The sequence below is a fragment of the Pontibacter akesuensis genome, from assembly GCF_001611675.1.
GTDB lineage: Bacteria > Bacteroidota > Bacteroidia > Cytophagales > Hymenobacteraceae > Pontibacter > Pontibacter akesuensis.
Genome location: NZ_CP014766.1, coordinates 3,052,636 through 3,110,306 on the forward strand (window position 1 = coordinate 3,052,636; position 57,671 = coordinate 3,110,306).

38 protein-coding genes (2 of these 38 only partly in view) are annotated in these 57,671 nt (G+C 49.6%); 11 read left to right on the forward strand and 27 right to left on the reverse strand.

Annotated features, from left to right (window positions below):
* Positions 1 to 811: the 3' portion of a hypothetical protein gene (locus tag A0W33_RS13040; RefSeq protein ID WP_068838604.1), read on the forward strand. The gene continues 821 nt to the left of window position 1, outside the view; the window shows 811 of its 1,632 coding nt (coding positions 822-1,632); its start codon lies beyond the left edge, outside the window; its stop codon occupies positions 809 to 811.
* Between the two features lie 6 nt (positions 812 to 817).
* Here A0W33_RS13040 and A0W33_RS13045 read toward each other — a convergent pair whose 3' ends face one another.
* From A0W33_RS13045 to A0W33_RS13120, 16 genes are all read right to left on the reverse strand, one after another.
* Positions 818 to 1,855 (reverse strand): DUF354 domain-containing protein, encoded by a 1,038-nt coding sequence (locus A0W33_RS13045; protein ID WP_068838606.1) that lies wholly within the window; start codon positions 1,853 to 1,855, stop codon positions 818 to 820.
* Positions 1,856 to 1,961: 106 nt separating this feature from the next.
* Positions 1,962 to 2,909, reverse strand: a complete 948-nt coding sequence (locus A0W33_RS13050) for a glycosyltransferase family 4 protein (RefSeq protein ID WP_068838608.1) — start codon at positions 2,907 to 2,909, stop codon at positions 1,962 to 1,964.
* Positions 2,910 to 2,955: 46 nt separating this feature from the next.
* Entirely contained in the window at positions 2,956 to 4,083 is a 1,128-nt protein-coding gene (locus A0W33_RS13055; RefSeq protein WP_068838610.1) for a glycosyltransferase family 4 protein, read from the reverse strand.
* A complete protein-coding gene (locus A0W33_RS13060) occupies positions 4,067 to 4,882 on the reverse strand; it encodes a hypothetical protein (RefSeq protein ID WP_139237167.1) in 816 nt (271 codons plus the stop codon). Before A0W33_RS13060 ends, A0W33_RS13055 begins: the two co-directional genes overlap by 17 nt.
* An 88-nt stretch (positions 4,883 to 4,970) precedes the next feature.
* Positions 4,971 to 5,711 carry a class I SAM-dependent methyltransferase gene (locus tag A0W33_RS13065; protein WP_068838613.1) on the reverse strand — a complete coding sequence of 247 codons (741 nt, stop codon included), beginning with the start codon at positions 5,709 to 5,711 and terminating at the stop codon, positions 4,971 to 4,973.
* 92 nt (positions 5,712 to 5,803) lie between these two features.
* Positions 5,804 to 6,916, reverse strand: a complete 1,113-nt coding sequence (locus tag A0W33_RS13070; protein WP_068838614.1) for a glycosyltransferase family 4 protein — start codon at positions 6,914 to 6,916, stop codon at positions 5,804 to 5,806.
* A 71-nt stretch (positions 6,917 to 6,987) separates the two neighbouring features.
* Positions 6,988 to 8,223: an LTA synthase family protein gene (locus A0W33_RS13075; RefSeq protein ID WP_244888602.1), complete on the reverse strand. Its 1,236-nt coding sequence runs from the start codon at positions 8,221 to 8,223 to the stop codon at positions 6,988 to 6,990.
* Positions 8,224 to 8,381: 158 nt separating this feature from the next.
* The gene (locus A0W33_RS13080; protein WP_068838616.1) at positions 8,382 to 9,341 is read right to left on the reverse strand and encodes a glycosyltransferase family 2 protein; all 960 of its coding nucleotides are present in this window, start codon (positions 9,339 to 9,341) and stop codon (positions 8,382 to 8,384) included.
* A complete protein-coding gene (locus A0W33_RS13085; protein ID WP_139237166.1) occupies positions 9,334 to 9,900 on the reverse strand; it encodes a protein kinase family protein in 567 nt (188 codons plus the stop codon). The genes A0W33_RS13080 and A0W33_RS13085 overlap by 8 nt, the downstream gene beginning before the upstream one ends.
* 204 nt (positions 9,901 to 10,104) lie before the next feature.
* Positions 10,105 to 11,544, reverse strand: coding sequence for a lipopolysaccharide biosynthesis protein (locus A0W33_RS13090; protein WP_068838618.1), 1,440 nt, complete (start codon positions 11,542 to 11,544; stop codon positions 10,105 to 10,107).
* Positions 11,545 to 11,558: 14 nt separating this feature from the next.
* Entirely contained in the window at positions 11,559 to 12,734 is a 1,176-nt protein-coding gene (locus tag A0W33_RS13095; protein WP_068838619.1) for a hypothetical protein, read from the reverse strand.
* Between the two features lie 99 nt (positions 12,735 to 12,833).
* Positions 12,834 to 13,919, reverse strand: a complete 1,086-nt coding sequence (locus tag A0W33_RS13100; RefSeq protein WP_068838620.1) for an NAD-dependent epimerase — start codon at positions 13,917 to 13,919, stop codon at positions 12,834 to 12,836.
* 51 nt (positions 13,920 to 13,970) lie between these two features.
* Entirely contained in the window at positions 13,971 to 14,462 is a 492-nt protein-coding gene (gene nusG / locus A0W33_RS13105) for a transcription termination/antitermination protein NusG (RefSeq protein WP_068838621.1), read from the reverse strand.
* Between the two features lie 219 nt (positions 14,463 to 14,681).
* The gene (locus A0W33_RS13110) at positions 14,682 to 16,997 is read right to left on the reverse strand and encodes a GumC family protein (RefSeq protein WP_068838622.1); all 2,316 of its coding nucleotides are present in this window, start codon (positions 16,995 to 16,997) and stop codon (positions 14,682 to 14,684) included.
* Positions 16,998 to 17,010: 13 nt separating this feature from the next.
* Positions 17,011 to 17,799: a polysaccharide biosynthesis/export family protein gene (locus A0W33_RS13115; protein ID WP_068838623.1), complete on the reverse strand. Its 789-nt coding sequence runs from the start codon at positions 17,797 to 17,799 to the stop codon at positions 17,011 to 17,013.
* A gap of 370 nt (positions 17,800 to 18,169) precedes the next feature.
* Complete coding sequence (locus A0W33_RS13120) at positions 18,170 to 18,727, reverse strand: PepSY domain-containing protein (RefSeq protein ID WP_082815231.1); 558 nt, start codon at positions 18,725 to 18,727, stop codon at positions 18,170 to 18,172.
* A gap of 208 nt (positions 18,728 to 18,935) precedes the next feature.
* Between A0W33_RS13120 and A0W33_RS13125 the strand changes: the two genes are divergently transcribed.
* Both A0W33_RS13125 and A0W33_RS13130 read left to right on the forward strand, forming a co-directional pair.
* Positions 18,936 to 19,391 (forward strand): hypothetical protein, encoded by a 456-nt coding sequence (locus A0W33_RS13125; RefSeq protein WP_068838624.1) that lies wholly within the window; start codon positions 18,936 to 18,938, stop codon positions 19,389 to 19,391.
* 88 nt (positions 19,392 to 19,479) lie between these two features.
* Complete coding sequence (locus A0W33_RS13130) at positions 19,480 to 20,304, forward strand: carboxypeptidase-like regulatory domain-containing protein (protein WP_068838625.1); 825 nt, start codon at positions 19,480 to 19,482, stop codon at positions 20,302 to 20,304.
* Between the two features lie 790 nt (positions 20,305 to 21,094).
* Here A0W33_RS13130 and A0W33_RS13135 read toward each other — a convergent pair.
* On the reverse strand, positions 21,095 to 24,301 hold the full coding sequence (locus tag A0W33_RS13135) for a WD40/YVTN/BNR-like repeat-containing protein (RefSeq protein WP_068838626.1): 3,207 nt from the start codon (positions 24,299 to 24,301) through the stop codon (positions 21,095 to 21,097).
* 375 nt (positions 24,302 to 24,676) lie between these two features.
* Positions 24,677 to 25,507: an NYN domain-containing protein gene (locus A0W33_RS13140; RefSeq protein WP_068838627.1), complete on the reverse strand. Its 831-nt coding sequence runs from the start codon at positions 25,505 to 25,507 to the stop codon at positions 24,677 to 24,679.
* Between the two features lie 353 nt (positions 25,508 to 25,860).
* On the opposite strand from A0W33_RS13140, the gene A0W33_RS13145 reads away from it, so the two are divergent.
* Positions 25,861 to 26,835 (forward strand): DUF1028 domain-containing protein, encoded by a 975-nt coding sequence (locus A0W33_RS13145; protein WP_068838628.1) that lies wholly within the window; start codon positions 25,861 to 25,863, stop codon positions 26,833 to 26,835.
* Positions 26,836 to 27,620: 785 nt separating this feature from the next.
* The gene (locus tag A0W33_RS13150) at positions 27,621 to 29,021 is read left to right on the forward strand and encodes a M20/M25/M40 family metallo-hydrolase (protein ID WP_068838629.1); all 1,401 of its coding nucleotides are present in this window, start codon (positions 27,621 to 27,623) and stop codon (positions 29,019 to 29,021) included.
* Between the two features lie 170 nt (positions 29,022 to 29,191).
* On the opposite strand, the gene A0W33_RS13155 is transcribed toward A0W33_RS13150, so the two are convergent.
* Together A0W33_RS13155 and A0W33_RS13160 are read right to left on the reverse strand one after the other, a co-directional pair.
* Positions 29,192 to 30,406, reverse strand: a complete 1,215-nt coding sequence (locus A0W33_RS13155) for an S-adenosylmethionine:tRNA ribosyltransferase-isomerase (RefSeq protein ID WP_068838630.1) — start codon at positions 30,404 to 30,406, stop codon at positions 29,192 to 29,194.
* Positions 30,407 to 30,440: 34 nt separating this feature from the next.
* Entirely contained in the window at positions 30,441 to 30,983 is a 543-nt protein-coding gene (locus tag A0W33_RS13160; RefSeq protein ID WP_068838631.1) for a hypothetical protein, read from the reverse strand.
* A gap of 95 nt (positions 30,984 to 31,078) precedes the next feature.
* On the opposite strand from A0W33_RS13160, the gene A0W33_RS20935 reads away from it, so the two are divergent.
* Complete coding sequence (locus tag A0W33_RS20935; protein ID WP_157578038.1) at positions 31,079 to 31,216, forward strand: hypothetical protein; 138 nt, start codon at positions 31,079 to 31,081, stop codon at positions 31,214 to 31,216.
* A gap of 245 nt (positions 31,217 to 31,461) precedes the next feature.
* Here the strand turns inward: A0W33_RS20935 and A0W33_RS13165 are convergent, their stop codons facing one another.
* Positions 31,462 to 34,050, reverse strand: coding sequence for a M14 family metallopeptidase (locus A0W33_RS13165; RefSeq protein WP_068838632.1), 2,589 nt, complete (start codon positions 34,048 to 34,050; stop codon positions 31,462 to 31,464).
* Between the two features lie 519 nt (positions 34,051 to 34,569).
* On the reverse strand, positions 34,570 to 35,334 hold the full coding sequence (locus A0W33_RS13170; protein WP_068838633.1) for a PepSY domain-containing protein: 765 nt from the start codon (positions 35,332 to 35,334) through the stop codon (positions 34,570 to 34,572).
* A 504-nt stretch (positions 35,335 to 35,838) separates the two neighbouring features.
* Here A0W33_RS13170 and A0W33_RS13175 point away from each other — a divergent pair.
* Together A0W33_RS13175 and A0W33_RS20765 are read left to right on the forward strand one after the other, a co-directional pair.
* A complete protein-coding gene (locus A0W33_RS13175; RefSeq protein ID WP_071890054.1) occupies positions 35,839 to 42,984 on the forward strand; it encodes an Ig-like domain-containing protein in 7,146 nt (2,381 codons plus the stop codon).
* A 553-nt stretch (positions 42,985 to 43,537) separates the two neighbouring features.
* Positions 43,538 to 45,529 (forward strand): Ig-like domain-containing protein, encoded by a 1,992-nt coding sequence (locus A0W33_RS20765; protein ID WP_082815232.1) that lies wholly within the window; start codon positions 43,538 to 43,540, stop codon positions 45,527 to 45,529.
* A gap of 592 nt (positions 45,530 to 46,121) precedes the next feature.
* Here the strand turns inward: A0W33_RS20765 and A0W33_RS13185 are convergent.
* Entirely contained in the window at positions 46,122 to 48,011 is a 1,890-nt protein-coding gene (locus tag A0W33_RS13185) for a CocE/NonD family hydrolase (protein ID WP_068838636.1), read from the reverse strand.
* A gap of 626 nt (positions 48,012 to 48,637) precedes the next feature.
* Here A0W33_RS13185 and A0W33_RS20940 point away from each other — a divergent pair.
* The gene (locus A0W33_RS20940; protein ID WP_157578041.1) at positions 48,638 to 48,790 is read left to right on the forward strand and encodes a hypothetical protein; all 153 of its coding nucleotides are present in this window, start codon (positions 48,638 to 48,640) and stop codon (positions 48,788 to 48,790) included.
* Positions 48,791 to 48,989: 199 nt separating this feature from the next.
* Positions 48,990 to 49,790: a tellurite resistance TerB family protein gene (locus A0W33_RS13190; RefSeq protein WP_068838637.1), complete on the forward strand. Its 801-nt coding sequence runs from the start codon at positions 48,990 to 48,992 to the stop codon at positions 49,788 to 49,790.
* A gap of 19 nt (positions 49,791 to 49,809) precedes the next feature.
* On the opposite strand, the gene A0W33_RS13195 is transcribed toward A0W33_RS13190, so the two are convergent.
* Positions 49,810 to 50,406, reverse strand: coding sequence for a DsbA family oxidoreductase (locus A0W33_RS13195; protein ID WP_068838638.1), 597 nt, complete (start codon positions 50,404 to 50,406; stop codon positions 49,810 to 49,812).
* Positions 50,407 to 50,529: 123 nt separating this feature from the next.
* On the opposite strand from A0W33_RS13195, the gene A0W33_RS13200 reads away from it, so the two are divergent.
* Complete coding sequence (locus tag A0W33_RS13200; RefSeq protein WP_068838639.1) at positions 50,530 to 51,735, forward strand: serine hydrolase domain-containing protein; 1,206 nt, start codon at positions 50,530 to 50,532, stop codon at positions 51,733 to 51,735.
* 184 nt (positions 51,736 to 51,919) lie between these two features.
* On the opposite strand, the gene A0W33_RS13205 is transcribed toward A0W33_RS13200, so the two are convergent.
* The 3 genes from A0W33_RS13205 to A0W33_RS13215 form a co-directional block, all read right to left on the reverse strand.
* Positions 51,920 to 53,218 carry a hypothetical protein gene (locus tag A0W33_RS13205; protein ID WP_068838640.1) on the reverse strand — a complete coding sequence of 433 codons (1,299 nt, stop codon included), beginning with the start codon at positions 53,216 to 53,218 and terminating at the stop codon, positions 51,920 to 51,922.
* A 181-nt stretch (positions 53,219 to 53,399) separates the two neighbouring features.
* Entirely contained in the window at positions 53,400 to 56,699 is a 3,300-nt protein-coding gene (locus A0W33_RS13210; RefSeq protein WP_229802181.1) for an amidohydrolase family protein, read from the reverse strand.
* A 283-nt stretch (positions 56,700 to 56,982) separates the two neighbouring features.
* On the reverse strand, positions 56,983 to 57,671 hold the 3' end of the coding sequence (locus A0W33_RS13215; protein WP_068838641.1) for a thioredoxin domain-containing protein. The gene runs 1,378 nt beyond the window's last position; 689 of the gene's 2,067 nt are visible here — the last part of the coding sequence; its start codon lies off the right edge, out of view — the gene reads right to left on this strand; the stop codon is at positions 56,983 to 56,985.

Below are 57,671 nucleotides of genomic sequence, written 5' to 3' on the forward strand. Positions count from 1 at the left end.
GTTGAAAGAGGGAGGGGGGCAGATATTGAAAGCTAAAATAGATCGGAAGACAAAGAAATCAGGCGTCGAAAACCTTCGCCTTGTCTCCTCTTATGAACACGCTACCGATGAACTCCACGGGTGGGATGCTGTAAAGCTACGGATGGCTGAAAATTGCTGGGTTAAAAAAGTGACTGCGCAGTACTTTGGCCGCTCCTGTGTTACCATCGAGAAAAAGTCAGTCTTCAATACCATTGAAGACTGTGCCATGTTAGACCCAAAGTCACATACAAAGGGGCAGCGAAAATACTCCTTTTCCATTGAGTCGGGCAGCTTTAACCTGTTTCAACGCTGCTTTACAAGAGGCGGGCGCCATGACTATGTAACCGGTGCACGGGTGGCCGGGCCTAATGTTTTCTTAGACAGTTATGCGACTCAAACACATTCTGACATAGGGCCACACCACCGATGGGCTACAGGTACACTCTTCGATAATATTAAAGGCGGAGAAATGCGGGTACGAAACAGAAAGGGGAGCGGGACCGGGCATGGCTGGGCTGGAGCGCAGACAATGTTTTGGAACTGCACAAGTACCTCAGAAAAGGGAATAACGGTAGAAAGCCCACCCGGAAGTATAAACTGGATTGTGGGTGGCAAAGCCGACCAGCTAAGCGGAAATGGACATCGGGAAGCTTTTGGAGAAGAGGTGCAGCCGAGAAGTCTATACTTAGCCCAGTTGGAAAGCCGGCTTGGAAAGGGCGCAGTAGTTGCAACTACCACTGCTCAACAACGGGGCAAGCCAGCTACTGTACAGCATGCACTGGATAAGTAAATACTGTTACTTGGCATACTTCAGGACTTCGGACATCATCAACTCAGTAGTATCAATACATTCTGCCAGAAGCTTTTCCCGGATCTGCTTGAATTTATACTTCATATCCTTGCACGCTAGTATGGCTTCAGCTTTTTCTATAGCCCTTTGCTGGTCCTGCTCACTTTCAGTAAAGTTAAAGACAATCCCGTACTTACGCTCTTCTTCATCCGTGTAGCCTCTCCCGTCGTTATCTATAAAAACAGATGGGGTGCCGAGCACAGCAGCCTCAGATGCCATCGTGGCGCTTTCACCGAACAGCAGGGTGCTGTAGAAAATTGCATCGTGCATTTTGTTTATAGGAATACGGATGCGGTACGGCTCTAAATCATCAGGCAGTTTTGCCTCGGATGTAATAAAGACCCGCCCATACTTCGATATGGCTTTGATAGCCTTTCTTTTGTTTTCAAGGGACATGCCTGTATGGCCAAAGTCATGTGCCGCAGCCCAGGAGACAAACCTGACGATCACATACTTTTCGTGTGGTTTGATACCTAGTATTTCATAAATGCTAGGGTCGGGCGTAAAATAGTTTGGGTGCAGGTAGGCCAACTCCATATACCCGTTAAACCGTACGTGCTTCTCGCCGAGGTCAAGTCGGTAGCAGGAGGGGGTATACACCTTTGTGGCAAAGGGAACAGTGAGTTTGTGATGGAGACCAGCGTGCTCAGTATCGCTGAACACCAAAGAGGGCTTGCCCAGCAATCTGGCCACCTGCGAAGGATAGGGATGCAGAAAGTTAAGAAACAAGTCTGGCTTAAACTGCTGGCAAACCTGAATCAGCTTCATATCTGCGTAAATCATGTACAGAAACTTACCAACTTTGCCGTTTCGGCCTTTGCCCCGGTTAACAAACGTTATACCGTATAAATTTAACAGGGCGTGCTCCATCTCCTTGTTCCTCGAAACAAAAAGAATGCTATGCCCCTGTTCGCCCATCAGCCTAGCGAAGTTCCTGAAGTAATGCACATGGGCAGGATGGTTGATATCAATAAGTATTCGCATTGGGGGAAGCGTACTGTAAACGTGTTGGTTGGAATATTGGAGCGAAGAAATAAACAGCGTTTTCAGCGACTAAAAGGCCGGAAACTTCAGCTTTGAAGCTTGCTGTTTAACGCATATCTGATTTAATAGCTTTCGTATATATATTGAATAACTTGTTTGAAATCATGTTGTTGTCAAACTTACGAATGATGGGGTGCCTGTTCTGTACCCTCGCATTTTTCGAAGCGATGAGGTGCAGGCATCGCACAAACTCCTCTACTTTCTTGGGTACAATAAAGCAATTATCTACTCCCGAGCAGATGGATTCAACATCTCCAACATCATTTGCAACAACAGGAAGTGCGTTCAGGATAGCTTCTTTCACCACTTGAGGACTGCCTTCGGTCTTACTGCAAAGTATAAGCGCGTCTGCAGCTTGCATTAGTTCCGTCAGTTCTGTGCGGGAATAGCCGGCTAGCTCTATAAACTGCACACGTCTGGAGGTGGAGGCGGAGAAAGCGTTTATCACCTCAAACGCGAAGGCAGGATCCTTTACTTCACGGCTAAAGTTTGATGAGAAGAGTACTACAAAATCGTTTTCACCCCAGCCTTTTTCCTCTCTGGTAGCCTGCCTACAGCCTAACTTTATGTCTGTATCAATGCCGCACGGTATAACAGAAAAGTCTTTTTGAAAGTAAGGTGCCATTTTTTCTGACACAAGTATATTGTGCGATGAGAACTGTGCCGCTAGTAACGATAGTTTACGCTCTGATTTCTTATTGATGTCGCTGCCGTGAAAGGTGATAATGATTTTATAGTCTTTGAAAAAAAGGAGCTTGTTTAGAACAACAACCAGTGCAGATAAACCATAGTGCACATGTATAATATCCGCACCGCTTTTCTTTATGGTGCCCAACAGTTCCAAAACTGCCTTTGAGTAACCCTTGATACCACCCTTTGATATCAGAAAGTGCTGAATGTTTACCTTGAAGTTCTTAGACACAACATCTGCCTGCTCCTTCACGAAAGGGTGAGGTACACCTGTTTTTGATCGGCTGACATAAATTATTTTCATAGGAAGCAGGTACTATACGAGTGAATTCCTGTGGATACGGCTTTATCTAAGTAATGGCTTCTTGGTAAACCTGCTCAAAGGCTTTTCCCATACTTTCGAGCGAGAATGTCTCTTCTATAATTTTCTTACTTGCCCTGCCGAAAGATGCACGCTTCTCCTGGTCGTTAATCAGGTCGTTTATGAGAGCTATTATTTCTTCCTCCGACTGGTTTAGGATCAGGTAGCCGTTTTGATTATGATGCACTATTTCTCTCGTTCCCCCTGCATCGTTTGCCACAACGGGCTTGGCCAGAGACATGTACTCCATGATAGAGTTAGATATACCCTCTCCGTGCACTTGCTTGTTAGAGAATAGAACCCCAATGCTGCACGCATTCACCAACGCCTCCACATCATTGATTCTGCCCGGAAAGAGAATTCTTAAGTTGCCTGAACTTATACTTTGCAGCCGTCTGAATTCAGAATCATCCTTATCAACCCCACCCACGCCAATAAAAGAGACATCATCTCTGGCATTGGTAATCTGCTCGGCAATGCGGTAAAAGGTATTATAGTCTTTGTGCGGAGTGAAGGAGGCCGACATAATAACTGTATAGGGAGTGGCTATCCCATACTTGCGCTTTATGTCATCAATGCTGGGTAGCTCAGCAAACCGGTTCATGTTAATGCCGTTGTAGACCACCCTCGATTTTGCTGCCGGTGGCTTGTAGGTATCGATGCCCGCCTTGGAGTTAGAAAGTATGATTTTGGAGAAACGAAAGTTTAACCTGTCGATGAGGTTTGGTAAAGACCAGCGCTTAAGCTTAGGAGGAGCAGCCGTTATCTGGCTGTTCACTAACGGTACACCCTGTGCTATTACTGCCGGAAGGGTATAAAACGATTGCATCCTTCCCCACGCATGTATAATGTGTGGCTGAAACTGGTTACAGATGCGGTAAAACTGAAGTGGTAGTGTAGGGTCACTTCTCTTCCACCTTCTTTTAAGCACAACATGGGGTATGTTTAATTTGAAGAAGTCCGGGTAGTGAATTTCATTCTGTGTTAGGGCGACCAGGAGCTCATACCTCCCCTTGCCGTTCAGGTAAGTCAGCAGTTCTATCATGCGCCTTTCTTTTCCTCCCGACCGCAGGCTGCCAATAAAGAAGAGAATGCGGAGCTTATGATCTTTCTCCATGGCTGGTAAGATGTGCTTCTGAAGCTTTGGGTTTTATTATAGGAAAGTTAGAGGTTAGCCAGTGTGCCAGTGCTTTGTGCGGCGGTAGCGTATACTGCTGGCTGAGTTGCACTACCAACGCCGGGTGCACTCCGCGAAGTATAAATGGCACCCACTGTATCCCGAGTATTTCTGCCATACGAATGCGGTGGTTGCCCCCGCCTCCCAGGCAAAGGCTACCGTTCCGGGTAAGGTGGAGGCGTATCTCTCCGCTGCTGGGCATACCTAGTTCTTCCTGTGTCAGGTAACCGCTTTTTTGCATGGAGTCAAAAGCTTTGATCAGCTGCCTGAAGTATAGGTGCACCTGTTCCATAGTACGGCACCCTTGCGGCGGGTTAACTGACTTACGCTTAACTGCCTCAACCATGGAGGCATACTGGGGAGTAGCTTTGTACGTTTTGCCTAACAGAAACATGCCGCGAACTGTCTCGTGCAGGTCCCACTTCTTCGCGCTTTTCGGAGCAGGCTTAAAGATGGAGGGGAGGGGATGTGTCATGTTTATATCCCAATCGCCTTCCATGCAGAGTTTTCCTGGCTGGTAGTGCAAGCTTGCGTGCAGCTTCACCTTTTTTAACTCAACCCAATAAATGGTAGGTTTAGTTGGGGTAGGAAGCAACTGCACCAGCCTCTCAATAGGAGCGTTCTGAAGCAGGGCAGCCTCATACTGCAATGCAAACGGAATGCGTAATAGGCGCCATTTCCCGAGGGCGTAAAGCCTCCTCACCGGTTTGGGGACCGCGTTAACGTCGTATAGTTTCATTCATATAGCGTGAAAGAAATCAAAAAGGCCCCCACGCCTGGCCAGTTAGTAGTAAAAGAGCTTACCTGCAGCCTGCGGGGTAATGGCTTTATTTTTCCATGGTAAACTTAAAGTGGCTTTGTGTGAGATAGGACATAAAGGAGTTTCCCATTAACACTCTTCCCGGTTTACCCAGTTTGTTAGGTGTGCTCCACTTAATCACTGGTTTTCTGAAGCCAATTTCTTTCAAAAGCGACACCCAGGTTTCGGGCCGTTGGTGCTTGTGCCATTCTATAGTTGGGTTAAAGTAGCACTTCATTCCAATGGCGTTCAGGAAATTATCGCGGCTACAATCTGCTACAATTAGCTTACCGCCTTTGCTCATTTTGCTGTACACCGCCGTAAAAATTTCTTTATAGGTGTTGTAGCTGCTTTCTTTCTCCAAAAAACTGATGCAAGCCTCCTCATCCAAGTGGTTAATAGAGTTATGCAGCAGGACAATGTCATAAGATTCATCCTTAATCTGCCCGACGTAATCCTGTAGCGTTAGCGGCAGGTGCTCTATGGGAAAAGACGTGGCGAGAGCTGACTTGAATTCTTTAAATTTTTCTATCATACCGGAGTTAGAGCCGTCGAATTCCGGCTCCAGGCACACCACTTTCTTAGCGCCTTTTACGGCGGCATAGAAAGTGAGTAAACCGGCACCACCTCCTACATCCAATACGGTTTTATTTACAAAGTTTACACCTTCAAAAATGTAGTTAAGGCGAAATGCCAGATTCGGTTTGTTTGAATACATTTTCCGATCTATGGCCAAATCGAAAAAATTGCTTTTTACAGTTTTTAGCATAATCTTACTTGTTTAATCTTGATTTACAATCGTTAAGTAGATTGCTCCTAAGAAGGCGCCGGTGGGAAATTTACCAGGTGAATAAGGTATAACTAATTAGAGTTTAGGAAAAGTAGCAGGCTTTTAGCAAGTGCTTTATAGTTGTGGTGCTCTAAAACATAGGCAGATGCGTTTTCTGACATGGCCTGGTAAGTTGCAGGAGTGATGGTCGCATACTGTGTCAGTAAACCTTCAGGGCTGCTGTACACGATACCCAACTTGTGGTTTGTTAGAATGCCATCTGGATTTACATTGTCGCTTGAAAGTATGGGAGTGCCTACTGACATGGCTTCTAGGAATGTATTGCTGAACCCCTCATAGCGGGAGGTATTTAGCAGGAATTTCGCCTTTGCAAGGTAAGGCAACACATCCTGACGGCTTAAAAACCCGATGAACTTCACGTTGGGCAACTCCCTAAGCTTTGGCAAGTATAGGCCGGTTTCCTCATCCACTTTGGTTGTCTCTGCTCCTGCCACTATGAATTGCTCGTGTCTCAAGGTTGAGGCAATTTCATAAAGCAGCTTCAGGTTTTTAGGATACCGGAATGTGCCCAGCCACGCTATGTATTGTCGCTCCTGAATAGTAGCGTTTTGGGCAGACTCTATAATAATTGGGTTGGTTATTTTTACAGCCAGTTTATTTGGGAACGCTTTTTTGATTATACTTAGCTGGTGCTCATTCTGGCATAAGATGCAATAGGATAATCTTAAACCGGCTCTCTGAAATAGCATCTGCACTTTGGATGGATTCTTATAATAAAAGTTATCGTCTAGTACCACATCAGAAGAGATGCGAAGCACATACTTGATGTTGAGTTGACGGCAGATCAAGGCCAGCAGAAAGGACGTCCAGCCAGGAATGCCCTGGTAGAGATAGTCCGGCTTCACTTGCTTTACTTTCCGGTAGATGTAAGGGAAGCGATAATAAGCCCACCGTAACCAGCGAACTCCTTTTTTTCTATCGTATAGGGGAACCAGCTTGATGTCCTTACAGTCTTCTTTTACTGATTCCTTGTGGGTGGTGTTCGTGATAACATGCACCTCCTGACCAATAGCTGACAGCCCTCGAATCCAGCCATACGCCTGCACTGCCGCTCCGCCAGAGGGCTTTTCCTCCTGTAGCAGGATGTTCATGAGCTTGTCATCGAAAAATAAGAATCTAGCCATAGTTTCGTTAGTTTACTGGTGCATTGGGTAAATGTGCAAGTATGTGCGGTGTTGGCTGCAGCGAGAGCTGCCTACGCATGTATCAGATGGTGTTCTTTCTCTTCGTTCAACTCTACTTCTGTGCTGTCTTCCTCTTTGCAAAGGGGCAGGTTTAACAGCAGAAACAGTAGAATCATGCAGCCAACTTCTGTGTAGCGGCCAGTAATGGTGTAAGCAAGAAACGCGATGGCGCAAAACAAAACGATTAGCCTATCGGTGCTGTTTCCAACTGCACGATTTGCTTTGATAAATGGCGTAAGCACCATCAACAGGTAAAGCGCAACTCCGATCAGCCCGCTGGAGTGCGCAATGTTGTTCAGGTCACCGTGCAGGCTTCGCTCCTCGAGTGCGCCTCTGCTGTAATTGCCGCTGCTGTTAAAGAGCTCGAACCCGGTCAGAGGATCATAGTCGTTGTAAACGAACATGTCCCTGTAGAGGAGCTCATACTCCATAAAACGTTTCTCTTCTTCCAGCTCACGCTCATCTAACTTCCGGAGCGCATACCGTTCCTCAAAAACAGAAAGAAAATTTGTGTTTGCGATAACAAGAAAGCCCAGCACAAGGGCAATGCCGCTAAAGGCCACCACCATTTTAAGGTTCTTCTGCGCTATCAGGATGAGCACCAGTACAAAAATTCCCATAATGCATATGGCTATAACAGAGCGCCGCATAGACAGCATGATAAATGCCAGTGAGAGCGTGTAAGCAGCCAGGTAAACCAAGTTTCGCTTCTGCAGGAGCTTCAGCAGCACAATGAAAGCCGCGATGGGAATAATGTTAAAATCTGTAGCCGATAAGTTGCCATACAATATGCCGCTGCTAATGCCATACATGGAGTGGGCAGAGTACCTGAAGTAGGAAGACACCACCACGTTTGAGACAAAGAGCACCAGTATTATGCCTGCAGCATTGGCAAGATTATCAAAAATTTCTTTCCTGAAATGCTTCTGGTATATCGAGACTATCAAGGGCAGAGACAGAAAGAACCACATCACCGCAAGCAAAAAGGGTCTGATGGCAATCAAATCGCTGGACTGAAACATCAGCACGACAAAGTATAAAGCGAGGAAGATGGAGAAGACATTATGCCGAAGAAAGAACGCGTTCTTATTGATAGCGGTAAGCAGCAGGAACGACACCAGCGCATAGTACCCGAGCGAAGGAATCAAATGCACCTCAATTACCGTGTTTGCGAATACCAGAACAGGGACGTAAAGCAAGGACAGTTCCTTTTTCTTCAGAAAAAGGTAGCCAGCAAAAGCCCACATTAATAGTTCTAAGATATGGAAGAAGGCGTTCATGTTATATATCGGGTACTGAACCTGTCTAAGTATGAGCTGGCGAGAATAGGCCGTCAGTTGTGCCCACCGTGCGATAGTATTTTGGTATTATTTCTGATTTAAGGTAAAGGAAATTTGGTGATGTTTCACCGGGAGGCTAATAGCAGAAGCTTTTTCTGCTTTAACCAGCGTTTGATGCCTTTGTAGCGTGGCTGCAGATTTCGCAGCAAGACAATGCCTGCGTAAGGCAAGCGGTTCAGGTATGCCAGGTACTGCCAGTCTTCTTTCGAAAGCTCCGTGTACTTTGTGCGTTGCTGTATTTCAACGCTCTTTTTCTGGGGCTGACCGAATGCATAGCGGATACCCGCGTTGATAGCCTTCTTGGCAATGAATTCGTTTCTGTAAAAGTCACCCTCCTTGTAAAGGTCAAACCATGATTCTTTGCAGGTATCCATTTTGCCTTTGCGCATAGCGTTTACCGAACTAACATAGTTGTACTGCGCCAGGACCTGCGGCGTAAAGGCTACTTTATATTTGATGGCGATTTTTGACCATGTGAACTCATCTTCTCCGCCAAACATGCCAATCGGGAAACCGCCAACTGAATCGAACACACTCTTGCGCACAACCACTGCAGAGGAACACGGCACAGAGTGCAGAAACTTCATCTGAAAGAAGTCCGGCACAACTCCCTCGGGTAGGCTGCTGCCGTGCAGGATTGTTTGCAGCTTGGTTACCCTTCGATAGGCTGAGCTGTACATGCCGCAATCAGGAAATCTGCTTATCAAGCAGGCCATCTCCTCCAGAAAGTTCTCGTCCCAACAGTCGTCTGCATCCAGGAAGGTGACATAAGGAAACTGGGCATGCTGTATGCCATAATTCCGAGCATCCGACACACCGCCGTTTGGCTTTGACAGCACCTTCAGCTTCGGGTTTGAAAACGACTCCGCCACTTGCAGGCTACCATCGGTAGAGCCATCGTTCACCACGATTACCTCAAAGTTGCGCAGCTTCTGGCTTAAGACAGATATAAGAGTCGCAGCAATGGTTCGTTCCTTGTTATACAGCGGAATGATGACGCTAAATAACAGCGGTACACTATTCATTGGTCAGAAAGCTTAAAATGCGGTTGTACTTTTTAATTTGATTTAGATGCACGTGTGCTGCACCTTTTCGAAGTCCAAGCTCCCCGGAGATCCTTGAGAGGCAATATACTGCCCGCAGGTGCCTTGGGGAGGTGGAGCAAAGGGAGGCTATACTCTCCAGGTAAGCCGCTTTTTTTAAAATGGCGACTGACCAGCTTTCTTTATGGGCTACTGCGTTCCTGAAATTGTAGAAGTGGATGTAGTCTGTAATAAAAGAGCCTTTGCAAGAGAACATGCTCCAGTCAATGATCTTTATTGCCGATCCAACAAACAAGATGTTGCCCAGATGGAAATCGCCATGGGCACTGGTAGCAGGCAGCTGAACACAGCCCACCAATGCTTCGATTTTTTGAATTAGCCCTTTCTCCATGCCATGCAACTCCAGGGAGCGAAGCTTGTTAAAATCAAAAGATTTAGATGCCCGCTGCGTTGGGTAGTGCAGGGCTTGCTCCAGTTTCGACGCCACAAAGCGTTCTACTTCTTCAGCCTCAGCACCTGTTGCAGGTATTCCCTTTGCCATAGATAACCCCAGGAAATGTGGCCTAACCTGGATTACATCCTTCTTCCAGAAATGGGTTTTAAGTGCACACTTGTTTCCCGCTTCCTCCATGCCTTTAGAAGTCCTGCCAACAGGCATGAACAACTTATGCGTTATACTTCCGGTGTGAAAGATAAAAGAGTGCTTTCTAGCTAATTTAGAACCAATTCTCAGTATACCCTGCATCTAACTTTTCTTTAAGAGTTTTACGCCTTGTTTCAGATCCCTGGCAAACAAAAGTCCGTAAGCTAAGCCTCCTGCAGCCCCTGCAATGATCATATTGGGTAGCGGCGGCATACCAATGCGTGTTATCAGAAGTATGATGAACAGCATCATGGCAGCTCCAAGTACGGGCTTACTTAAAGCAGCAAAAACATCCTTGTCAGATACATGGATATACTTCTTCATGAAATAGTGAAATGTAATCCGTGACGTGGTGTAGTGTAGGCAAACAGCGTAGGCAACGCCAGTCAATCCAAAGTACTTTAGGCCGAAGTAGATGCCCGGGAGCGCGACCAGAAAAGTATTTGTAATGTTTAGGTAGAAGCTTACAGATGGCTTTCCTATGCTCTTTAATACTTCGGCGGGTGTTCCTGAGATGGCAAAAATCATCGATGCGACAGACAGGATACGCAGTGGTGCAGCTGCTTCTACCCATTCCTCCCCAAACAGCACAAGTATAATATCCGGTGATAAGCCAATGAACAGAACAGAAACCGGAAAGGTAACGGTTGCCGTCAGTGTCATGATCTTGAGGTAGTACTCCCGTATCATCGGCAGGTCATCCTGCATCTTACTGTAAACAGGGAAAAGCACCTTGTTAAAGATGGAATACAGCTGCCCACGCAGTGCTTCTGAAAGCGTAAATGCTAACGTGTAGACACCCAACATGTGCGCGCTCACCAGCTTGCCAATAATCAGGTAATCCACGTTGTTCCTGAAAAAGAACAGGATGCCATTTACCTGTGTATAGGTGCTGTAACCGGCCAACTGCCGCAGCGAGCTACCTTGGAATGTAAACCTTGGCTTCCATCCAACCCTGGCCCAGTAGGAAATGAAAATGATACCTGATCCAAGCAGGTACTTCATCACAAGGCTCCAGACGCCAAACCCAGAAAAAGCTAACGTAATCGCAACGATAGAACTCACAACAGAACCGGAGAAACGAATGGTGACCAGTGTTTTGAATGCGAGCTTTTTAGTAAGTATAACCCTCGGAATAATGGTGAGGATGTTGAAAAATAAGTATAAGCTTAGGGCATTGAGTATAGGCACCAGCCGTGGCTCCTGGTAAAAAGATGCTCCAAACGGTGAGATAACCGTAAAAAACAACGCGATGAAGCCGGTGCCTATGGCTAAGAGAAACCAGAAAGCGCTGGAGTAGCGTGTTTCTGTCAGTGCGTCTTCCTTCTTTTGAACTAAGGCGTTGAACAGCCCCATGTCCGATATCACCTGAAGGAAGTTGATGATGATCATGGCCATCCCAATTATGCCGTAGGCTTCCGGCAGCAAGAGGCGGGCAAGGATAAGCTTTACTACAAAATCAGTGCTGCGCGTACCGATTACACTAATCGTGTTCCACTTTATGCCCGAGGCAATGTTCTTTTTTATACTTGCTACAGCCATTAGCGGGAAAGTCTCTAGTCGAGCTTTAGGGTAAAAAGGTTATCGTATACTTTGGAGTGCTTATAGATTTCAGAGATGATGCAGTCCCTTGCTTCACTAATTGTCAACTTAGAGGTGTCTATGCTGACGTACTTTCCTTTGGAAATTACCTCTGCCACTTTCTTGAATTTGGTGATGTTGGCCCTGCTTCCCTCCAGTGTAATCTCTACAGGCTTTCTGCTGACCAAAACCTCCGGATCAGCATGAAGAAAGAACACCAGATCCGGTTTGGGAAGTATGGTTTTATAGAGCAGTTTCCTACCAGGGTTGCCGTTTGAAAAGACAAAACCGGGAAACCTGTCAATTAGCACGACTGAGTACTTAGACTTCATCTTTACAGGCAGTATCCGGAGCATAAACTCAGAAGGAAGTATAACCAGTGTTCGTAGCAGGCCCAGCACCCTGTTCAGTGGTTTATTCTGTGATCTGCGCGCGTAAAATCTTTTGAAGAGGGGAGTGGTCCAGCCGTTTTCTCCCATCCCCAAGTATAGCAGGCTGGATTTAAGGTTTAGCTGCTGCCTTACTTCCTTGATCAATGTGGTTTTGCCAGCACCGTCGGTTCCTAAAAAGAGCACATTCAGACCATAGCCATACTTGGTAAACCTGCTGTTGCTCCTGACCATTTCCTTTTTCTCATGCCTGAAGTATGGCGCCACCAGCTGCTGAAGCTCCTGTAACTGCAAAGGGAAGGAGCGGTTCAGCCAGCTTTCCATTTCCTCCAGTAGCGGCAGCATTGTAGGTTCACATTCGGCTTTATAGCGGGTAATGTAGGAGCTAAGGTAATGGCGATGCTTCTCCTCCAGTTTCCCTCTCTCTTTATAAGCCAGATGGGCAGCATACAGCAGCACCGCATCCAGGCCAGTAGGGCGGCAAACTCCTTTGTTGTTCAAGGTTGCCTTTGCCAAGGCGCCATCTTGCTGCGCATAGGTAAAACAATCGTTGTGGCCATGGGCAAAGGACAAGGCGTACTTTACATCCAGGTACACTTCTGAGTTTGGCAGGTAGTAGAAGAAATGGTTGAGGTGCCGTGCAGGCTCCTTGCGTTTATACCACCCTAGGGAGAATAGTAGCTCCTCGAATACACGTTTATCATCGGCACGAACAAAAAGATCCACATCAGCAGATTCGAAGTCACCCTCAAAATCTGTCAACAAGAAGTACTTTATGTTAGTACTGTTTAATGTGCCAAACAGCAGAGCTAGATGAGAATTCATGCGCTAGATGGTCAGAAATTGGGAGTTAAGTTATTACTAGGCTGCTTCAATACTGATTTCCTGTAGTTTCTCTATTGCGTAGTAGGCTTTGTACCAATCCGTGAACTTCCGGAGGCCTTCCTCTATCGTAGTATCCGGTCTGTAATTAAACTTCTCTATCAAATCATCAATATTAGCCCACGTAGCTGTCACATCGCCAGGCTGCATCTGCTTCAGTTCAAGTATAGCTTCCTTGCCCAGGCACTTTTCTAACTCCCTGATAAACGTTAGCAGCTCTACCGGCTGGTTGTTGCCAATGTTGTAAATGCAGTAAGGGGCAGATGAGCGGGATGGGTCTGGTTGTGTATTGTCCCACCCTTGGCAAGCAGCGGCAGGACTGTCTATCACATTTACTACACCCTTGACAATGTCATCAATGTAAGTGAAGTCCCGCCTCATTTTGCCGTAGTTAAACACCGGGATAGGCTTATTATGGCAGATGGCATCTGCGAAGGAAAAGTAAGCCATGTCCGGCCTGCCCCAGGGGCCATAAACGGTAAAGAAGCGTAGTCCGGAAGTCGGTATTTTGTACAGGTGACTGTAGGTATGGGCCATCAGTTCATTCGCCTTTTTGCTGGCCGCATACAAAGAGATGGGGTGATCCACGCAGTGCTTTACCGAAAAGGGCATAGTTCCGTTTAAGCCATATACGCTGGATGAGCTGGCATACACCAAATGCTTGAGCGGGTTGTGCCGGCTTGCCTCCAGTATGTTCAGAAAACTGATTAGGTTAGACTGGGCGTAAGCATCGGGGTTTGTGATGGAATAACGGACTCCAGCTTGCGCAGCCAGGTGCACGATTACATCAAAGTGCTCCTTCGCACAAAGTGTCATCAGGGCTGCTTTGTCTTCCAGATTCATCCGGATAAACCTATAGCCGATGTGCTTGCTGCTCTGCACTTCCGTGTGCCAGTCTACTAGGCATTGGTCAATACCGCTTTCAGCCAGGCGGGCAAATTTTAGTTTTGGATCGTAGTAGTCGTTGATATTGTCTATTCCTACTACTTCATCCCCTCTCCTTAACAATTGCTCAGCCAAGTGAAAACCGACAAATCCTGCTGTTCCTGTAACTAATATTTTCATGTGCTAGCTGTTAATATAATCCCGACGCTACATATTATTTTATTAGGCTTTCTATACTTTCACTGCGCTTGCCGTATCAAGCTCTGCATACATGAAGAACCCGAGCGATGGAAGCGCCACCTTGATTTGATTGTTCTTGACGGCTACCACGGTGCCCTCTTTATCCATCAGAGAACCCGATGTTACCTTTACCTTGTCGTTGACGTTGAATGCGGCTCTTTGGACCTTAACAGTGCTGTGCTCCTTCAAAAACTGGCTGATGGCCTCTATTTCTTCATCTCTGATAACAGCAGGTTTGCCCAGCCAATGCACCAGGTTGATGATGCCGGGCACCTGCCGGAGATGCGGAAACTGTTTTTCCTGGAGCCTTACAAACACATAAGACGGTAGCAAGGGCGCCTGTATTAATTTCCTTCTATCACTCCACTGTCGCATCACTTTGTTCAGCGGGCAATAATTTGTGACGTTTATCTGCGTTAAAGCATCAGCTACCTTCTTTTCCCAGCGCGGTTTTGTATACACCGCATACCATCTCTCATCCATAGCCACGTCTTTAAAATTTGAATAATCCGTCACAGAAGTATAAGGCTTCGCCTTCCTCAGTCACATGCCGTAACCGGGTTGAGGGGATTTTGGAGTAGCTGCTTGCATAATATATTCTGAGCAGCCACGTGGTTGTGGTAGCAGCAAGTATAACTGCCACCGTGTTAGTTTTGAAATTGCGCGCTTCTCCTAAAGTATGACTGGGGGAGAAGCAGGAGTTTATGCTTTTACTTTCCGGGACATGTATGTTTTGTCGCCATACCTGTTCTCGTAGCCATACCCGTAACCGTAGCCGTACTGCCCCTTGATGTAGCCCCTGGGTTTTACCCCATTAAAGATGATGGCTACATTGTTCAGAGAAGCTAACTTATTGCTCTGCGACAGGCGCTGCACAATGTTTTTTGGAGTATAGGCATGACGCATCACCAGCAGCGTAATGTCGCTGTACTCAGAAAGGAGATAAGCATCCGAAATCAAATCGATAGGTGGTGTATCGATGATGATGTAGTCCATGGCACTCTCCAAGTAGCCGAACAACTGCTCCAGTTTACCGTTCAGCAACAGTTCTGTGTGGTCGCCAACATCCATCCCAGCCGGAACCAAGTACAAATTGGAGCAAGAGGTATCTCTTATAATCTCATCAAGGGCAACCTCCTCATTCATGAACTCGATAATGCCGGGTTGGTCGCGCATCTCGAAAAGGTTGGATGCGTTTGGATTCCTTAAGTCGAAATCAAGGAGTGCTACCCGTTTTCCTGAAGAGGCCAGGCTACAGGCTAAGTTCGTGCTGACATAGCTCTTGCCTTCACCCGGTATACTGGAGGTTACCATAATCTTCTTTTTTGTGAAGGTGCGCCCGTACAAACCCATTGTAGCCCTTAACTGCCGGAACTGTTCCACAACCGAAACCTCTACTGGCTTCTCAAATGGCGCTTTCATCTTGGACTTAGAAGTTGACAGTTCCGCTACAATCGGAAACTTTATGTGGTTTTCAATTTCTGACCTAAACAGCAGTTTACTGTTAAGCATCTCCTTACCGGCTACCAAGGCCACTCCAGACCCAAGCGCAAACAGAATTGCTGCCACATACGCGTACAGCGGTTTTGGGCTAATCGGCTTCTTGGAGGATGAAGCCATATCCACAATCCGGATATCTTCGGCAGTTGGTGCATACGAGAGTACCGTTTCCTCCCTTTTCTGAAGTAAAAAGCTATAGGCATTGTTCTTAACAGACTGCTGCCGGCTAATTTCCAGCAACTCTCTTTCCTTCTGCGGAATGTTTTGTATAACCGCGTTATACCTGTTGTTGGTAGATAAAAGGTTGATGCGGCTTGCCAGGAGGTTGTCGCGCTGGTTCTGTATGTTCTCCAAGATACTTGGCCTGATGCTACTGATTTCCTGCGTCAGCGACAGGATAATAGGGTTGTTCTCAGCCGTTGTTTTGCTTAGTTGCTGGTGCTCGATCTCAGTATTGTAGAGTTTCTGCAAAAGCTGGGAAAGCACCGGATCATTTACTCCTAATGTAGAGGGGACAATTCCTGTTGTGTTCTCTTTCGAGATCACGTACCGCTCAACCCGATCCAACACAGCTAGTTGCAGGTTGATCTCTGATATGCGGCGGTCGTTGTTGCCGACATTCTGCAGAAACAGTTTGCCCTGTTCATTTAAATCTACGGCTCCTTGCGCAGACTTATACTGCACGATTTTCTTTTCAAGCTCATCCAACTCCTTTTCTATAATCTGGATTCGCCCCTCTACGAACTCCAGGGTCTGCGCTGCCAATTTATTTCTGTCGTTAAGTGTTTCCTCCTGGTAGGCATAGATTAAGGTGTTTAAAACATCCTCTCCACGCTCGGGCACCTCGTCCCTAACATAAAGGTTAACAACGCTGGAAAGCTTACCCGGTGATTCTATGATCACGTTGCCAAGCAGCTTATTGGCTGCTGCTTTAGGATTAACAAGGGAGAAGTAAAAAACGGAGTTAGGGGAGACTATGGTTCTACGGGCATTGCTGGTAAAACGAATTACACCATAGGGGGTATTCAGCCACTGGTTTAGCGGGTAAATTTTGTTGTTAATTGTCAGTTGCCGCCGCTGCTCATCAAAAGTAAAGTAAACTTTCGCCTGTTCCTTTACTTTTTCCGGCGACTGAAGTTCTATGTTGATAGGGGAGGTGATGTAGGCAGAAACGGACTTAAACTCTTCGTCCTCGAAAACCGGCGCATATAGGCCTAGCCTGTTTACCACTTTGTTCATCAACTCATGAGAACTAAGCACATTTATCTCGTTCTCTACAATCTTGTTAGAAGTAAAGGCATCTATCGATTCCGTCATTTTCGAGTCGTTCACCCCCTTCTTCTCGTCTTTCACAATTAGAGAAGCAGTGGCTGAATAAACAGGCGTGGCATAATACCGCAGGTAGCCCCATGCGCCTAGCATGGATACTGCGAGTAAAATAACAAACAACGGCCAGAAAGGCAGATATTTAAATAAAATATAGCCTACTAAGTTATCATTAAGTTTTGCCTTCTCCATAATTCCATCGTGCTTATCTTGTCAAACGGTCGATACTAACAACAACCAGTGTAAGGCCGCTTAGGGCCAACGGCAACCACTGCCTTAGGGCACCCGCACTTGCAATTTTTGTTTTGTTAGGCTCCACATAAATGATGTCATTTGACTTCAAATAATAGTAGGGGGAGGTAAACAACTCGTTTGTGGTTAAATCAACTCGCGTCAGTACGCGCTTTCCCTCCTCTTCTCTTATCAGAAGTATATTGTCTCGCTTCGCATAAATGGTAAGGTCTCCTGCCAATCCGAGCGCCTCCAGAAAGGTCAGCTTTTCGTTCGGCACAGTAAGAACAGATGGGCGTGCTACCTCTCCTAAAACAGAAACTTTATAGTTCAGATACCTGATGTCGACAATCGGACTTATCAAGAGCTTCCTGTCAAGTATCTCCTGTCGAATCTTATTCTTTAGCCCTTCCTTTGTTAAACCAGCGGCTTTTATGTTTCCGAGTAGCGGAATCTGGATAAACCCATCCCGCTCCACCAGGTATCCGAAAACTGGCGAGATGGTGTTAGTGGCATTGGCGTTTCGAATGGAGTTGTTGCTGGAGACGTTAAACATCTCAGATGCATCAGGGTTCAGGCTGCTGATGGTAATGCTCAGCAAATCATTTTCCTGAATTACGGGCTCTAGCGTCTCTATTTTGTCTGCAAATTCTGAAGCCTGGATGTTATTGAAGTAGATGGCTTCGCTTGTACCTGCACAGGAGCAACCAAGCAATAGCAGCGCAACAACAAGAACAGGTTCTATAAAACTGTAGGACTTCATTCGAGAAGACATAAAGGCTAAAAAGAGAATTATTCTAGGTTTAATTTAGGGATTAATACGATTCCTAACAAATAATTATAAGTAAATTGTTATAAAAATAATAAAAATATTTATGATTCATTTTTAGCTAAATAGAATAATATCTCCACTAATTAAAAAGGATGTTACACAGATAAGTCACAGTATGTGAGGGATAAAAAATAGATCGTCAAGTGAGAGAAGTACGGCCGTAAAAGAGCGACTCTAACATTATAGTAATACCTTGAGCGAAAAATAAAGCATGAACGCCTTAAGGAGCAAAGGATAATGCAGGATAGCGCAGTGTGTAGGTTCAGGCGCTGTTAAGAAAGGAATAGCTAAGGCCTTGAAGTTACTTTTTCAGCTTCCTGATCTGCTTCGGGAAGAACCACAGGCTCACGCCAGTTAGGGTGAGCACCAGCAGGCCGAGGCCCAGCACGTTCATACTTACCAGCTTAAAGCCGTCGCTGATGATAGAACCGTCGTGCAGGTGCTCAATCCAATCAGAATGCCTTTGCGCCACCGAGAGCACCTTTCCGGTGCCACCATCCAACTGCACTTCCCAATAGCCTTCCGCAAAAAGCACTTTCACAATGCCTTTATCCGGGCGTGCCTCCAGGCGATCGATTGGGACATCCGGCATCCCCTGGGCAGAATCCAACGCAGCGGTAGCCACGCTGGCCATGTCCGCAAGCGGAATCCACTGCGTCAGGTCTGTGGTCAGGCCATCCTGTGTTGGGGGCTGCAGCAGGTCCACGTTTTTTTTCCAGCCAAGCAACAAGCCCGTTATGCTGCTTATCAGCAGGAACAGGCCCAGGCACAACCCCAGGTAGCGATGGTATACACGGTAGTTGCGCAGCATGCCTGCAAGGCGGCTTATACTTTTTTTAGACGTAGGGTTGGTACTCAAGTGCGGCCTCTTCTTTGGTTGATACGCTACAAGGGGTTCTGAAACTAAATATCCCACTATTCAGGCACTATTCCAATTATGACAGGGCTTGTAGCTGGGGTTTATTGTTGTAACAAGTATAAAACTTTACATCTGGCGCAAGAGCAAAGCAACCTTTGTCGCCGTTTGCTACTCTTGTTTGTGAAGACCCTTTTACCACAAAAGAACTATGATGAACTATGTTTTCGCTTTTATGGGACTGCTCCTGCTAGGGCAGTGCCACCACGACCCAACGGGAGATGTAAAACCACAGGAACAAGCATTCGGGAAATCGTTTGTGTTGGAGAAGGGGGAGGAGGTAGCGGTAAGCGGTAAGGCCGCCGAAAAGCTGACGGTCCGGCTCAGCAACCTCGCCGACTCGCGCTGCCCGGAGGATGTGGTTTGTGTGTGGATGGGGAATGCGGTTGTAGGCCTGACCGTTTCCAACGCCAGCGAAAAGAACAGGCAGCTGCAGTTTTGCCTCGGCGACTGCCGCCCCGACCCGGTGCGCAACAAGCATACCGTGCGTACGGAACTGGGCCAGCAGGCATACGACATAACTGTGCTGGAGGTGCTTCAGCTGCCAAACTCTAAAAACCCGGAAGAGGCCAAGCAGGTGAAAGTGCTGGTGGAGCCTGTCGGCTGATCTCGTTCCGGAGCGAAGCAGAACACATTCTAAAGTACAGCTGTGTACAGCTCGCTTTTTAATTTTATCCTCAACATCCTTCCCTTCCATGAAGCAACTACTCACCCTTTTCTTCCTGCTGCTTTCGCTTTATGCCCCGGCACAAACTATAAAGTTACAGGGCAAGGTGTTGGCAATAGGCAGTTCTGAGCATCTGTCCTATGTCAACATCGGCATACGAAACAAGAACATCGGTACCGCCACTGACGAGCACGGCAGTTTTATACTTGTGCTGCCGGCTGAGCGAAGCCAGGACACGCTCACTTTCTCGGCTATAGGCTACCAGGAGCTGTCGGTGCCAGTGCGGCAGTTGGCGCAGGCCCAGCCGCTGGAGATAAAGCTTCGGGAAAAGGAGAATGCCCTGCAGGAAGTGGTGGTGACAAGCCGTAAAATGAAAATCAAAAAGTTAGGTAATACCGGGCGGCTACCGGGTGTATGGGGCATGCCTGAGAACAAGGAGGGCAAAGATGTGTATGAGTTTGCCAACTTTATCAGGGTAAAGGGCAAGCCGACAGAGCTACTCTCAGCGCACTTTTACCTCGCCAGCGGCAAACTGGATTCGGTCCTCTTCCGCATTAACCTGTACAAAAACAACAACGGATTTCCAGGCGAGCGTCTGGCGGATAAAAACATCATGCAGCGCCTGACAACCAAAGACGGCTGGATCAGCATTGACCTACAGCCTTTTGGAGTTTACGCTGATGAGGACTTCTTTCTGGGGATTGAGTACCTGCCGGCAGCGGGCGCCGATAAGTTTGCTATCGCCTTAGGTGCTAAGCTCGGCGGCAGCAGCTATTCCCGCCAATCCAGCCTGGGCACCTGGGAAAAGTTTGTAGGTGCCAGTTTGAGCGGCTATGTAACGGTAAGGCAATAGCGTTTTAAGTTCAGAGTCTCAAATTCTGAGTGTTGAGTTAGTTCTATAGTAGTGTTTAAATTGCCAGTAAAACTACCTCCGGCCTCTCCGCAACTAGAGGAAGAGTTCTGTAACTGAAGTATGGGTAGTGTAGTTATGGCTGTAGTTGCCCCTTCTCCCGAACCCTCTCCCCATAGGGGCGAGGGAACTTTGCTGTAAGTTTAGGCGCCTTTGATTCAGCAGAAGTAAAACACCCCTGTAGTCCCCTCAAGGGGACAGTTATACTTGTTGCATGGCGAAAGCATTTGCTGTTCGATTTGATTCCAGTCATTGGGTTAAGCGCCTTGTGCATGTTGCGGTGCCCGCTCGGGCAGCCCGCAGCGGAGCGAACAGAGGGCCCCTACCCCCGGAGCAGCTTCAGGCACACAGCGGGATGCCCTTATCGAGGGCCCCTACCCCCAGGACGAGGCCTCGCTCCTATAGGGCCCCAAACCCAGCCGTGAGCGCTCCAACGTATGAGGTGAAACGGTTGGTGTTTGTAAGCTGGAGGATGAACAGTAACTAACAAGGACAGCTTGGCTGAGGTTGCATAGAACAGAGCCTATGGTAGTATGGCCGCAACAAGTGTAGCCGTCGCTAAGGAAGTATGGCTTTGCAAGTCAATTGAGTTGCAAACTTAGCATCATTATTAGACATAAGTCTGAAGACTCGCGCTAGCAGAGGGTGAACAGCAGCCATAGAATCATCTATAAACAAAAACACCCCGACCACAAGTATGGCCGGGGTGTTTCAATACCAAGCAAGTATAAACTTACTGCTTAGACGAAGTGGGCTCGGATTCCTTTACTTTCTCCTCCTTTTTCTCAACACTGATAAAATCAACATTCTTCTGCTGGATCAGCTTGTTTAGCGCAGGCACATCCTGCTCCATCACTTGCTTCAGAAGATCCAACTGCGCATCAATCTGCGCGGTGATTTCTTTCTTGAAATCATAAGCCTGATCGGTTGGGCGGAAGTCGCCGGTGCTGACCTGGCCCACCAGGTTCGCGAGCTTGTTGTTGAGGCGAATCGGGTAGTTGAGCGGGTCCTGGCCACTGCGGTTCTTTGTCTGGTACAGCGTATCCTCAATCTTCGTCATCTTTTTCTCGATGCTGTTGGCCTGCTCCACAATGTCCTTGTAGCTGTCGTTGCCCTTCAAGCTGCCCGTTAGGGTTTTGAGCTGGCCGCGCATGGTGCGGATGTCCTTGATCGCATCATGCGTCTCGGTCAGTTTGTTGCGCACATCCATCAGGAACGTAAACTGCGCCTGCAGGTCTTCCGGCGATGCTTTGGTGCGCGGGTCCTGCAGAATGGCGAATGGCTGCTCCTGACTCTCCTTGTTCACCGTCAGTTTGGCTGTGTAGGTGCCGGGGATTGCCTCTGGTCCCTGTGTGCCGCCGCCCCAAAGTATAAGTCCGTCAAATTTGCTGGCATCCGGATAGCGCATGTTCCACACAAAGCGGTTCAAACCCTCTTTTACTTCCAGTTGCTCGTTCTTCTCCTTCGCATTGCTGGCGTAGCTACGGATAAGCTTGCCGCTTGGGTCCATAATCTCCAGCTTCACCACAGTAGCGGTATCTGGCTTGTTAGGCAGGTAGTAATGCACCATCACGCCACCCGGATGGTTTTGGCCGGCAACTTTTAAATCAGCGCGGCTGCCGCCATCCAGTTTGTAAGTATCCAGCGGCTTGTAAAGGTGTACTTTACTGTTGGCCATACTTGCGTTAAGTTGGTGCAGTGGCGTAATGTCATCTATCAACCAGAAACTACGGCCTTGCGTGGCGGCAATCAGGTTATCGTTCTTGATGGTAAGATCCGTGATTGGCGTGAGGGGCAGGTTCATCTGGAACGGCTGCCAGTTTTTGCCATCATCAAACGAAAGGTACATGCCATACTCGGTACCGGCGTAAAGCAGGCCCGGGCGTTTCTGGTCGGCACGCACCACGCGGGTGAAGTGGTTCTCCGGAATACCGTCTGTTATCTTGTCCCAAGTTTTGCCGTAGTCAGTGGTCTTGTATAAGTATGGGCGGAAGTCGCCTGATTTATACATGCTAGCCGCCACGTAGGCACCGCCTTTAATGGTTGGGTGCGGGTCGATGCTGTTCACCATGATCCACTCCGGCATTTTCTTCGGCGTTACGTTTGTCCAGTTCTTGCCGCCGTCGCGCGTCACATGGATCAGGCCGTCATCCGAACCTGTCCAGATTACACCCGGCTCCAGCTTCGATTCGTTGATGGCGAAGATGGTGCCATAGTACTCCACGCTGGTGTTATCCTTGGTAATCGGTCCGCCAGACGGGCCGAGCTTGGTAGAATCGTTTCGCGTCAGGTCCGGGCTGATGGTTTCCCAGGTCTGGCCCTCGTTCTGCGTTACGTGCACGTGGTTCGACGTGGTGTAGAGTTTGTTCGGGTCATTTGGAGAAAACAGGATCGGGAAGTTCCACTGAAACCTGTATTTCATGCCTTCCGCACCGTGGCCCATCGGGTTGTCCGGCCACACGTTTATCACGCGCTCCTGCATATTGTTGTGGTTTACCCGCGACAAAAAGCCGCCGTAGTTGCCGCCATACACAACCTCTGGGTTCTTCGGGTCTACCGCCAGGTGTGCGCTTTCTGATCCTGCTGTCTCTTCCCAATCATCTTCTGTGATAGCGTAGCCGTTGGAGCGATGTGCGATGCGCACAGTAGAGTTATCCTGCTGTGCACCATAAATGCGGTACGGGAAATGATTGTCTGTGGTAACGCGGTAGAACTGCCCGGTTGGCTGGTTGTTCATAGTGCTCCAGTTCATACCTCCGTCGCTGGTCACCTGTGCGCCGCCATCGTTGGCAATAATCATGCGCGACGAATTGGCCGGATCAATCCAAAGATCGTGGTTGTCGCTGTGCTGAGCATAGGCGCTCTCGAAGGTTTTGCCGGCGTCTTTGCTTTTGTGGTAGGCCACGTTCAGCACGTACACTACGTCCTCATCCTTCGCGTCGGCATACACGCGGGTGTAGTACCAGGCACGCTGGCGCAGGTTACGGTCGTCGTTTACTTTTTTCCACGTCATGCCGCTGTCGTCGGAGCGGAAAAGGCCCCCTTCGTCCGCCTCAACCATGGCATACACGCGCTCCGATTTTACCGGCGACACAGCTACACCAATTATTCCAAGCGTGCCTTTCGGCAAGCCTTCGTTTTCAGATATGTTTTTCCATGTTTCGCCGCTGTCGGTACTTTTCCAGATGCCAGAGCCCGGGCCACCCGAAAGCAGGCTGTAGGGCGTGCGGCGGATATTCCAGGTAGTGGCGTAGAGGTTGCGCGGGTTGGATGGGTCGATGATCAGGTCAACGGCACCGGCATCCTTATTCGCAAAAAGGGTTTTGTTCCAGGTTTTGCCGCCATCGGTGCTCTTGAACACACCGCGCTGCTCATGCGATTTGTACAGATCGCCCATTGCCGCCACATATACAATGTCCGGGTTTTTGGGATCGATGCGGATGCGGCCGATATGCTTGGAGTCTTTCAGGCCCATGTGCGTCCAGGTTTTGCCGGCATCCACCGACTTCCACACACCATGCCCCGACGACACGTTGCCGCGCACCGTTTTCTCGCCTTCGCCCACGTAAATCACGTTCGGGTCAGACTCGCTCACAGCCACCGCCCCGATGGAGCCGCCAAAGAAGCCATCGGAGATGTTCTCCCAGGTAGCACCGCCATCGGTGGTGCGCCACACGCCGCCACCCACCGAGCCGAAGTAGTATAGATTTGGTTTGCCCGGTACACCAACTGCCGTGGCAGAGCGCCCACCACGGTAGGGTCCGATAGAGCGCCAGGTAAGGCCGTTGTATAGTTCCGGGTCTACGGTAGCGGTGGTATTGTTTTTCTTGTTCTTGGCTTTCTGCTTCTGGGCTTCGGCCGGGTGCCCCGCCAGGAGCAAAGCCAGCGAACCAGCTAGCAGCAGTTTGGGTGAAAGTGCAGCGCGTAATGCTGTTCTCATGGTGAATGTTTTAAGGTGAAAGAGGTTAGGGTTTCCTGGTGGAATTGTCGAAATCAGTGTTTAAAAACTGATTTAAGCATAATTAGCCTGAAAAACAACAAGTGGCGCCCTAATTGTTCCTGGGGTGGTTTCGGAAGTGGCAGCAGTTATAGGGGAGGAGCGGGCGGAAAAGTGCAGAAAGTTTGTCTGGGACAAGCACATTTGTCCCTGCGGGCCAGTATAGTCGGAAACTCCACCTGCACCATAGGTCACGAATCTGGAGATTCGCGCCAGTTAAGTATAGCAGAAGAGAATTCCCCTCCTCGGAGGGGCTAGGGGTGGGTGGATGATAAACCGTAAAACAACAAAGGCCGGCTTTACCAGCCGGCCTTTGTTCTATGCTTGTTCTACTGCATCAGGCTTTTTGCCTTGCTCTGCTTTTGCCTTCTTGCGGGGCTGGGGGTTAGCGCGGCGCTTGTCCTTGCGTTTGATGTAAACGGCCGAGCGTCCTTTGTCATCCTCTTTCCGGATCGTGAAAATGTCTTTGTGCGCCTGCATGAGCTGGAGCAGCTGGCCGTAGCCAAAGGTGCGGGGGTCAAAGCTGGGGTCCAGTTGCCGCAGGTTGGTACCCATGGCGCCTAAATGTGCCCAGCCGTCCTCATCCGCCGACATCGTGAAGGCTTCTTTCAGCATAGGCACTGGGTTCAGGCGCTGCTGGTTTGAGGCGTTTTCCTCTATCTTCTCAGCCACCTCTATCTTGCGCTCGTCAATGTTATCGGTCAGGTTTTCGGTGAAGATAAAGATGTTACAGGCGTTTACGAAAGGCTTGGGTGTCTTGCGCTGGCCAATGCCCATCACAAAAATGCCTTCTTCCCGAATCCGGGTGGCCAGGCGGGTATAGTCACTATCAGAAGAGACGATGCAGAAACCGTCTACCAGCTCGGAGTGGAGCAAATCCATGGCATCAATGATAAGGGCACTGTCGGTGGCGTTTTTGCCTACCGTGTAGCGAAACTGCTGGATAGGCTGGATAGCGTGGTTGTTCAGGCAATCTTTCCAGCCGTTCATTTGTGGGGTAGTCCAGTCGCCGTAAATGCGGCGGATGGTGGGTGCACCATACTTGCCGGCTTCGGCTAACAGTTTTACAATCAGGCTGGGCTGAGCGTTGTCGCCGTCAATCAGCATGGCCATCTTGTTCGACTTCGTATCTTTTTGAGAATTATTCATTTAGAAAGGGTTTGTTCAACAGCCTGCGCACTACTTCAGGCAGGCTGATTTTATACATAGTTATACTGCTATTTTTAAAGCAGGTTGTTGCAGGACAAACTCTGGCGCAGCAATGCATAAAAAAACTATATTTGTTAAGGCGACTGCAGCCGGTTGCGTAACACGAGCAGAACGAGGCAAAATGGCGCAGCAAAATCATGCCTACGCCGTACAAGAGCCCATCATCACAAAGTTTTAGGTGTTGCGGCACCTGACTGGCCATCAAAGCTCAAGCGAAAGCTTTTTGCAAAGAATCAACAGCAACATAAGTATAAATCCAGAACATGAATAAGTTTAGAAGAACATTGGTAGCAATGGGAGTAGCAGTAATTGCCTCGCTGGGAACAACCACCGTGAAGGCACAGGTTTTTAAGGCAGAGGAGCCACTGGCGCACACATATTCTATCGTGGCCCGCGACCCGAAGACAGGAGAAATGGCCGTTGGCGTGCAGAGCCACTGGTTCTCTGTGGGTACGGCTGTGCCTTGGGTGGAGGCAGGTGTAGGCGTTGTAGCCACGCAGTCCTTCACTAACAAATCGTTCGGCCTGCGTGGGCTGGCGCTGCTGAAAGAAGGCAAAACTCCGGAAGAGGCGCTGGCCATACTTCTGGCTGATGACGAGGCGCGTGAGGTGCGGCAGGTGTCGATCCTGGATGCGCAGGGCCGCGTAGCCACGCACACCGGTGACAAGTGCATCCGCTATGCCGGGCACATTACAGGTAAGAATTTCTCGGTGCAAGCCAACATGATGCTAACCGACAAAGTATGGCCGGCTATGGCCAAGGCTTTTGAACGAAGCGAAGGCCAGCCGCTGGCAGAGCGTGTGTTGCTGGCCATGCAGGCAGCAGAGCGCGAGGGCGGCGACATCCGGGGTAAGCAGTCGGCGGCGCTGGTGGTGGTAAAAGGCCAGAAAAGCGATCAGCCTTGGGACGACAAGACGATCGACCTGCGTGTGGATGACCATGACCAGCCACTGGTAGAACTGGCCCGCCTGCTGAAAGTATACCGCGCCTACGAGCATATGAATGCCGGTGACCTGGCCATAGAGAAAGGGCAGATGCAAAAGGCGATGGAGGAGTATGGCAAAGCAGAGGCGATGTTCCCGAACAACCTGGAGATGAAGTACTGGCACGCCATCGGCCTGGCCAACAGCGGCCAGGTGGAAGAAGCCGCCAAAATTCTGCGTGACGTCTACAAAAAAGACCCGAACTGGCGCGAGCTCACCACCCGTCTCCCGGAAGTTGGTTTGCTGGATGTAAGCAAGCAGCAAATGGAGAAGCTTCTGAAATAGGGATTAGGAAGTATAAAGGAAGGGCAGCAGCTGTAAAGTTGCTGCCTTTTTTTATGGTGTTTTTATGGTGCAGGGTTAACTGGTGCAAGTATTTGCTTGTTTCCAACAACACAGAACGGTCTGCCAAGCTTTTTAGTGTTGATAAATCCTCTGTACGCGATTAACCCACCCTTTACCCCTCCGAGTAGGGGAATTTACCAGCAGAAGTATAAACATCCCCCCTACCCCCTTCAAAGGGGAACTTGGCAGCTGTAGTTAGGGCACAAGCTTAAGCTCTGTAGCCCGAGCTATAACCCAACACCCCTATAGTCCCCTCAAGAGGACAATTCTTCCTGTTGCATAGCAAAGGCTGTAGCTAGTTGAACCGATTCCAGTCCTTGGGTTGAGCGCCTTTGGAGTTTTTCGGTCCCGCTGGAAGCGGGATTGCAAAGCGAAGCGAGCAAAGAAAAGGTCCCAGCGCGATGCCCGAGGACGGGGCCTCGCGGCCGTGAGCGCTCCAAAGTATGATGTGAAACAGTAGGTGTTTGGGAACTACAGGGTGAAAGGCAGCTAGAAAAGATAGCTTGGCTGAAGCTGTAATCAGCAGTAGCTATGGAAGTGTGGCTTATTAAGCCAGTCGAGTTGCAAACTCAACACCATAGTAAGACACAAGTCTGAAGACTTGATCCATGAAGACCAGCACACCCGCTGTTCATACTTATAACCTCCACACAACAACATTGCACAAAAATTCTTAACTTAAAGCTTTAAACAGCAATACTAGACCTACATCTATAAAACACAAAATGCTTTATAAAAAGACCCTTCGCCATTTGGCAGTGGCGGCGGCCGCGGTGCTTGCCCCGCCTGCCATGGCCCAGCAGAACCAACAGCAGGATTCTGTCATTATCGATAAAATATACGACAACGCCCTCACCAGCTACGAGAGCTACGAAAACCTGCGCTACCTGACGAAGCAGATTGGTGCCCGCCTGAGCGGATCGCCACAGGCGGCTGCGGCAGTGGAGTGGAGCCGCCAGGTGATGGAAAGAATGGACCTTGATACGGTGTACCTGCAGGAGGTAATGGTGCCGCATTGGGTGCGTGGTGACAAAGAGATCGGACGTATCACAAACTCTAAATTAATAGGCTCAGCAGATATGAACATTGCCGCTTTAGGCGGTACGGTGGGTACAGGCAAGCAAGGCCTAAGCGCTGAAGTGGTGGAGGTGAAGAGCTTTGAGGAACTGGAGAAGCTCGGTAAGAAGAAGGTAAAAGGCAAGATCGTGTTCTTCAACCGGCCTTTCGATAATACCCACGTAATAACAGGCGCTGCCTACGGCGGTGCGGTAGACCAGCGTGGCGGTGGCCCTGCGGCGGCGGCAAAGCTTGGTGCAGTGGGCGTATTGGTGCGCTCCATGACAAACGATATTCAGGATGTGCCGCACACAGGCAGCACGCGCTACGAAGACGGTGTGGCGAAAATTCCGGCGGCGGCCATCAGCACAAGAGGCGCAGAGCAACTTAGCAGTCTGCTGAAGGACGATCCGAGCCTGAAGTTCTACATGCGCATGACCTCTGAAACGTTGCCTGATGTGCTGTCATACAACGTGATCGGCGAACTTCGCGGCACAGAGAAGCCGGATGAGATCATCGTGGTGGGCGGGCACCTCGATTCCTGGGACATAGGCGAAGGCGCGCACGACGATGGCACGGGCTGTATGCAGTCGATTGAGGTGCTGCGTTTGTTTAATGATGTTGGCATTAAACCGAAACGCACAGTGCGTGCGGTGCTGTTTATGAATGAGGAAAACGGTTTGCGCGGCGGACGTAAGTATGCTGAGGTAGCGAAGGCAAAAGGCGAGAAGCACATTGCCGCCATCGAGTCGGATGCAGGTGGCTTTACGCCACGCGGTTTCGGTATTGACGGCAACGACGGGCAGTACGCAAAAGTGCTTTCCTGGAAACCGTTGCTGGCACCATACGGTCTGCACGATTTAACCCGTGGTGGCGGTGGTGCTGATATCGGCCCGCTCAAAGGCCAGGGAACAGTGGCCCTGATCGGCTTCCGCCCGGACTCTCAACGCTATTTCGACTACCACCATACGGTAATTGATACGTTTGAGCAGGTAAACCGCCGCGAGATGCAGTTAGGGGCCGCTTCCATGGCCTCACTCGTATACCTGCTGTCGAAGTATGGCTTGTAGGAATTTATAATAGACAGGTCGATGTACAGCAAAGATCTGTATCAACAAAAAAAGGCCGCTGCAGTTTACTGCAGCGGCCTTTTCTATTTATAGCTAAGACTTCATTTATCTTGTTGAGCCATTACAACTCATCCAGACGCTCGCAGGAGCTGCGCACGCTGCGAGGTCTTTTACGGCAGCAGCAAAGAACTGTCTCCGTAGCTTAAAAAGCGGTAGTCGTTGGCTAAAGCGTGCTGGTATAACTTGCGCCAGTCGTCCCCGATCAGGGCAGATACCAAAAGCAACAGCGTGCTTTCCGGCTGGTGGAAGTTGGTGACCAGTCCGTTACAAATTCTGAAGGCATAACCTGGCGCAATAATGATCTGGGTGCTGGCGTGCAGGTAGTCAGTGCCTCGGCGCTCCATGTAATCCAACAACCCTTGTATAGCGGCTGCCGGAGTGGGTGGGTTTGTACTTTCGTAAGGCTGCCATTGCGTTACGTGCAGCGCTTGCTCTAATAAATCTGGCTGCTCCAGCACTTTGGCGCCCAACCAGTAAATGCTCTCCAGCGAGCGCATGCTCGTCGTGCCAACAGGTATAATCGGATGGGCCAACTGCTGAACCAGGCGCTGCAGCAGCGGCTTGGTGATGTACAGTTGCTCGGCGTGCATTTCGTGGGCTTCCATCACATCGGCCTTCACCGGTTTAAAGGTGCCCGCCCCCACGTGCAGCGTCAGGTAGGCTGTGTCTATGCCTTTTTCCTGCAGTTGCGTCAGCACGCGTTCCGTAAAGTGCAGACCTGCGGTAGGGGCAGCCACGGCACCCTGCTGATCGGCGTAAATGGTCTGGTAGCGGGTATGGTCGTCGGGGGTAAGTTCGCGGTTGAGGTAAGGAGGGAGGGGCAGGCGACCACAGCGTTCCAGCACCTCGGCAAAGGTCAGATCGGTGGGGTCCCACGTGAAACGTATCAGGAAATGCCCTTCCTGTTGCGCTTCGCGTTCTGCCTGCACCATACCACCTTCAAAGTATAGCGATACCGGACCGCTCTTCCAACGCTTGTTATTGCCTACCAGGCACTTCCAGGTACAGCTACCGGTTTGCTGCATGGCCAATTGTACCTCGCGGTGCGGGGCTACGGGCTCAAGGCAAAAAATCTCCACCACGCCGCCTGTCTCTTTCTGAAACAGGAGCCTTGCCTGCACTACTTTGGTGTTGTTGAACACCAGCAGCGTGTGCGGAGGCAGCAGGCCGGATAGGTCAGTAAAAGTATGATCGGAGATCTGCCCGCCGTGGTACTGCAGCAGCTTGGACTGGTCACGCTCCGGCAGCGGGAATTTAGCGATGCGCTCGTCCGGCAAGTCGTACACAAAATCCTTTATCGCCAGTTTCTTTGGGTCGGTCAGCATGCAATTGTGAAATGTAAGTATAACTTAATTGCGCTTAAAGGCTTTTCAGGAAATCTTCGTCCAGCGGTGGCAGTTCATCATCGTCCTCCTCCGAATGCTGGGCATCCCAGTCAATTTGGGCAAACAACTCCAGGCCTTCAAATATCAGCTCATCCAGTTCCTCTTTAGAGCCAGCATCCAGTGTGCGCTCAAACAGATGCAGAATCTCCTCACGCGCCGGGTTTACAAAAATCTCGTGGTACAGGTGATCGAAGGCTGCGATGCGCTTCTGCACCACTTTATCGATCTCCTGCGTGCTCTTCGCTTTAATGGCGTCCTGTAGCACCTCCAGTACCTCCTGGCTCTTTTCGTTGTCAGCCAGGCGCAGGAACGCTTTCACAAAGGCAATGGCGATGCCCAGCCGCAGGCGCTCAAAACGGAAGTTCAGGTTGTCCCGGCTATCGCCTTTGGCGGTCTGTGCCATGCGCAGGGCACGCTCCAGTTCCTGGTAAACTGCCGGGGCACCCTCGGCAATTACATTGGGAGTGTCTGTGTCGAAGGCCGTTTGCAGGAGCAGTTCAAAGCTTTTGGCGCTCATATTGGTAGTGTTTAGGTACTTCTCTTTTAGAAAGTGCAAAGGTAAGGGATTATCTGCAAATGGGTAGCGGGTGTGGGGACAAGTGATTTTTTGGAATGATCAACCCACTCCTTACCCCTCCGAGGAGGGGAATTATCTCCTACTGTACTTATACTTATACTTATACTTATACTTATACTTATACTTGCCGCAAAGCCAACGGCGCGAATCTCCAGATTCGTGACGTAGGGTGAAGGTGGAGTCTCCGACTCCACTGGCCCGCAGGGACAAGTATAGCGGCTGTCAGCGAAGTATAGAAGCTGTACTTTAAACTCAGTCAAACAAAAAAACTGTCATCCCGAAAAAAGTGAGAGGTCTATCCGGACTTGTGAATAGATTTCTCCTTTCGTCGAAATGACAGTCATGTTGTGGAATAACAGTGGTTATGATAGAAGCGGGTAGCGCATGATTTCTAGGACTCCACCCGCTCCATCAAACCTTAATGTGCGTCCTCTGTGCGGGCAGAGCCACCGCTGATGATCTGGCCGAAGAAGATGCTGTTCAGGAACAACTTGTTTGTGCCATACCAGAAGGCGCGGAAATTTGGATTATCCGGCATCACAATCACCTTTCCGGCACCTAGCGCCGATACATCCACGGCAGCGGTGTTTTTCAGCTGCTGCAGGTTAGGCTTGGAGATATAACCGGCCATCAGCGGGTTAGCAGTATACATCACCGGGTTGGCGTAAGGGCTTTTGGAGCGTTCCATAAACAAGGTGTTGCTGCGGAAAATCGGCATCTGCGCATCGGTGTAACCGTAGGCCAGCGGGTGTGTCAGGTCCAGCTTCGTCTCGAAAATAGCACCGCCTATCACTTGTGCGCCATTGGTGTTATCCATGATGGCGTACGGTTTTTGAGCCACCGTGTCTTTTTCGCTCTGCTTAAAGGTAATGTTGCCGATGCCGTTATCCGACAGCCAGCGGGCTGCCTCGCCCAGGCCAACCACCGTGCCGCCCTGCTGTACCCAGCTACGCAGCTTATCTTTGGAGATGCTGCTGCCATAGTTTCCGTCTGACAGCACGATCACGTTATACTTGTTCAGGGCCATGCGGTTAAAGTCGTCGGTCTTCACCAGCGTTGGGCGCATGTCAAAGCGATTGTCGAGCAGGTGCCAGGCTTCGCCCGCATCGTAGCTGTTCACGCCGTCGCCGATCAGCATCATGACCTTTGGCTGCACCAGGTTCTGCATCATCGGGCTCCCCAGCTTTATGCCGCTTGGGTTGAAGCCCGTGTTCATGGCGTGTACCTGCAGTGCGTTTTGCTGCGCCAATTCCTGTAGCAAAGTATGGAGCCTGTCAGCATCCATCGGTTGGCCGGTTACAGGTATCAGGATGGTGCCGTAGTCGAACTGCTCACCGCCGGCAGTCGCGAATTTATCGGTGGCTACTTTGGTGGCGATGCCGTGGTCCATCAGCTGGTTCAGGAGGCGCGGCGCATAGTAGCCGTGCCACTCAAAGGCGTAGGCGTAGTCGCTTTTTCCGCCCACAACCTCACCTTTTGGCAAGGTCAAACTGTCTACCTTCGCACCCAACTGGTTGCCCTTGAAATTGCGTGACGATAGCGCGGCATGCTCCAAATCGAAGGCTAGCGGGAAAGTCCAGGCTGAGATGTCGTAGAAAAGGCTATCCTGGAACGTGGTACGCTTCTCAAACATCGCCTCGATCAGCCGGTACTGCGGCTGCTCCGTCGGTACGATGTAGGCGTTCTCCGGCGTGTAGGTCACGTTGTTGATCGTGAAGCTTTCCTTCGGGCGGTACACGTCTATCTGGTGTTGCCTGATGATCTCGGCCAGGTGAAAGGCCCGTGCCTTGTCCAGCTCAGAGCCAAACACATAGGCCTTTGTCTTCGCCTTTTTCGCCTCATTTAAAGCGTTTTTATAGAAGTCGCGCTGGTGCGTGAGCAGCTCCTCGCGCATGGCCTGGGCCGCCTCCAGGGTAGAGAGGGTAGTGGTGAATTGGTTACGGATGGTGAACGGAAACGTGAGCACACCATTATCGCTTTCCTGCGCATGGCCGCGCGAGCTCGCCTGCTCAAACAGGATGCCTACCGCGCCGTTCACATCCGGGTAAGTAGAGCCCTTGCCGTAGTAAAAGTCATCGTAGCTCTCCTCAGTATAATAAAAGGAGCCGATCTTGTCCAGCGCCTTGGCATGGTAGGTGCCAATCTTCTGCGTCAGCTTAAAGTTATTCTCCGGTGTGAGCGGGTTGTTGCGGCTCGGAATGCCTGGCTGGAAAAAGAACGTAGCATTAGTGCCCATCTCGTGGTGGTCCGTCAGCACGTTCGGCTTCCACTCGTGGAACTTCGCCAACCTGCCCTTCGACTCAGGATGCTGCAGCGGGAGCCAGTCGCGATTCAAATCGAACCAGTAGTGGTTGGTGCGGCCGCGTGGCCATACTTCGTCAAACTCGGCGCTGTTCGGGTCGGTCACCAGGTTTTTGCCGCGGTGCGTGTTCACCCAGCTGGCAAAGCGGTTCAGCCCGTCCGGGTTAATGGAGGGGTCTACCAAAATTACCGTCTCATTCAGCAGCTTCTCAATTTCCGGTCCCTGTGCCGCTGCCAGGTGGTATACGGCCAGCAGGGCAGCATTGGCGCCACTTGGCTCGTTGCCGTGCACGCTGTAGCCCATCCACACCACCGCAGGCACCTTGCTGATGTCCACTTTGCCCGATTCGGACGGAACGGTAAGCTGGCGGTGCTGCTGCTTTATCTGGTCGATGTTCTGCTGGTTTTGGGTAGAGGTGATGGTAAGCAGGTACAGCGGCCGGTTCTCGTGGGTGCGGGCATATTCTGTCAGGGTGATGCGGTCGGAGGCTGCGTCCATCTGGCGCATGTACATCACCAACTGGTCGTGGCTCACGTGCCACTCGCCCACATTGTAGCCCAGGATGTCGTGGGGCGTTGGAATGCTGCTGTTGTAGGTGGTGCCGGCAGGCAGGTAGTAGGAGAGGGCCGTCTGAGACTGCTGTGCCTCAGCTGCAGGACCAAAGCCCAGCATGGCTGCCACAGCCAGTGCGTAGAATTTTTTCATGTAATCAGGTTGTAGATAAAGTATAGATCAGGTTGTTTCTGCAATTTCCTGTTTTAGAAAGGCTTTTGCAAGTATGAATGCGCTTAATCCGGTTGTGCATGCTTTGCTTCGGATAAACAGGATGAACGTCTTTTTGTCTGCATCAGGATTTACAGGATTTTTAGGATCGGCAGGATAAATAATTATGGAGTAGGATGACTTGATTTGGAACGCAAGGGAGGATACATTGTGAGCAGGCAAGACACAAGCGGGAGCTTGCGGCAGGGACGTTGTGAAAGCTCATATTTATACTTGTAAACGCTGTTAAGCCGCACTAACAAGTATAAGCGTGAAATCAAGTAAATGCATAGATTAAAGATGTGAGTGCGGGAGAAGATTTCCCTCCCTGGAGGGGCTGGGGGTGGGATCACAAATGCGAAAGAAAGCACAGCGAAGATAAAAATTTCAGGCAGCCTCAGCTATACTTGCTTTGAGTCAGATCAAGTATAATGTTCCTTTACCTACGTCTAAACAGTACAATTATGAGGCTACCTTCGGTCTGCTGGCGGCAGCCTTCTTCCTGCGCCGGCCACCGCGGAAGCTGACAAAGTACAAGGCGAAACCGGATAGCACCGTCACCAGCCCCACCACGGAGAAAAGGCGCAGCAGCACGTTTCCAAAATTGTCGCGGCCCTCGTAGTCCATGGTGTGCAGCATCCACAGAAAGTCGAACAGGCGCCATTTGTTGTTCCGGAAGCTGATTACCTCCCCGCGCTCGGCAGCCACATACACGGTGGTGTTGGTAGGATGCTGCATGGTAACGGCGTAGGCCGGTAAAGGGCTCTCGCGGTATTCGTGGTGCCGGCCCACCTTGCCCTCAGTCAGCAACTCCACCTGCGCCACTTGTACTGGCTCGGCAAAGCGATCCAAGGCCATTTTAATTGCTTCCTGCTCGGTGAGCGGCATGCGTAGCTGCCCTGAATCAGCCTCTGCCAGCTGTGTATGGGCCATTTTATGCCTGTAATACACCACCTGGTAAAGCGGCTCCCCTAACACCTCCACCAGCTTTATTGATTTTACCGAGTCTGCTTGGGGCAGCTGTGCCAGTACTGCAGCCGGAGAGGCAAGCGGCATGGCGGCACTGAAATTAGCCGGCGCTTTTTTCTGGTAATCGCCGTGTATCTCGTCTATGTCCGACCAGCTGAAGTATAGCCCACCCAATGTCCAGAAAATAAACTGCATACCGGTGAACAGCCCCAGGTAGCGGTGCGATTTACGGATAAGGTAATGTTTGCTCTTGATCATAGGGTAATTTAACGTTTCAACTTTAAGAGAAGCAAAGAGAGTAATCTGCTAAAAAAGCTTGTTTAAACACATTGCAAGCTGTTTCACAAGATAGTGGGAATATCGCAAAAAATAAATTGTCCCTTTCCAATAAAATATTTAATAATGAGTGCAACTATTTATTGTCAAAAGGGTATCTATTCTTTAAATAGCCTAATGCAATATTTATAAAGTTTAAGCATGTATTAAAACCTGCTCCTTTGCAAGTAGAATCGGAGTGCAACCGGCACAGCATTGTAAAAGCAGTTCAAATAGTAGAAACATAATTCATTCCGCCTAAAATTCAGGCGATTATGACTGAAAGGTCATCATCTGGTGCAGCAAGTCGCTAAAAAGGCTTTCTGAACCGGCTAGTACTTTTTTGCCCTACGGTAAAGCATATAATGCTTTTGTTATATATGAACAAGCTTTTATCAATCAAAGGCACCCTTATGAACGCCTAGACCCAACGTTAACAAACCCTTTATGAAAAAACTCTCTACCCATTTAAGTGCGAAAGCCCTTATCACCCGCTTTTACAAAGCACACGCAGCAGGATGGCTCCTGCTTTTGCTGTTGCTGGTGGCTAATGTAACCTCAGCGCAGACGATTTCCTCTATCAATCCCGAGTGTGCTACTGTTGGGACTGGATTCAGGATCACTGTCAATGGTAGTGGTTTCAATACAAGTGGATCTAACGCTGCAGTAATTTTAATAAATGGAACAGCAACTGATAGAGTAAGTGTATCATCTAACCAAGTCGTAGCTGATATTCCAGGTTCAGTTATTTCTTCTATAGGTAATTATGATGTTGTAGTAAGACAAACACAAGGACAACAAGTCCAGACTTCTAACACTTTTATTTTAAGAGTTATAGGAGCTCCTACAGCAGTGTCTACTCCAGCCGCAACTCGTTGTGGTCCTGGTCAGGTAACGTTAACTGTTTCAGGTGCTCCAGCAGGGGCGGCCTATCGCTGGTATAGTGTAGAGACTGGAGGTAATGCTATTAGTGGAGCAACAGGTGCTACTTATTCTCCATCAATAACAGCTAATACTTCTTATTGGGTATCAATGACTGCCCCGGGTGGCTGTGAAAGCGCAAGAACGCGCGTAGAGGCCGTTGTTAACCCAATTCCAACTGCACCAACAGTTTCAACTGCAACTCCAACGAGTCGCTGTGGTACTGGTACAGTAACAATCACAATGTCAGGAGCGCCTGCAAATGGAAGTTACCGTTGGTATACCTCGCCTAATGCTACTACACCTATAGATGGGGCTACAACAGCTACACTTACCACTCCAAGTATTGCTGCCGGAAGTAGTTTGACATACTATGTAAGCACCAGGAGTGCTGCAGGATGTGAGAGCACAAGAACTGCTGTTACAGCTACAGCAAATGCTATACCTGCCGCGCCTGCCGCACAAGACAGAGAACGCTGCGGACCTGGAACGGTAACGTTAGAAGTTTCCAGTCCTAATCCAAGTTTAACCTACCGTTGGTATACTTCTACGGGAATACTGCAAGCAACGGGTGTGTCTTTCACCACGCCAACTCTGACCTCTTCTACCACTTATTATTTAGCCGCAGTAGGAGCCGGTAATTGTGAGAGCGCTACCAGAACAGCTGTTACTGCCGGAGTACGACCAGCTCCTGTCGCTAATATCCTATCCGAGACACCACAATGTGATAACCCAGGCGGAAACAATGTTTTCGGTCTTGATGGCACCGTCGAAAACGGTAATCACGTGTGGGAAATTGTGAGTGGTGGCAACATCGCCACCATCAGCAACACAGACACATTTTCACCTCAGGTAACTGTTTCCCAACCGGGTACTGTTACTGTTCGCCTAACGGTTACGAGTCTTGCACCAGGATGCGAGCCTGCAGTTGATGAGATTGAGCTGGTAGTGAACGAGCTGCCTGAAGCCGTTGCTACTACAAATGTACGCGGGGGAGAAGTATGTGGCTCGGGAAGAGTTACCTTGTCTATTATAGAGCCTGCTGCAAATATTACGTACCGTTGGTATGAAGCTGCAACAGGAGGTACTTCCCTCGGAGAAGGTGCTACTTTCACAACAGGAGTTTTAACAGCATCAGACGTATTTTATGTGGCAGCGGTAAACAGCGCTGGTTGCGAAAGCGACCCGCGCGTAGCAGTTTCTGCCACTGTAAATCCACTGCCACAGGCTAGTATAGCTGCAGAGACGCCACAGTGCGAAAACACGGATGGACCAACTTTATTTGCCTTAACCGGTACCATCGCAAACGGTACATTTGTGTGGGAAATCATTGAAGGAGCAGACAGAGCTACACTTGTGAACGCGACTTCCACTACTCCTACAGTGTCTGTGTCAGAACCAGGTACTGTAAGGGTTCGATTGACTGTATCAAGCACTAATTGTGGCGATGCTACTGCTGAGGTTGCCCTGGTGGTAAACCAGGTGCCGGATGCATTAACAGATGCTAACGTAGAAGATGTGAGACGCTGTGGCCCCGGATCTGTGACTTTAGTAGCCTCTGGTGCGCCTGAAGGCGTTTCTTACCGATGGTATACAGCGCCAACAGGGGGTAGTCTTGTATTCACGGGTGCATCGTTTGCTACTCCTAATCTAACTGCTTCCAGAACATATTATGTAGCGGCATATATACCAGCTACGGCTACAACAGGCTGCGAGAGTGACAGCAGAGTTCCTATAACAGCTGTTATTGAGGCCGTTCCGGTGGCCACCATCAGTACAGAAACACCACAGTGCGACAACCCGGGCGGAAATAACGTGTTTGGCATTACAGGCACAGCAGAAAACGGAACATTTACATGGGCAATTGTTAGTGGTAGCGAAATTGCTACAATAAGTGGAGAAAATACGCTAGCGCCACAGGTAACTGTTACTCAGCCGGGTACTGTTAGAATACAACTTACTGTAGCTAACGAGGGAAGTTCTTGTAGCCCGGATGTTGAGGTGCTTGACCTGGTGGTTACACCTTTGCCTGAGCCGTTAACAGCAGCAAATGTAAATGGTGCGGAACGCTGCGGACCGGGCAATGTGACTTTGACTGCTTCAGGCGCCCCGGCAGGAGTATCTTACCGTTGGTATGCTGCTTCTTCTGGCGGACAAGTGCTGGATTCAGATGGTTCGTTCACAGTGTCTGTAAACCAAACCACCACTTATTATGTAGCAGCTGTTAGCAACAATTGCGAGAGTACTAGCAGAGTGGCAGTTGTGGCTACAGTAAACCCTCTCCCTATAATCAGCGCTGGCGCCGACCAGAGAGTTTGTCCTGACGGAACAACCACAAACTTTACTTTAGCAGGTAGTATTAGTCCTGAAGGTGCTCCTGCTGCTGCTACCGATGGCATAGTATGGTCGGTGGTTAGTGGCACTGCTACCATCACCGCTAACACAGATCCACTAAGACCTTCTGTGGCTGTGACAGGAAGCGCTGCAACAATAAGACTGACCGTAAGAAGCGAAGAAGGTTGCGTTGTAACAGACGACGTGGTACTGATGGAGAACCCGCTGCCAACGGCAACTGCAGGCACTTATGCTGCACAGTGCGTGGGCGCCAATAATACGACCACTTTCACGCTATCCAACGGCAGCATTACCAACGGAACACCGACCTGGAGCATAGGCACGACAACGGGCGGCGCGACTGCCACGATAGTGTCAGGAGCTAACACCATGGCACCAGAGGTTCGTGTGACAGGAACGGGTACGGTTAGCGTAACGCTGACAGCGAACAGCAACACAAACCCAGCCTGCGGCACGGCAACCAGCACAACAGTTCTTACTGTGAACCCGCTGCCGTTAGCTAACGCCGGCACGGACGAGGCCAAGTGCGTTACGGGCACAGCAACGGCCTTCACGCTCAACGGCACGGCCACGAACGGTACCGGAAGATGGTCTGTTCTGAGCTCCACTGGAGGCGCGACGGCTTCGATCAGCAATGTCAACCAGCTCAACACCGGCGTATCGGTGAGCGGCACGGGCACAGTAACCCTGCGCCTGACCACCACCAGCACCGAGAGCCCTGCCTGCGGCACGGCCACAGACGACGTAATACTCACAGTAAACCCGCTGCCAACGGCAACTGCAGGCACTTATGCTGCACAGTGCGTGGGCGCCAATAATACGACCACTTTCACGCTATCCAACGGCAGCATTACCAACGGAACACCGACCTGGAGCATAGGCACGACAACGGGCGGCGCGACTGCCACGATAGTGTCAGGAGCTAACACCATGGCACCAGAGGTTCGTGTGACAGGAACGGGTACGGTTAGCGTAACGCTGACAGCGAACAGCAACACAAACCCAGCCTGCGGCACAGCAACAAGCACAACAGTTCTTACTGTGAACCCGCTGCCTGTTTTGAGTAACTTTACAAACAAGACAGCTTGCCAGAGCTTTGTAAACGGGGCATTGGCACCGACAACGGTAGCTTTGGGAGGCTCTGTAACAGGAGGAACCGGAAGTTGGACTGTGTTAAACCAAGCTAGTACAATTACTGGAGTAACATTCAGCGACCAGGTATCGCCAAGCTCTAATGTTACAGTAACTGGTTATGGTGTAGTTTCACTACGTTATTCTGCCACTGGCCCACAGCCAACCAGTTGCCCTGCAAGCCGTGATATAACAGTAACAGTGAACCCGACACCAGTGCTAAGCAGCACACTGTCGCCAGCTGCCGTATGTAGCGGATCGTTATTCACATACACTCCTACAAGCACTCCAAGTGGGGCATCCTTCACCTGGAGCCGTGCTGCCGTGACAGGCATAAGCAATACAGCCAGAACTAACGTTTCAGGTGGTATTAGTGAAACACTGACTAACACGACTGCAAATCCAATTGTAGTAACCTATGTGTACACAAGCACTTTAGCTACCTGCTCCAGCACGCAGAGCGTAAGGGTTACGGTAAATCCAAGACCAGTTGTGAACGCAGGAACAAGTATAACCAGCTGTCAAAATATAGTTAATGGTCTGCCAGCACCAACAACACTTGCCCTGAACGGCTCTATAAGTGTAGGTTCTGGTGCATGGACTGTTGTTGACCAGCCAGCTACTGTTACGGGCGTAACCTTCAGCAACGTCAACTCTCCTACATCAAACGTAACCATAACGGGTTATGGAAGTGTAAGATTGAGATTAGCATCCACTGCTACAGATAACTGTTCAACTCCTAGTGATGTAACTATTAACATCACGCAGCGCAGAAAGCTGACCCTGGTGCTTGAAGCAGATCCATTCCCAGTATGCCCTGGTCAGAATACACGTTACAAAGCTACTGTTTATGAAGATGCCGTGGTTGTTTGGAATACCGACAGACGTGACTCAGTAGATGTAATCAGCTTTAGACGAGATGTATCTGATCAGTTCACATTTGATTGGTGGAAAAATGACCGGGTTGATAACCAGGGCGGACGAACAGGAAGAGTTGTAAACCAGGCAGGTTTGTCTTCAACAGACTACTATACTGTAAGAGCAACTTATACAGGGTCTTCTCTAACCTGTAATTATTTTGAGAAGACTTTCTCTGAAGGTTTAACAGGAGCTGACCTCTACTCTAACAGGATTTACTTAGGTTACCCAGAAGGTTACGGCGTTCAGGTTTCAGCCGATCCAGGAAACGTAATCTGTGCAGGCACGAGCGTTACATTTACAGCCACAGCCAATGCAACGTATGCTAACCCAGTGTATCAGTGGCAGGTTAATGGACAAAATGTAGCAGGGCAAACGACTAATGTCTTTACAACCAGCACACTGAAAAATGGGGATAAGGTCAGTGTCCTTTTTGGATCAGCAGAAACTATCTGCGGCCTGCAGCCTGTAAGCAATGTAATTACGATGACAGTGAATGCCTTGCCAGCTATTACCAGCCAGCCTGCTAGCACAGCAGTATGTGCGGGCAGCACAGCAACATTCAGCGTAACAGCAACGGGCACAGGAATTACATACCAGTGGTATAAGCGAGCCAGTGACGCTCCTACCAGTGCGGGTTCTCCTGTAACAGGCAGCAACGTGACAGGTGCAACCACTGCTACCCTGAGGATAGCAAATGCTACAGCAGCTGATGTAGGACTCTACTATGTGGTTGTGAGCGGTACCTGCCCTCCGGCAGTGACATCCAACAATGCACAGCTTAATGTAACCTCTGTGCCAGCGGCTTACAATGTGACAGGTGGAGGCACTTATTGCGCTGGCGGAGAAGGAATGCCAGTTGGCTTAGCAAGCTCACAGCTGAACACGACCTATCAACTGGTGCGTCGGGTTGGTACCACTTCAACAAATGTCGGAAGCCCAATAGCTGGTACAGGAAGTGCCATAAGCTTTGGTAACCAGACTGTAGCTGGTACTTATTCGATACTTGCCACTACTGTAGCAGATCAGCCTAACGTGGCTGCTTGTCCTCGTGGCATGAATGGAGATGTGACTATAGTTGTGAATCCAGTACCATTAGCGGTTACAGCTACAGGCGGCAGCTATTGTGCAACGCTTCCTGATGGCACCGCTTCAACGGGTGCAACAGTTAGACTAAGCAACTCTCAAAGCGACGTTTCTTATCAGTTAGTAAATGCCTCTACAAGTGCAAATGCAGGAAGTGCGGCAGTCGGTACTGGATCGGCTATAACACTTGGTCCGGTATTAGAGGGCACTTATAATGTGGTGGCAACTAATACTACTACATCTTGCTCCAGTACTGTGGCAACTAATGTAGTAGTCACTAGAACTCCGGGAATCCAACCAGTGGGAGACATAGTAATCACCAACGAGGCTGGAGCAGTAATCACTGCTAACCAGTTAGAAACAGGTCAGTTTGCAAGATTTACTGCGAATACCACATTCGGCGATGCGAATGCTAGTGCAGTCCATAAATGGGAAATTGGAACCGGTCCGGAATCAAACCCTAGTGATATCACCTGGACAGTAGTAGACAACGTAACAGGTCCGATACTTACCATTCAGGATATACCTGGAGGAGCTTTTGCGGTGCGGGTTACAGTATCAGGCGACCCGAATATTTGCTACAACTTCTACACAGCAACATACTCTACAGAAGTAGCGATTCCGCTGCCAGTAGAACTGCTCTATCTGAGAACGTTCAAGCAAGGCAACAACGTTTTGGTTGAGTGGGCGACGGCTTCTGAAGAGAATAACGCTGGGTTTGAAGTGCAAGTGTCTGAGAATGGTCTTGACTTCAGAAAGCTAGCCTTTGTGAAAACGAAGAATGGCAACGCCATGACGAAGCAAGTATACCAGTATGTGGATAAGGAGAATGGCAAGCACGGCACGCGCTACTACCGTCTGAAGCAAATAGACGAGAGCGGCACCTTCGAGTACTTCGGAGTGAGCGTGGTGACCTTTGGTGACGTTGCCAGCCTGGTGAAAGCTTTCCCGAACCCATTCAACACAGAGATAACACTGGATATTGCTGCTGAACAGCAAGGCAACGTGCAAGTGATGATGTACAATGCAGCTGGCAGAAAGATGATGGAGCGCACGATCACCGTAGAGAAAGGCTTTAACACAGCAGTGCTGGAAGTTAACTCAGACCTGCCGCACGGTATCTACTTCGTTCGGGTTATCCTGAACGGACAGCTTTACAACCTCAAGCTTTTGAAGCAATAGAGCTGTTAAATTCCTAAACAAAAAGGCCGGGTATTATCCCGGCCTTTTTGTTTTATGTTAGTATTTTTAGTCCAAAAGGATCGGAAAATTCTATCAATTAGATATTTGAAGAGCCTGATATACTTGTCTAAATCTCAAGACAGTACATCAGGCTTTTTCTTTTTTACTTTAAGTATAATGTTTTGCTGCGCTACGAAAAATGGTGCAATTAGTTTAAGGAATCACAAAATTTATTTATCTGGATAATTGTATATATACTTTTCCTTTGTATAATTGTATCACATTTTAATATAAACCAAGACCAATTTAATCCCTTAAAAGATTCGGGTAGAGCCTAATAGTTATGAAATAAAGGCACTTATCCCAATTCTGAAACTATGCCATAAGCAAAGCAGCATCATTGTGTCCTATTGTTAGATAAAGAGTACTAATCTAATGTAAAGTAGCATCGCAAAATAGCGATGGGTGGTATTGCTTTGCCCTTATAAAAATAGTTGACTTATACTTATTTCTGTTTGAACCCAAACCCTTATAATTTTTTAATACTCTTTTTATGAGAACATTTTTTACTTACAAAGTAGGCTGCTTGATCCTGTTTCTTTTTATGAGTTTTGGAATCAAAAGTGTTCAAGCACAGATTACTATAACATCCACAAATGTCTGTGCCACCCAAGGCGTGGGATTTACTATAAATATTAGTGGCACAGGATTTAAAAACGGAAATCAAAACTTTTTTGAAGCTTCTGCTACTGAAGATTTTGCAACAACCTTTCTTTCTGGAGAAACTCTCAATGCTAAAAATGGTTCTAACTCTGAGTTTACGCTGATAGTTGATGGAACTTCAGTTTTAGTAAGCCAGGTTCGTAGAATTTACTTCAGAATTCGAGTTGGAAAAACTGAAACTGTATCCAATTATTTACCTTTAGTAGTTGTAGGTGCTCCCTCAACACCAGCACCATCTGTAGCTCGTTGTGGACCCGGTCAGGTAACCTTAACGGCTTCAGGTGCCCCAAGTGGAGTTGAATACCGTTGGTATACATCACCTACAAATACGGCTGCAATTACTGGTGCAACAGGTGCAACTTATACAACAGAATCTATAGCAACCTCGACACCTTATTATGTTTCCATGATATCAGGAGGTTGCGAAAGTGCTAGAACAGAAGTGAGAGCAGTAATCAACTCAATTCCTACAGCTTCAATCACGCCAACAACAACAGCGCCGTTCTGTGCTGGAGGATCAGTAACGCTTACGGCGGTGGCTAATCCTACAGCACCAACTGCTGGTAGCTATACTTATCAGTGGCTAAAGGACAATAGTATCATAAATGGAGCTACTAACTCAACCTATAGCGCCACAACATCAGGAAACTACACTGTTGTCATTACAAATCCTGTTGGATCGTGTGCTAGTGTTCCTTCAAACTCAGTGGCAGTGACGGTGAATGCTCCTACAGTACTAATTACCAATCCTGCGGCAGTCTGTGCACCTACAACAATTGATCTAACGGCTGCAGCAGTCACTAATGGTAGCTCAGCAGGGCTTACTTATAGTTACTGGACAAATGCCGCGGCTACTACGGCTCTAGCTAATCCCAAAGCTGTTTCTGCTTCGGGAACTTACTACATAAAGGGTACCAATACCTCAGGATGCTTTGATATCAAGCCAGTAACAGTGACGGTGAATCCAACTAAATCATCTCAAGGTAGTATCACACTGGTTGAGCCAGCTGTTGTTGAACCTGGAAAATCAGCAAAGTATGTGGTGGGCTCAGATATGCAGAATAATGGAGATGCTGTTGGTTTTAGATGGACTATGACAGGTGGTGGTCAAACCACGCCTTTAGGTACTACTTCTACAGCTGAACTTACCATACAAAATGTACCCAACTATGAGTTTACATTAACTTGTGAGCTCACTGCCAAACCAGGAGCGTGTTATACTTCTTCTTCCTATCAGGTTGTCTCTTCAACTATTACCCCCCTCCCTGTAGAAATCATCTACTTCAACGCGGCTAAAAAAGGCAAGGATGTGCAGTTGAATTGGGCGACGGCGATGGAAGAGCGCAACGTTGGTTTCGATGTGGAGGTATCTGAGGATGGAAAGGTGTTCCGCAAGTTGGGCTTTGTGCCTACGCTGAATGGGAACTCGCAGGTGAAGCAGGTGTACACCTATACTGACCGCGAAAATGGCAAGTATGGCGCGCGTTATTACCGCCTGAAGCAACTGGATACGGATGGCAAATTCGAATACTTCAGTGTGAAAGCGGTGAACTTTGGTGCCGTAAGCTACAGCATCAATGCCTTCCCGAACCCAATAGAGGGTGCAGCTATACGACTGGCAGTGCAGGCAGAGGAGAAAGGCAGCCTTCAGGTAAGAGTGATGAATGGCTTGGGTACGGAAGTTATAGCCAAAACAATAGCTGTTGGCAAAGGACAGTCTGAAGAGCAAATACTGCTCGGAGAATCACTTCCAAAAGGAGTGTACTACCTGCGCACTGAGATGGGCGGCATTGTGAAGAGCTTTAAATTAGTGAAGAAGTAAGTTTAGCAATCATAGAATAAAAGCAGCAGCGCCCGGCATTTTGCCGGGCGCTGCTGCTTTTATAGCTAAGGTATACGATGGGAAAAGCCTGCGGACCCAACTCAAAGTTGCAGAAGGTTATAGGATAGAACAGATCAACTCCAGGCAACAAGCGTCGTCATAGTAGAGGCAATCGTTCTCAGGTCCCATTCCTGTACGATAATTGGCGGCCTCCGAATGTTGCAGTGGCTTCCATTTACAAATGTGATCTGTACACTAACCTAAGTGAAGACAAGGCATGTAACACCAAACTGAAGCTTTGTTCAAATAAAGTGCCCTTCCCCAGGGAGAGTAAGCATTCGCTACTGGCGGGGGAGAAGGGATCTATCAACAAGATCCTTTTTGAAAGACAGTAACAGAACAGAACAACCTGATGGAGAAGTGGGCTGGTGGCCATCATGATAACTAACTATGTACAGGAAGGAGAGGATGGCTACCACAATCACCAAAACTAAAACAGGCGCTGAAGCAATAACTTCAGCGCCTGTTCTTCAACATTGCTGAACCAGCACAAAGCTGCTTCGCAATGATCTATTAGTTACTACTCAAATACTTATAGCACCTTCACCTTCAGGCTGGTTGGTTGCTGGGGCGTGTGGTATACTTTATGAGTGGCCTTGATGAAGTCTTCTTCGTTGGCCTCAAATATATTGTCCACATACTTCTGCGGGTTGCGGTCTGCGAGCGGAAACCAGGTGCTTTGGATCTGTACCATCAGGCGGTGGCCTTTTTTGAAAGTATACAGCACGTCCTGCAGTTCCACGTTTACCGGCGTTACCTCGTTCGGGGTGAAAGGCTCCGGCTTTTCGAAGCTGTTACGGAAGCGGCCCCGGAATACCTCGCTACGAACCATAGCCTGGTAGCCGCCCATTGGCTTGTTGGGCTGGTGCGGGTTAGCTCGGGCTGTATCAGGGTATACGTCAATAAGCTTTACCACCCAATCGGCATCGGAGCCGGTGGTGGCTACTTTTAGCTGAGCCAGTATCTCACCAGCCAGCGTCAGATCTTCAGTCAGCACATCGGTTTGGAAGGTGAGCACATCAGGGCGGCGGCTGGCGAAGCGCTGGTCGTCTGTCATGTACTCGCGCGTCATGCCGGTGGCTACGGCCTCTGTGAAAGGTACGGGCTTGGCCGGGTCCGAAATGTATTCACTGGCTTGTGTCTTGCCGGCTTTCGGGGCCTCGAAGCTTAGTTTGCCGTTTTCGTGGAAGTATAGCGTGCGCTCCTGTGCTTCTTTGGGTGGCCATACTGCAAACTCACGCCACTCGTTGGTACCACCTTCAAACATGATGGCCTCGGGCAGATTTACCGGCTTCTTCGCATCGTTCTTCAGGTAGTGGTTAAAGAAGCGGGCCTCCACTTCCTGCTGATACCAGGGCGAGTTCTTCTGGCCAAAGTGCACATCGCCGAGGCTGGAGCCATCGTTACGCGCCCAGCCGCCATGCACCCAGGGGCCCATCACGATCATGTTCGTTAGTTTCGGGTTGTTTTTCTCGATGGTCTGGTAAATCTTGAGCGGACCGTATAAGTCTTCGGCATCGTACCACCCACCTACGGTCATCACAGCGGTGCCTTTAATGTTTTTGAGGTGCGGGAGAATGTTGCGCGCTTGCCAGAAGGCATCGTAGTTCGGGTGGGCCACCAGGTCGTTCCAGAAGGCAACGTTGTTTTTAAGGTATTTTTCGTTCGCGTTTTTAAGTGGTCCCATGCGCATGAAGAACTCATAGCCATCGGGTGTGCCGTGGTCGAAGCGCGGGTTGCGCTGCGTGGTAGGCTCTGGCCGCGGCAGGCCAAAGCTGGCCAGGAAATTAAAGGCGTGCGGCAAAAAGAAAGCGCCGTTGTGGTGGAAATCGTCCCAGAACCAGTCGGCGATGGGAGCTTGTGGCGAAACCGCCTTCAAGGCAGGATGGTTGCTCATCAGACCGGCGGCGGCGTAGAAGCCAGGATAGGAGATGCCCCACTGGCCCACCCGGCCGTTGTCGTTGTCCAGTTTTTTCACCAGCCATTCCACGGCATCGTAGGTGTCGGTGCTTTCGTCCACATCCTTTTTACCTTTCTTTTTGGCAATATGTGGTGTCATGTTCACAAACTCACCTTCCGACATGTAGGTGCCGCGCACATCCTGGTATACAAATATGTACCCGTCGCGCATGAGGGTTGGGCTGGGGCCGAGGCTGGTTTTGTATCCCTCGCCGTAAGGTCCCACCGAGTAAGGGGTGCGGTTCATCAGGATCGGGTATTTCTTGCTCTTGTCCTTTGGAGAGTATACTACCGTGAACAGGCTTTTGCCGTCGCGCATTGGCACTTTATACTCCGCTTTCTCATAATTCTGCCGGATATACACAGAGTCTTCGTTCACGGACTGTGCCATACTTAGCGTGGCGCTTAGGCAGCATGTCAGCAGCAAAGCCATTGCCTGGAGCAGGCTATTCTTTTTTAACATAGGATTAGGTTAGGGTTGCTCTAGTTTTGTTTGCTGAATTTAAGCATTCCGCCGGTTAAATGCACGGCAGCCGTAGAATTTGGCAGATGGTGAGTCTAAGTATAAAAAATAATATATATAGTATAAATATGATGTTATGTTGTCAGCTTTTATTATATTGTGCAGCTCATAGTGCTATAATTATCTTTTTAACGCCAGTTTAAACTGCTAAAGCGTTTCTTCTTACAAAGCTATACTTACACAAAGCCACTGGAGAGGCTAGTGGGAATAACATTCAATTTTATAAACTGGAAACAACCTTACACTAACATAACGCTGGATAAAACACAAATCAAACTATGCTCACCTTTAAACCATACCTGAGAAAAGTATTTAATTTCATTATTGGCTTAGTACTACTATCGGATTGCGAAGAAAAGTCCAGCGGGAGCTAGGAATTAGTTAAAGCTTGGCTGTAAGTATAGCTGTGACATTTAGTACCACCACATCATTTTCAGGCTTCAGTACAAACGCAGCCGGATTATTGCCTGCATGGCCATGCTTTAACAAAGGGGGAAAAGCAGCGAGTGCCGCAGATAGTTTCTGCTTAATAACACCAAAAACACAACATCATCAAACCAACCATCATGAGAACTGGAAAAACAAAGACACGCTTCCTGCTGATCGGAATTGTAGTAGCCGTAACGGCCTATCTTTATGGCAGTTGGGGAGGCTTGCAGCATGACTACAGCGACGCCAAGACCAGTAAGGCCTACAGTTATGAAATATCAAAAAAGTAAGGCAAAAACATCAGCTGCAGCGGTTGTTATAGTACTGCATCAGAAAAACGTATGATTTCAGGGCAAAAGGCTGTTCATGTACATGAGCAGCCTTTTGCTTTTATACTTAAAAAAGGCGTACGGGCGCCTTTGCTTCTTCCCGCTAACTTACCGGCGCCTAAATCCGTTAAAACAGCACACATCTAAACTATGAGAACAAATGGAGCAACAGCAGGATAAACTACTTAAAGAATACTCGCAGGAGGAAAAAGGAGCCTATTTTGGCGCGCTGGCTACTATGGCCGCGGCAGACGGCAAAGCAAGTGATGAAGAACTAGAGTTTCTTAGTTTGATGAGCGAAGCGGCTGAACTGCCGGAGAACGTACACAGCGAGGTAATCGCCATTGCCAAAGAGCCATCCATCATCAATGTGCAGAAGTGCCTGGATGTGCTGAAGGGGAGCCAGCTGCGCTTTTCCTTTATCACCGATATCATCAGCTTCGCCAAAGCCGATGGCGAGTACTCGCAGGAGGAGCAGCGGCGCATACAGCAAATGGCTGATTACCTGAGCGTGAGCCAGAAGCAGTACAGCATTATTGAGGACTACGTGAACAAGGCCGATGAGGCACAGAAGCACGGGGAGGACCCCACGTCGCAGTCTTTTCTGAACAAGAACGGCTTCGGGGATATGTTCAAGAACGCAGGTATTTCGCCGAACATGGTGAAAGGTATACTTGGCGTGGCCGCTCCGCTCGTAATTGCCAGCCTTTTAAGCGGAGGGCGCCGTAGACGCTACGGTTATGGTGGCGGCATGATGGGCGGCGGTTTGCTCGGCGGCCTTTTAGGCGGCGGAATGATGGGCGGTGGCGGCATGTACCGCAGTGGCGGCGGCCTCGGTTCCATCGTTTCTATACTTGGTGGGCTTAACGGCAGCAGGGGCTACGGCAACATGCGCAGGTCTGGCGGCTTAGGTTCGCTGTTGGGCGGCTTATTTGGTGGCAGGAGCAGAGGAGGCTGGTAAAAAAAGCAGGGGCAGGAACTTAGCCTAGTTCCTGCTCTATCAGCTTTCTTAAATCTTCCTCACGCAGCAACCCACGCAGTTTTTTGTTCCCGATAATAAACGTTGGCACTGCCGAAACGCCAACTTCTTCGTACGCATGCTTCAAGGCATCCAGGTGCGCCTGTTTATATTTGCCCGAGTCGAGCGCCTTTGCAAATTCCACTGCGTCCAATCCTACTTCTTGTGCCAAATTCGCCAGCACGGCCTTATCTCCCAAATCCTGCTCCTCCTGGAAAAAAGCGGTGAACATGCGGTGCGTGTAGGCTTCGCCCAAACCCTTTTCTTTTGCAAACTGATACCCTTCAAAAGCCAGGTGCGTGTGCGGCTGCGGCGAAACCTTGGGCAGCACCATGTGCACATCCAGTTGCTTGCCCATGGGGTAAACAGAATTTTTCCAGGTAGTCTGCAGGTAGTCTTCCTCGGGTTTAAGTGTCGGGGTCGGGTAGGGGCGCAGTTCGAAAGGCATCCATTCTACTTCCACTTTATCTTCCAGGCCTTTGAGTGCCCGCTCCAGCACCACCTCACCGTAAAAGCAGTAGGGGCATACATAGTCGGAGTATACTTTTATCTTTAACATAGTTTAATGCGTTAGCTGGTTTATACGTACCAGTTAACCTGTGTTATTGTTTTAGATACGACCCCTGATTAGTGTAGATACAGTCAAATTTTAGTAGCTTCAGGCATCAAACTTAAATAAAATATGCTTCGGAATTCCATACTTGCACTTACGCTGGCACTTAGCCTTTTCTCCTGCCAGCAGCAGCCACAGCAAACTACAGCGACCACACAGACCTCTGCCTCTGATGCGACTACAGCTCAGGCAACTGCCTCTGAATTCTATTACCCCGAAGAGGGCGATAACTGGGAGCGTCGCAATCCTGAAGAGTTAGGCCTGGATCCGGCAAAGTTGCAGGCGGCAGTGGAATGGGCCAAGACCCAGGAAACACAGCAAATCGAAAAAGACTTCTCTACGCAGGCAGAGATCTTCGGCAGGCCACTTGGTCCGCTTCCCGCCACCAGGGCCAATACCAACGGCATCATCCTGAAAGACGGCTACATTGTGGCGGAGTGGGGAGATACCAAAGCGGTGGACCCGACCTACAGTGTGGCGAAGAGCTTCTTATCAACCATACTTGGCCTCACGCTCGACAAAGGGATGATTCAAAGTATAAATGACCCGGTTGCCAGGTATGTGAACGATGGTGGCTATGCTTCCGCACAGAACAGCAAGGTCACTTGGGAGCACCACGCCCGGCAGACGTCAGAGTGGCAGGGGGAGCTGTGGGGCAAGAAGGATGATTTTGTGGGAAAAGAGGAATATGGCCGCGGCGAACGCAAGCCACGCGAACTGCAGGAGCCAGGTACTTTCTATGAGTACAACGACACCCGCATCAATCGTTTTGCGCTGTCGCTGCTGAGGGTGTGGGAGAAACCGCTGCCGGAGGTGCTGGAAGATGAAATCATGGACCCGATTGATGCTTCTGAAACCTGGCGCTGGGTGCCCTATCAAAATTCTATCGCGACAGTGAATGGCAAACAGATGCCTTCGGTGAGCGGTGGCACGCGCTGGGGCGGTGGCCTCTGGATCAGCGCCCGCGACGAAGCCCGTTTTGGCTACCTGTTTCTGCGCAACGGCCGCTGGGAAGACAAACAGCTTATTTCAGAGGAGTGGGTGAAGCAGGCAACAACAGCACGCGGCCCGGTAGGACCAGACTACGGCTACCTCTGGTGGCTGAACACAAGCGGGGAGGCCTGGCCTGACGCTCCAAAAACCAGCTACGCCGCCCTGGGTGCCGGTCAAAACACCGTATGGGTAGACCCGGAGCACGATATCGTGATCGTGTGGCGCTGGCACAACGGCAACCAGAATGAGCTGTTCAAAAGAGTGCTGGAGGCAGTGAAGTAAAAGATGCTTTAGCAAGTATAAAATAGGAGAGGCTGTGCACACCGCACAGCCTCTCCTATTTTATACTTGCATGTGGAATTTATAATTTTCAAATCACACTATTGTCATCTCGACGATAGGAGAGATCTTTTGCACATTCCAGCTAGATTTCTCACTGCGTTCGAAATGACAGAAGAGGTATAACTTACTCTTCGCTCTTATTCCGCAGTTCAAAGTTGATGTGGTGCCTGCTGTAGAGCTCGTGCAACTGGCGCGCTAATTCAAACAGGCTGTCGTCCTGCAGGCCAGCGTAGTGGCGCGCGATCAGTTGCTTTTCTTCGGCGGAAAGGGACTCGCTGGTTACCTTGTTCAGCGATTTTAGCTTGTTCAGGTAAAAGCCGTACCACGCCTGGATGTGCTTAAGCTGTCCGGTTACCTGGTTCAAAGCTGCCTCCTCGTCCTGCAGCTCAATTTCCTCCACCTCACCAATTGGGATAATCTCGTGCAGCATCACAAAGCCAAAGCGGTTCTCTTCCAGCCGGCCCCGCTCATCCCTTATCTGCGGGGCGTACACCTCCAGGTAGTGCTGGTCAATCTCAAGGGTTTGCCCCAGGTCTTCCTCCAGGTCTATTTCGTAGATGACAGGCTCCTCTGTGCCGTTTTCTGCAGTTAATTGTTCGCCGCGTGCCAGAATGATGGCGCCAAGTGGCTCGTACAAGCTCATGAGTTCTTTGAACTCATCCACATGCATGCCCAGCGTATACATTTCAGGTTTGTCCTCGTTATTGGCCCGCACTACCATACTGATGTTGGTATGCTCGATGCAAATGATGCGCTCCACCACCGCTGGATGCCCCAGCAGGAAAGGGACAGGCTCGAACTCATCGCCCTCCACTGTTATCTCCTCTTCTTCGTCCTCCTCCATTTCCTCTTCGGCATACAGCACATGGTCGATGAAGCCTTCTATGTATGGGATCTCCTCCTTTAGCTCGCGGTAAGATTTCGTGCGGCGGGGCTGTTCTTTGTTGGCCATCACGCCCAGTTTATCCAGGATCGCGGGCTCTGCCGTTTTTTGCAGGGCTGCCAGCGCTTCCTCTGTTGTTATTTCGCCTTTCAGAAGCAGCTGCTCATACACATAGAGCGTGTAGATGTGCGTGGCAAAACCAAGCTCCGGCAGAATATCAAAGGCACTGGATTTCTCCCGTTGCGCCTGGTTCAGCATTTCAAGGGCTGTGTGCACTGGGGCCAGCAGGTGTGTTTCAGCGGCTTCCTGCAGCTGCTTCACAATATTCTGGACCGCCTTCTTCCCGAACTTTTCGTCGTAAGTCAGTTCCCAGAGAATTTTCCGGTACTTATCGGAATTAGGCAGGCCAAAGAAGGAAAGGATTTGCTGCTCCTGCCACAGAATTTCTTCAAATAGATTGGTGCTGCCCTCAGGACCTCCCTGGGCGTCCATTCGTTTGGTAAGGTCGTAGTATTTTTTCAGTTCGGCTTCTGGCTGCATTCTGTATCTGTTTAGCTGCTTAAGGGTGCTGCAAAAGAATAAAGTTACGCATTCTGATGGTAGGAATAAAGCCTGTTGTACGCAGGAATGCAGCAGGTTGATGTAGCACCCGGACATCAAAAAAGCAGGGGCCATTTCGATAGAGATGACCCCTGTAGCTAAATGGTTCTATTGTAGTTAATTAGTGGCGGCACACGCAGTGCTCGCCGGCTATACCTTCAAAACGGGTATCAGTTCCCTCATGCCAATCAAAGGCAGAGGCATACTTATCGTTTTCCCACCAGAATTTGCCCGGCTTCTTGTCGTAGTTGCCTACTTCGGCCATGGTGGCGGCATCGTAAAGGTGGCCGTTGATCATGGTATACTTCACCTGCTCCGAGTTTTGGATGTTCTCCAGCGGGTTCGCATCCAGCACGATCAGGTCGGCTAACTTACCTGCTTCCAGAGAGCCGATTTCCTTGTCCATGCCAAGGTACTCAGCACCGTTCAACGTAGCGGCACGCAGGGCTTCATGATTCGTCATGCCGCCCTGCTGCAGCATCCAAAGCTCCCAGTGCGCTCCCAGGCCTTGCAACTGTCCGTGAGCGCCGAGGTTTACTTTCACGCCATTATCGGTCAATGCTTTGGCATCGCGTGAAGTAGCCATGTAGCCGTTCTCATACTCCTCGTTCGGCACTTTGGTCACGAAGCGGGCGCGGCCATCAATAATAGAGCGCGGCGTGAACTTGAGCAGGCGGTCTTTCTCCCACACGTTTGTGTTCTGGTACCAGTAGTATTCTCCGTTCGTAGCGCCATAATTCACGATCAGGGTAGGCGTGTAGCCAGACTTAGAGGCTTTCCATACTTCCAGCACGTCTTTGTAAAGCGGCGATACCGGGATGTTGTGCTCAATACCTGTGTGGCCATCCAGCACCATCGACATGTTGTGGAAGAAGGTAGAACCACCTTCCGGGTACACACTCATATCCAGTTCACGGGCTGCCTGAATCACCTGCTGGCGCTGCTCACGACGAGGCTGGTTGTAGCTCTTCACCGAGAAGCCACCTACTGCTTTTAGACGGCGCAGGTGCGAGCGGGCATCATCAAGGCTATTGATAACAGCCTTGAAATTGCCATCGGCACCGTAAAGGATCGTACCCGTGGAGTAAATGCGCGGCCCAATCATAGCGCCCGATTTCACTGCCTCAGACTGGCTGAACACCATCTCAGTTGTGGAAGAAGGGTCGTGCGTAGTGGTAACGCCGTAAGCCAGGTTCGCAAAGTATGACCATTGCTTTTGCGGGCTCATGCCCAGGCGGAAAGTGCCTAAGTGCGCGTGTGCGTCCACAATGCCCGGCATGATGGTTTTGCCCTTAGCGTCAATTACTTTCGCGTCTTTTGGAACAGCCACATCTTTGCCAACGGCTACAATGCGGTTGCCGTCTACGATGATCGTGCCGCCTTCAATCACTTCATCCCCTTTCATGGTGATGATGCGCGCATTGGTGAAGGCTACTTTGCCCTCTGGAATATCGGTTTTCAGCTCCAGGCCAATTTTCAAACCTGTTGTGTCGATGGCTGGAAGTTTATCCGGTGCACCGGCTACAAACGTGAAGCGGTCTTTCAGGTCGTTGGAGAAATACTCATCACCTAACACCCAATTGATCTTCTTACTGTCGGCTGACCAGTGGATGCTGGTGCCGGCGTCGCGGGTGAAACGTGCAACCGGAACAGCTTTGGTATCAGCGCTTAAATCCAAGCCGGCACCGTTCGTGGTGAAAGGGGCGATATAGCCGTTGAACAGCTCTACAAAACCAATCCACTTGTTGTCCGGGCTAGGGTAGAACTGATCAGTATACTTAGAGGTATAGTGCGTCTGCTCATTTTTTCCGTTCAGGTCTACACTCTTGAAAGCATACTTCTCGCCTTCGCTGCCGGTAAAGAAGATACGGTCCGACGTAGCGTTGAACAGGGGAGAAGCGCCTCGCTCCTGCACCAGGGTTGCTTTGCCTCCATCGGCTGGAATGTAGTAAATGCCGCGGTCTTTGCCGTGTGCATAGCCCATGTGGTTGTTGCCACCGTCTTTGCTGAACACAATGTATTTGCCGTTCGGCGAGAAGGTAGGCTCTGTAAAGAAGCCTTTCTCAGTTGTCAGTTTAACTGCTTTTGGGTTCTTCTTGCGGATGTCGAGTTTGTACACACCCCCGAAATTGTCATCGTTCCAGGTGGTGAATACCAGCTGCTTTCCATCCGGCGAGAAAGAAGGATAGAACTCAAAGTCTTTGCCAGAGGTGATGCGCTCGGGCTTGCCGTTTGGCAGGTCTTTCTTGTAAATGTATCCGGCAGCGTTAAACACCAGCGTCTTGCCATCCGGAGAGGTAACGGCATGGCGGATTGCCTTTGCTGTGAATTGCTTCGGCGAAACACCGCCGTTCTTGCTGTGGTCGTGGCGCACGGCATCGGTAATATAATGCGTAGCCGTTGCCTCGAAAGGAATGTTGCTTACCTGCTTCGTAGCTACATCCAACTTGTTGATTTTGCCATCAGCCCAGAACACGAGGCTTTTGTTGTCTGGTGTCCAGGAGAAGTAAGGGTAAACGCCGAAGATAGCCCAGGCTTCCTGCTGGTCGTGGTTCAGTTTGTCGTACACCGGCCACTCTTCGCCTGTTTTCAGGTCGTGCACAAACAGCACCGATTTGGTGCGCACGCGGCGCACAAACGCAACCTGCTTGCCATCCCGGGAAATAACCGGGCGAACAGAGCCCCCGTTTCCGGTAATGACGTTTTCGATTTTTCCTGTGTTGCGGTCCACGCGACGGATCACGTAGATCTGGCCATTCGGGTCTTTGTTGTACTCAAAGTTAGAGCCGCCGCTCATGTCTTCGGAAAAGTATACGTACTTGCCATCAGGCGATGCAAAGGGCTCACCCGCATCCTGCTGGTCGTTTTTGCGCTTGGTTAGCTGTATGCCTGCGCCACCGGAGCGGTGGTACATCCACATCTCACCGGCTCCCAGCGAGCGGGTGTTGGTGTAGTGCTTGCGGGCAACCAGGTATTCCCCGTCCGGCGTCCAGACAGCATTGTTGAGCAGACGGAAGCTTTCGTCCGTTATTTGCTTGGCATCCGATCCGTCACGCTTCATCACCCAGATGTTATCGCCTCCTCCGGCATCAGATGTAAAGGAAATATACTGGCCGTTCGGGCTGAAACGCGGCTGCACCTCGTAAGGGCGGCCGCTGCGAAGAAGCTTTGCCTTGCCGCCGGAAGCAGGCATGATGTAAATATCGCCCAGCATATCGAAAATGATTTCTTTGCCGTCAGGGCTCACATCCACGCTCATCCAGGTGCCTTCGTTCGTGGTGAAAGATATTTCTTTCTGCGGGCCGTGCTCGGCGTCCACTTTCCACTTGGCGGCCTCTTTTTTGTCCTGGCCCGTTGCAGCGCTATAAGGGAGAGCCATTGCTGCGGCCAGTAACATACTCAGGTAAGTACGTTTATTCATGATTGGTTACGGTTGGTATTAGTTCTGAAGCTCTAATTTACACATTTGGAGCTACAAAGCGAAGTGTTGAAGATGCTGCTGTAACACGATACATGAATAAGCTGTTCCAATTAGCCGCTCAACTCAATGGTGCGATCTATTCAGATTGCAATTACCTTGACTATGCAACAAAGGCTAAGTCCCCCTTTGAAGGGGGTAGGGGGATGTTCTACTTCTGCGGATAATTTCCCCCCTCGGAGGGGCAGGGGTGGGTTCCTTTTTAAATACGATTATACTTGATGCGCTACAACGCCGGGAACTTCGGTTCGTCTTCCCTGTCGCGCAGCTGCTCGAGTGCTTCTGCGGCGGTGTGTACAGGCAGTTGGCAGGTTTTGTTGAAGCAGACGTAGATGGTGGTTTTTCCGTTGATGGCTACTTTGTCTTCCAATAACGGAATGCTGCTGCCTTCTCCTGTTTCACTACCGATCAGGATCATATTGGGCAGGTAAAAAGCACTTAACTCTGCGCGAAGCTCTGGCGCCTCCGGGCCTACAATGGTTACCTCGGCGGTAGGCGTAAGTTTGTGGAAGTATAACGAAGCCCAGTTACTCAGGTGCGACGGCTCTTTGAGCAGTAAGTCTTTTACCTTGGCCAGCATCTCGTCCGACAGCGCCATGTAACGTTCGTCATCAAAGTATAAACCAAGGAAGTGGAGGTTGGTTGCCATGACCGAATTGGAGGCCGGCACCACATTGTCAAAAATCTCCTTCTTGCGCGCGATCAGCTTTTCTGAGCGCTGGTCTGTGAAGAAGAACATACCTTCCGTCCTGTCAAAGAAGTTCTCCAGGGCATAATCTGTTAGGCGCTTTGCCTCCTGCAGCCACTTCTCCTGAAACGTTACCTCGTACAATCGTATGAACGCACGAGCCAGTAAGGCATAGTCTTCCAGAAACGCATCAATGGTGGCGCGGCCTTGTTTGTAGTTCCGGTAGA

Coding starts and splice junctions, on each gene's coding strand:
- A0W33_RS13085 (WP_139237166.1), bottom strand. CDS start 9,900: ATGGCAAAGGGAATACCTGCAACAGGTGCTGAGGCTGAAGAAGTAGAA.
- A0W33_RS13060 (WP_139237167.1), bottom strand. CDS start 4,882: ATGAAACTATACGACGTTAACGCGGTCCCCAAACCGGTGAGGAGGCTT.
- A0W33_RS13190 (WP_068838637.1), top strand. CDS start 48,990: ATGGAGCAACAGCAGGATAAACTACTTAAAGAATACTCGCAGGAGGAA.
- A0W33_RS13045 (WP_068838606.1), bottom strand. CDS start 1,855: ATGCGAATACTTATTGATATCAACCATCCTGCCCATGTGCATTACTTC.
- A0W33_RS13155 (WP_068838630.1), bottom strand. CDS start 30,406: ATGCTGACCGACCCAAAGAAACTGGCGATAAAGGATTTTGTGTACGAC.
- A0W33_RS13075 (WP_244888602.1), bottom strand. CDS start 8,223: ATGTGGGCTTTTGCTGGCTACCTTTTTCTGAAGAAAAAGGAACTGTCC.
- A0W33_RS20935 (WP_157578038.1), top strand. CDS start 31,079: ATGATCAACCCACTCCTTACCCCTCCGAGGAGGGGAATTATCTCCTAC.
- A0W33_RS13130 (WP_068838625.1), top strand. CDS start 19,480: ATGAAGCAACTACTCACCCTTTTCTTCCTGCTGCTTTCGCTTTATGCC.
- A0W33_RS20940 (WP_157578041.1), top strand. CDS start 48,638: ATGAGAACTGGAAAAACAAAGACACGCTTCCTGCTGATCGGAATTGTA.
- A0W33_RS13205 (WP_068838640.1), bottom strand. CDS start 53,218: ATGCAGCCAGAAGCCGAACTGAAAAAATACTACGACCTTACCAAACGA.
- A0W33_RS13070 (WP_068838614.1), bottom strand. CDS start 6,916: ATGGCTAGATTCTTATTTTTCGATGACAAGCTCATGAACATCCTGCTA.
- A0W33_RS13150 (WP_068838629.1), top strand. CDS start 27,621: ATGCTTTATAAAAAGACCCTTCGCCATTTGGCAGTGGCGGCGGCCGCG.
- A0W33_RS13115 (WP_068838623.1), bottom strand. CDS start 17,799: ATGAAGTCCTACAGTTTTATAGAACCTGTTCTTGTTGTTGCGCTGCTA.
- A0W33_RS13145 (WP_068838628.1), top strand. CDS start 25,861: ATGGGAGTAGCAGTAATTGCCTCGCTGGGAACAACCACCGTGAAGGCA.
- A0W33_RS13140 (WP_068838627.1), bottom strand. CDS start 25,507: ATGAATAATTCTCAAAAAGATACGAAGTCGAACAAGATGGCCATGCTG.
- A0W33_RS13090 (WP_068838618.1), bottom strand. CDS start 11,544: ATGGCTGTAGCAAGTATAAAAAAGAACATTGCCTCGGGCATAAAGTGG.
- A0W33_RS13210 (WP_229802181.1), bottom strand. CDS start 56,699: ATGAATAAACGTACTTACCTGAGTATGTTACTGGCCGCAGCAATGGCT.
- A0W33_RS13195 (WP_068838638.1), bottom strand. CDS start 50,406: ATGTTAAAGATAAAAGTATACTCCGACTATGTATGCCCCTACTGCTTT.
- A0W33_RS13135 (WP_068838626.1), bottom strand. CDS start 24,301: ATGAGAACAGCATTACGCGCTGCACTTTCACCCAAACTGCTGCTAGCT.
- A0W33_RS20765 (WP_082815232.1), top strand. CDS start 43,538: ATGAGAACATTTTTTACTTACAAAGTAGGCTGCTTGATCCTGTTTCTT.
- A0W33_RS13200 (WP_068838639.1), top strand. CDS start 50,530: ATGCTTCGGAATTCCATACTTGCACTTACGCTGGCACTTAGCCTTTTC.
- A0W33_RS13165 (WP_068838632.1), bottom strand. CDS start 34,050: ATGAAAAAATTCTACGCACTGGCTGTGGCAGCCATGCTGGGCTTTGGT.
- A0W33_RS13175 (WP_071890054.1), top strand. CDS start 35,839: ATGAAAAAACTCTCTACCCATTTAAGTGCGAAAGCCCTTATCACCCGC.
- A0W33_RS13080 (WP_068838616.1), bottom strand. CDS start 9,341: ATGAATAGTGTACCGCTGTTATTTAGCGTCATCATTCCGCTGTATAAC.
- A0W33_RS13055 (WP_068838610.1), bottom strand. CDS start 4,083: ATGGAGAAAGATCATAAGCTCCGCATTCTCTTCTTTATTGGCAGCCTG.
- A0W33_RS13170 (WP_068838633.1), bottom strand. CDS start 35,334: ATGATCAAGAGCAAACATTACCTTATCCGTAAATCGCACCGCTACCTG.
- A0W33_RS13050 (WP_068838608.1), bottom strand. CDS start 2,909: ATGAAAATAATTTATGTCAGCCGATCAAAAACAGGTGTACCTCACCCT.
- A0W33_RS13065 (WP_068838613.1), bottom strand. CDS start 5,711: ATGCTAAAAACTGTAAAAAGCAATTTTTTCGATTTGGCCATAGATCGG.
- A0W33_RS13160 (WP_068838631.1), bottom strand. CDS start 30,983: ATGAGCGCCAAAAGCTTTGAACTGCTCCTGCAAACGGCCTTCGACACA.
- A0W33_RS13125 (WP_068838624.1), top strand. CDS start 18,936: ATGATGAACTATGTTTTCGCTTTTATGGGACTGCTCCTGCTAGGGCAG.
- A0W33_RS13100 (WP_068838620.1), bottom strand. CDS start 13,919: ATGAAAATATTAGTTACAGGAACAGCAGGATTTGTCGGTTTTCACTTG.
- A0W33_RS13185 (WP_068838636.1), bottom strand. CDS start 48,011: ATGTTAAAAAAGAATAGCCTGCTCCAGGCAATGGCTTTGCTGCTGACA.
- A0W33_RS13110 (WP_068838622.1), bottom strand. CDS start 16,997: ATGGAGAAGGCAAAACTTAATGATAACTTAGTAGGCTATATTTTATTT.
- nusG (WP_068838621.1), bottom strand. CDS start 14,462: ATGGATGAGAGATGGTATGCGGTGTATACAAAACCGCGCTGGGAAAAG.